A 57,671-nucleotide genomic window follows, 5' to 3' on the forward strand; every position below is an offset into this window, starting at 1 on the left:
CCCGCTCCGTGGGCACGCAGATCGGCAAGGAGATCACCCGCTCCCTGTTCGGGACGGCCCGTCGCGGGCGGTGACGCCGTGCCCGCCTGCCCGCCCCGGAGATCTCCGGGGCGCCCCGCCTCTCTACCGCCGTCAGGGCGCTCAGCCCTGCGCGTCCGCCCGCCGGACCGACAACAGGTCCTCCAACTGCTCCTCGCGGGCCTGCGCGGCCACGAACAGCAGCTCGTCGCCCGGCTCCAGGGAGTCCTCCTGGGACGGGGTGAGCACGCGGGTGCCGCGGATGATGGTGACCAGGGACGTGTCCTCGGGCCACTCGACGTCGCCGACCTGCGTGCCGGCCAGTGCCGACTCCTCCGGCAGCGTCAGCTCCACGAGGTTGGCGTCGCCGTGGCTGAAGCGGAGCAGGCGCACCAGGTCGCCCACGCTCACCGCCTCCTCCACCAGGGCGGACATCAGCCGCGGGGTGGAGACCGCGACGTCCACGCCCCACGACTCGTTGAACAGCCACTCGTTCTTGGGGTTGTTCACGCGGGCCACGACGCGCGGGACGCCGTACTCCGTCTTCGCCAGCAGCGAGACGACCAGGTTCACCTTGTCGTCGCCGGTGGCGGCGATCACGACGTTGCAGCGCTGGAGCGCGGCCTCGTCCAGGGACGTGATCTCGCAGGCGTCGGCGAGCAGCCACTCGGCCTGCGGGACGCGCTCGACCGAGATGGCGGTCGGCGCCTTGTCGACGAGAAGGACCTCGTGTCCGTTCTCCAGCAGCTCGCCCGCGATCGACCGACCGACCGCGCCGGCTCCGGCAATGGCGACCCTCATCAGTGACCGCTCTCCTCTTCGGGGCCCTCGGCGAACGCCGCCTCGACCTTCTCCACGTCGTCCGTCCGCATCATCACGTGCACGAGGTCGCCCTCCTGGAGCACGGTCTGCGAGGTCGGCAGCATCGCCTCGCCGAGGCGGGTCAGGAACGCCACCCGGACGCCCGTCTCCTCCTGAAGCGTGCTGATCTTGTGGCCGACCCACTTCGCGGAGGCGTGCACCTCGGCGAGCTGGACGCCGCCGGTGGGATCGCGCCACAGCGGCTCCGCGCCCGAGGGCAGCAGCCGGCGCAGCATCTGATCGGCCGTCCAGCGGACCGTGGCCACGGTCGGGATGCCCAGGCGCTGGTAGACCTCGGCGCGGCGGGGGTCGTAGATGCGGGCCGCGACGTTCTGCACGCCGAACATCTCCCGGGCCACCCGGGCCGAGATGATGTTCGAGTTGTCGCCGCTGGAGACGGCGGCGAACGCGCCCGCCTCCTCGATGCCCGCCTCGCGCAGGGTGTCCTGATCGAAGCCGATCCCGGTGACCCTGCGGCCGCCGAAACCGGGACCCAGCCGGCGGAAGGCGGTGGGGTCCCGGTCGATCACGGCGACCGTGTGCCCCTGTTGCTCCAGGGTCTGGGCGAGAGCGGAGCCCACTCTCCCGCAGCCCATGATGACGATGTGCACGACCGTCCTTCCGGTGTCCATGGCTAGTGCTCAGCCCCATCAGGGTCTCAGACCGAGTGACAAGCTACACACGCGCGGGGCGGGGTGGGCACCCCTGTGCCGTATGGCGGACGGATCGGGGCGGCGCACCCGCGCGGGCCCGGACCCAAGACGTTATTCCGCTTCCGCGGGCGCTCGGCGAGTGATGCTGCGCACGCTGCACAGGGTCAGGAACCCGAGGCTCAGCAGCGCCGCGGCGGCGCCGATCAGCTCCGCGGTCGGGGGCATGGGACCTCCGGGCGTTCGGGGGAGACGGATCCGTGACGGAGAGGTGACGGGGACGTCACGGAGAACAGATGCGAAACCGGGCGCAATGAGCTGCAATGGGCGAGGAGGCGGGGGAGGGACGGCAGACGGCGGACGTTCGAGTCGCGAGATTCCGTCATCTAGGCACAGGCCCCTCTCACCTGCGGAATCCGCAGCGCTCCCGGCTCGGGAATTCACTCGTGAGGCAGATCTCGGGCGGCAGGTGGGCGACCTTCAGTTCGACCCCTTACGATCCTTTGTTGTGTCCAAACTGACCGACGTGCCCAAACGGATCCTGATCGGGCGCGCACTGCGCAGCGACCGGCTGGGAGAGACCCTGCTGCCCAAGCGCATCGCTCTTCCCGTCTTCGCCTCCGACCCGCTGTCCTCCGTGGCCTACGCGCCCGGCGAGGTGCTGCTGGTCCTGTCCATCGCGGGCGTGTCGGCGTACCACTTCAGCCCCTGGATCGCGGTCGCGGTCGTGGTCCTGATGTTCACCGTGGTCGCCTCCTACCGGCAGAACGTGCACGCCTACCCCAGCGGCGGCGGCGACTACGAGGTGGCCACCACCAACCTCGGCGCCAAGGCGGGGCTGACGGTGGCCAGCGCCCTGCTCGTCGACTACGTGATGACGGTCGCGGTCTCGATCTCCTCCGGCATCGAGAACCTCGGGTCCGCGATCCCCTTCGTCGTCGAGCACAAGGTGCTCTGCGCGGTCACCGTGATCGTGCTCCTGACGCTGATGAACCTGCGCGGCGTGAAGGAGTCGGGCAAGCTCTTCGCGATCCCGACCTACGTGTTCGTCGGCGGCGTCTTCGTCATGATCCTGTGGGGCGCGTTCCGCGGGCTCGTCCTCGGGGACGCCATGCGCGCGCCGACCGCCGCCTTCCACATCAGAGCCGAGCACCAGGGCCTGGCCGGCTTCGCGCTGGTCTTCCTGCTGCTGCGCGCCTTCTCCTCCGGCTGCGCCGCCCTCACCGGCGTCGAGGCGATCTCCAACGGCGTCCCGGCCTTCCGCAAGCCCAAGTCGAAGAACGCCGCGAGCACGCTGGCCCTGATGGGCCTGCTCGCCGTGACGATGTTCTGCGGCATCATCGGCCTCGCCATGACCACCAAGGTCCACATGGCCGAGAACCCGGCCACCGACCTGCTCAGGGGCAGCACGCCGATCGGCGCCGGATACGTCCAGAACCCGGTGATCTCCCAGGTCGCCGAGGCCGTCTTCGGCAAGGGCAGCTTCCTGTTCATCGTCCTGGCGGCGGCGACGGCCCTCGTGCTGTTCCTCGCGGCGAACACCGCGTACAACGGCTTCCCGCTGCTCGGCTCGATCCTCGCCCAGGACCGCTACCTGCCCCGCCAGCTCCACACCCGCGGCGACCGCCTCGCGTTCTCGAACGGCATCGTCCTGCTCGCGGGCACGGCCACCTTGCTGACCGTCGTCTACGGCGCCGACTCCACCCGGCTGATCCAGCTCTACATCGTCGGCGTGTTCGTGTCCTTCACGCTCAGCCAGATCGGCATGGTCCGGCACTGGAACCGCCACCTGGCCACCGAGAAGGACACCGCCAAGCGGCGCCACATGATCCGCTCGCGCGCCATCAACGCCTTCGGCGCCTGCCTCACCGGCCTGGTGCTGGTCGTCGTCCTGCTCACCAAGTTCACGCACGGCGCCTGGGTGGCCCTGCTCGGCATGTGCATCTTCTACGCGACGATGACCGCGATCCGTAAGCACTACGACCGCGTCGCCGAGGAGATCGCCGCCCCCGAGGGCCCGAGCGACGACCTGGTCCGCCCCTCCCGGGTGCGCTCCGTCGTCCTCATCTCCAAGATCCACCGCCCCACGCTCCGGGCCCTGTCCTACGCCAAGCTGATGCGCTCCGACAGCCTGGAGGCGCTCACCGTCAACGTCGACCCGACGGAGACCAAGGCGCTGCGCGCGGAGTGGGAGCGGCGCGGCATCGACGTGCCGCTGAAGGTCCTGGACTCGCCCTACCGCGAGGTCACCCGGCCGGTCATCGAGTACGTCAAGAGCCTGCGCAAGGAGTCCCCGCGCGACGCGGTCTCGGTGATCATCCCCGAGTACGTCGTCGGCCACTGGTACGAGCACCTGCTGCACAACCAGAGCGCGCTGCGCCTCAAGGGCCGACTGCTGTTCACGCCGGGCGTCATGGTGACCTCGGTGCCCTACCAGCTCGCGTCCTCCGAGGCGGCCCGCAACCGGGCCCGCAGGCGCCAGGAGTGGAGCGCGCCCGGCGCGGTGCGCCGCGGCCCGGCCCACCACACGCGCCCCAAGGAGGCGGCGGCGGCGAAGGCGCCCACCGAGCCCACGTCGCGGGCCTGAGCCGGTCCGGGGCCGCGGACCGGTGAACCGGCCGCGGCCCCATGGGGCTCCCCGGGATGGAGCCCCATGAGGTGCGCCTCCCTGGCCTGCCGCCGCGGCCTCGTGGCGAACGGCCGGACGGCGTCCACGTAGACTGGTGGGCTGTTGTCCGGCCGCCGTACCCCTTGATCCGATCTGGAGTCACCCACCATGCAGGCAGAACCGAAGAACGCGCGGGTGGGAACGCGGGCGGAGGACCAGCCGACGTCGCTGGTCGGCGCGGAGTACGAGGTCGAGGTCGGCCCCGTCGCGCACGGCGGCCACTGCATCGCCCGCACCGCCGAGGGCCAGGTGCTGTTCGTCCGGCACACCCTGCCCGGCGAGCGCGTGGTGGCCCGCGTGACCGAGGGCGAAGAGGGCGCCCGCTTCCTGCGCGCGGACGCGGTACGGGTGCTGGAGGCGTCCAAGGACCGCGTCCCGGCCCCCTGCCCCTACGCCGGCCCCGGCCGCTGCGGCGGCTGCGACTGGCAGCACGCCAAGCCGGGCGCCCAGCGCCGCCTCAAGGGCGAGGTCGTCGCCGAGCAGCTCAAGCGGCTGGCCGGCCTCACCCCCGAGGAGGCGGGCTGGGACGGCACGGTGATGCCCGCCGAGGGCGACAAGCTGCCCGCGGGCGAGGTCCCGCAGTGGCGCACGCGCGTGCAGTACGCCGTCGACCCGGCCACCGGCCGCGCGGGGCTGCGCCGCCACCGCTCGCACGAGGTCGAGCCGGTCGAGCACTGCATGATCGCGGCGGAGGGCGTCAGCGAGCTGGGCGTCGAGCAGCGTGACTGGACCGGCATGGAGACGGTCGAGGCGATCGCGGCCACGGGCTCGCAGGACCGCCAGGTGATCCTCACCCCGCGCCCCGGCGGCCGCCTTCCGCTGGTCGAACTCGACAAGCCGGTCTCCGTCCTCCGGGTCGAGGAGAAGGACGGCGGCGTGCACCGGGTGCACGGCCGCCCCTTCGTCCGCGAACGCGCCGACGGCCGCACCCACCGGGTCGGCTCGGGCGGCTTCTGGCAGGTCCACCCGAAGGCCGCGGACACCCTGGTCACCGCGGTCATGCAGGGCCTGTTGCCGCGCAAGGGCGACATGGCCCTGGACCTGTACTGCGGCGTCGGCCTCTTCGCCGGCGCCCTCGCCGACCGGATCGGAGACAAGGGCGCCGTCCTCGGCGTCGAGTCCGGCAAGCGCGCGGTCGAGGACGCCCGCCACAACCTCGCCGACTTCCCCCGCGTCCGCGTCGAACAGGGCAAGGTCGACTCCGTCCTCCCGCGCACCGGCATCACCGAGGTCGACCTCATCGTCCTCGACCCGCCCCGCTCCGGCGCCGGCCGCAAGACAGTAGCCCACCTCACCTCCCTGAACGCCCGCCGCATCGCCTACGTGGCCTGCGACCCGGCAGCCCTGGCCCGCGACCTGGGCTACTTCCGGGAAGGGGGGTATCGGGTGCGGACGTTGCGGGTGTTCGATCTGTTTCCGATGACGCATCACGTGGAGTGCGTGGCGATCCTTGAACCGGCCGCAAAAGCCGTCTGACCTGCGGGTTTCAGTGGTGTGCGCTATGTGCGCTATGTGCGCTATGTGCGGTGTGGGCGTTACGGGCGATATCTTGACGCTGAAATGACGCTCTCCGCGCCTGCGACCAGCCGCCACCGCAGCCCGCCGCAGGATGAAGGCCGGCATCAACACGATCCTCCCGCCATCACACCCCGCAGCGGCCGCCCCCTGACCGCGTGAAACGCGCAGACGCGCGGCTGCCCTGCGGGGCGGAGGCATCCTCGTTCTCTGTGCGCACCGCGACGTCCCCGGCCATGCAGGTGGCTCCATCGAGCCGAAGAGCCTCGAACGGCCATGACCGGTCGAGACCAGTGACGCTGGTCAGACCCGCATGGGCGACGTGTCGACGGCTTGACTGGGTGGGGCGCCGAACATGCGGCGGTATTCCCGGCTGAACTGGGAGGCGCTGGTGTAGCCGACGGAGTGCCCGACTTCCGCGACTTCGTGGGCGCCGGTGAGCAGGCGCATACGGGCCTCGTTGAGGCGGAGGTGCTTCTGGTATTCCAGGGGGGTCATGGAGGTGACGGTGAGGAAGTGGCGGTGGAAGGAGGAAGGGCTCATCGCGGCGGCCGCGGCGAGGTCGGCGACGCGCAGCGGTTGGTCGTAGTGGTCGCGGATCCAGCGGATGGAGCGGGTGAGGTGGGCGAGTCGGCTGTCGGGGAGGCCGATCTGGCGGATCGTGGCTCCTTGCGGTCCGGTGAGCAGGCGCCAGAGGATCTCCCGCCCGATGCCGGCGCTGAGCGCGGCCACGTCTTGGGGGTTGTCCAGCAGCGCGAGCAGCCGCGCGATCGCGTCCAGCAGCGGCGGTGGGGCCTGGCCGACGCCGAAGGCCGACGGCGAGTGCGCGCCTGGCCGTCGGCTGGTGGTGCCGGTGGTGCCGGTGGTGCCGGTGGTGCCGGTATCCAACAGCAGCGAGGCGATCCGGTCGGGTTCCAAACGGAATACGACGGCCAGGAAGGGATCGTCGTGGTCCGCGGCGACGATGTTGCCGACGACGGGCAGATCGACGGACGCGACGAGGTAATCGCCGGCGCCGTAGCGGTAGACCTCGCCGTTCAGAGCAGTGTGCTTGACGCCGCCCGCGACCAGAACGAGGGTCGGTTCGAGGACGTCACCGACCGGCTCGGTGGTCCGGGGCGCGCGTAGGACCGACAAGCCCGGCAGCGCGGTCGCGGTCAGGCCCTTTCTCGCGTGACGCGAGATGGCGTGCCTGATATCGAGCAGCAGGTCCATGCTCTCAGTAGAGCATGCGGACGTACGATCACCGCGAGGTTGACAGCATCAGGCAAGGGGCGGGCAGGATCGTTCTAGGGCTGCGGCCGTCGGCGGCGGTTACCTGGAACTCATGACCTCCCCGGATCCGACATCAGGCTCGGACGCTCCGGTCTGCGGGTCGGCACGATTTCGCCGGGTACATCGGCCTTCGGTGAGGACCACGAATGGGGCGCGAGCCCAGAAACGTCGGCCGGGATGACCGTGGCCGACTCGACCGGCGGAAGTCGTCGACACCGCCTGCCTCGCCTCGCCGACGCTCCGAGGCACCGGCCGTCCCGGGTCTCCTCAACCATCCCCGGCGCGGATCGGCTGGCCGACGAACACGGCTCGCTCGACGTGACGCTCGGGACGTCTGCTCGACGCCGCTCGCGTCCGGATGCCGACGTGGGATACGACCGCGAGGCTCGAGTTCCCCGACACCGCAGCCGGCCGGGGCGTCGGCCCACGTTCTCAACGTCATCGATGAGTCCGCCGTGCCACCGGTCACGCGAGAACGGTGCGGAAGAGCCGTCCGAGAAATCCGTACAGAAAAAGGGAGAAGAAATGCAGAAGCGATTCCTGGGTGAGAGCGGTCTCGAGGTTTCCGCGCTCGGGCTCGGCACCATGAACATGACTGGGCCATACGGGCCGCCGCAGGATCCGCGGGAGATGATCGCCCTCCTGCGGACGGCCGTCGAACGCGGTGTCACGTTCTTCGACACGGCGGAGGGCTACGGTCCGCTGGAGAACGAGAAGCTGCTCGGTGAAGCCTTCGAGGGCATCCGCGGCGACGTGGTGATCGCCACCAAGTTCGGCATGGACATCGATGTGGAGACCGGCGAGCAGGTCGGCGGTCTCAACAGCCGCCCCGATCACATCCGCACGGCGGTCGCTGCCATGCTCAAGCGGCTGAGGACGGACCACATCGACCTCCTGTACCAGCACCGCGTCGACCCCGAGGTGCCGATCGAGGACGTCGCGGGCACCGTCGGGGAGTTGATCGCCGAGGGCAAGGTCCGGCACTTCGGCCTCTCGGAAGCGGGCGTGCGGACCATTCGGCGCGCCCACGCGGTGCAGCCGGTCACCGCGCTGCAGAGCGAGTACTCGCTGTGGTACCGCGGGCCGGAGACCGAGATCCTCCCCACACTCGAGGAACTGGGCATCGGGTTCGTGCCCTTCTCGCCGCTGGGCGCGGGCTTCCTCACCGGCAAGATCGACCTGACCACGGACCTCGACGAGAGCGACTTCCGCAGCGCCGTCCCCCGTTTCGCCGCGGACGTCCGTGAGGCGAACCTGGCCTTGGTCGACCTCATCCGCGAGGTGGCGGCGCGCAAGGGCGCGACGCCCGCGCAGCTCGCGCTGGGGTGGCTGCTGGCGCAGAGGCCCTGGATCGTGCCCATCCCCGGCACGACGAAGCTGCACCGCCTGGAGGAGAATCTGGGTGGCGCGGATGTCACCTTCACCGCCGACGAACTCGCCGAGATCGACGCGGCGGCCTCGAAACTCCAACTGGCGGGCGACCGCCTGCCGAAGCCCATGCTCGACCTCACCGGACAGTAGAGGCCACAGGGACAGGCGCCGCTGAAGGGGCGACAGAGGCCGACGGTGAGCGTCATGCACACGGAGTTCGCGGGAGCTCTTCGAGCGGCTAGGCCGTTTCTTTCGGATCACCTTGCCGACCAAATGAAGATGGCGGCGAGGTGGAGTCCTGCGAGGTAGATGGTGGCGGTCTTGTCGTAGCGGGTGGCCAGGCCGCGCCACTGCTTGAGTTTGCTGATGCAGCGCTCGACCGTGTTGCGCTGTTCGTAGGCGTCGTGATCGTAGGCCGCACGCCGGGGCAGTGGGGTGACGCCCCGCAGACGGTCGAGGTCCTGGACCGGATCTGGGTGCCACGGCCGCAAGGCGGACGGCCCCGGACCCGGCCCGATCACGTCAGCGGCGACAAGGCCTGCAGTTCCCGCCGTAACCGCCGCTACCTGCGAAGACGAAGGATCAAGCACACGATCCCGGAGCCGAAGGACCAGCGAGCCGACCGCCGACGCCGAGGCAGCACGGGCGGAAGACCCACCGGCTTCGACCGCGAGCGATACCGGCGCCGCAACGAGGTCGAACGGACCGTCAACCGACTCAAGAACTCCCGAGCCGTCGCCACCCGTTACGACAAGCGGGCCTACGTCTTCCACGGCACCGTCACCACAGCAGCAATCCGCCTATGGCTCCGACCATGATCCGCCGGACAGGCCCTAGCCGATTCCGATGAGGAGATCACCCACCAACAGCTCGACGATCTACCTAACAGGCCGACCACTCGCTACATCCGCGACGTCCTCGTCGCCGCCGCGGTGCTGCCGCCGCGCGACGAACGATTGGAGGCTCTGCCCCGCTGCGCGGACGCCCTCTTGGCCCAGGCACCGCTCCCTCAGCGACAGCTCGTCACCCCCTTCACCCATTGGTATCTGCTCCACCGCATCCGCCGGGGCCACCGGCACCGCCCGCCACGCGCCAGCACACAACACCAGATGCGATCACGACTGCGCCGGGCCCTGGAACTGCTCGACTGGCTCGACGAACACGGCACCGCTCTCGGGGAACTCACACAGCCAGCACTCGAGATGTGGCTAGAGGAAGGAACTGTAGAACGTCGTGAAGTGCGTGCCTTGCTCACCTGGGCGCGAGGTCGGGGCCTTGTCGGCGAGATCGTAGTTCCCCGGGCACGCATCGCTGCCCCCAGCGTCTTCATGACAGACGAGGAGCAGGCCGAGCAACTGCACCGGTGTCTCGGCGACGATTCTCTGCCTCTCGATGTTCGTACGGCCGGTGCCCTGACGCTCCTCTTCGGGCTGCAGCACACCAAACTGCTCGAACTCACCGTGCGCGACGTCATGGACGACAACGCGATGGTGGCGCTCAACCTCGCAGGCCATCGCCTTCCGCTGCCGCCCGAAGTTGCCCGACTGGTCCGTGCGCAACGCGACCAGTGCCAGGCCCGCTGGCAGCTCGATCAGACAGCCAGCACAACACCGTGGCTGTTCCCCGGCCAGGAGCCCGCCCGCCCTCTCGGAGCCACCTACCTCAATCTGAAGCTCCGCCGACACGGCATCGCGCCCCGCGCCGGCCGCAACAACGCTCGTCTCGTGCTCGCCACAGACCTACCGGCGTCCGTCCTCGCCGATTTCACCGGCACCAGCATCAGCAACGCCACCCGCTGGACCGGGTACGCCAGACGCGACTGGTTCGACTACATCGCGTCCCGCACACAGATCTGACCGCTCCCCCGGGCGGCGATCACGGCCCAGAAAGACCACCGGGAGATGGGGCCGGTCATCGCGCCTCGGCGCATTCGTCGATGAACGCGCAGAGCCGACGAATGAGGCTCAAGGATGAGGGTGTGGGGTCCGAGTCGTCCTGCATGTGCGGTGCGTCCTGGAGCCACTGCTGCCATAGGCCACCCGGTTGCCGGAAGCGGTCGGCTTGACCACCTCCGAGGTTCAGGTCGATGAACTGGAGAGCGCCCATGACGACAGTCTGGTCGTACCCGAGGTCAGGACGACGGAGGTAGCGATCCAGGTAGGCGGCGAGCAGATCGGCGTCGCGCGCCGTTCCAAAACTGGCCAGGGCCACGCTGTAGGCCAGCCCAGCGCAGCAGACCTCGCTGGCCAGCAGGAGTTCCCCGAGACGCTCACGGAACTCGGTCCGGCGGGAGACAGCTACGAGCCAAGCCGCAGTTCTCCGCTCTCGCCAGCCGCCTTCAAGCAGCTTGGCGATCTCATCGGCGGTGATGAGTCCTGCGTCCTCACGGAGATCTCGCATGAATCGGTCACAATCAGGACTTTGCGTTCGCAGCAAGCCGCCGCCGAGCTTCAGGTAGCGCCGCTCGGGCGTGACATAGCGGCGAACCAAGGCCAGCAACTCGGCATCGTCGTGAGGATTGCGTATCACACAGTCGATCTTGCCTTGCCGCCGCGGAACAGAGCCAGCTCCTTCCTTGCCCTGCTGTTACTGAGCACGGGCAGACCCAGTTCCAAGGCCCGCGGGTCAGCCGCCATGGAGGCCCCACTCGTCGAGACCCCCGTAGATGTGCGCTTCGAGGCATTGCGGGGCGCCAAGGCCCACGGCCTCACGCCGGTACACGGCGATGAGGGAGTTCTTGCCTCGCCACCAAGAGTCCGTCACACCCTGTACTGCGGGGACCGGTTCGAATTCGCCGAGATCCAGTGCGTGCACGGTATTGCGCGTGTTCCTTGTGACGGTTGTGGTCCAGCGGCGGGCATGAGGGGCGAGCGCCAGGGGTTCCACCCATCCCTCAGTACTGGCATGCAAGGGCGTCCAGCGGTCGGCGGCGATGCCGAACGCACCGTCGGGGCCGATCACGAAGCTGTATGCCATGAACACCCGGCAGTCCCCTGCCGGGAACGACCAGCCTTCTGCGGACATTTCCTCTGGGCAGTCGGCGTTCAGGATGCGCGGACCGCCCTCGTGGACGGGGCTGGCGGCAAGGCGAGGCCGCCCCAGTGTTCCTGGAAGGCAGTTGCCCGTTCGATCTCCGCAGCGGGGATCCCGTGCTCGATCCACGCGTCGCGGTGGCGTCGTATGTCCTGCCGGCGAACGCGGATGCCCTCCGTCTCGATAAACCGCTGGGCCCTGCGGCTCAGGCCGGCAGGCGCGACCGGGACGGGCGATACGGGCTGGTCAGCCGTTACCGCTGCTCGCCAGCACCGGCGTGGAGCACGGTTGACGCAATCTCCCGCAGGCGCTCCAGGCTGATCCCTGTGCGCTGCTCGATGGCGAGGGGGTGGTCGGTGGGCTCCAGTTCGACGGAGGGGCGCTCGCCGACCGGACGGGTATGGACGCGCGTCTTCAGGTTGAGCGTCGTCGCCGGGTACACCGGAAGATCTGTGGAGAGCCAGCCGAAGTACGGCTTCTCAGCCTCGCGACCGGGCCTGTCCCACAGATCCGAGGCCCGGGAGAAGTTCTCTCGGCTGAGCGAGACCCAGACGCCCCAGGAGAACACCTCGTCAACGCCGATGACCGGTATCTCGATCAGGCCCTTGACGAAGTAGTGCTGCCCGCGTACCACGCACTGGTCCGTAGAGAGCAAGCAGTCCTCGGCGTCGGCGAAGGCCGGATCCCACACGGCGGGGGCTTCCGCCGTGTAGTTCATCGGCAGCTCAGGGTGCTGGGCCCCGCAGCACCCGCAGGTGAACCCCAAATCACTGGTCATGGGCCCGGAGCCTAGCGACGGCCTCCAGACGTACCCGAGGGGGGTTTACCCGACCACCGCTCTGCGCGGCCAACTACCACGCTCAGTCACAGATGGTTCCCCCGAGGACAGGCGATGGCACGTGGCTTCCGTGGCGCCTTGGCACTGGAATACCGCAGCTACGGAACAAGTGCACTCCGCCAACACCGTTCGCGCGGAGAGGACGTTCTGCTCCAGGCCCCGCTGGTCCCACTCGTCGGTTCACCTCCGCTTAGGCGGAGGTTAACCGAGGCCCGATCAACAGGGCGGCACCGGCTAGACGAGCCATTCAGATGTGATCAGTGGTCGTAGGCGATCAGGGATCGCATGACCGGCTGCGTGGTCTTGTGGTCGTGCCAGATCGCCGCGGCCAGCGCGAGGACGCGTTGGGCGACGCGGACGGCGACGCCCTCGAAGGTCCGGCCGTCGTGCTGTTCGGGTGCGCCAGGGCCCACAGGACCGGCATGCCCGTTGGGGTGCACACCAGGTACAGCCGCAGGCCCCAGAAGAACGGGAGTGGTCGGCGCAGTATCCGTATCCGGCCCAGCCGGCCAGGTCCGACCGCTTCACCGTGGGACGCGAGCGACCGCACTCGACCGGGGTCGAGTCGATGATCCAGTGGTTGTCGAACCAGAAGCCGGTGTCCGTCGCGAGGAGCCGTATCACCCGCTTGACCAGCGGCAAAGCAGCCCTCAGCCGCTTGTTCCAGCCCGGCTGCTTCGGAACGTAGGGGAACATCGCGCCGAGGCGGGAGGAGACGAACCGCAGCCACCCGGACTCCGAGGCGAAGCCCAGCATCGCCTGGGCGACGGCAAGGCTTCGCGGCCGTGGCATCCGCCACCGCATCGCTCGCAAAGGCGTCCTGTGCGGCTCTGCTGGTACGGCGGCGTCGGTGGCCTTCCGTGTCACGACGCCTGCCCCAGGATGTGGAGAGCTGGCTTGGGTTGCCGTACGCACTCCGTCGCCGGGTAATCCGGTTGTTTCGCACCGCCCCACAGAACCACCGGGGCGTTCGCGCGCGTCCTGGTCTATGGTGCCGTTCGTCGTCCACGGCGGGGGAGGAAAGCGTGGGGCAGCCGAGGTTGGCGCTCGCCGAGCGCGTTATCGAGCGGAGAAGCGGAGGCGACGACCCTCGCGCCCTCATCGGTGAGATGCGCCGTTCGGTCCTTCTGGTGCCGGTGGCCGACGGAGGGTTGTGGTCGGTGCGTGCGGGCGGGGTGCGGTGGGTCTGCGGGTTCACCGACGAGGCCGCCCTGGCCCGGTTCGCCCTGCACCACGGGCCGGGGGATCGGCCCCTGGACTACGCGGCTCTGCTGGGCGCGCGCATCGTCGACGAGATCGTGCCCGCCCTGGGCGAGCCCGCCGGTCTCGCCGTCGACGTCGCCGCCGAGGAGGGGGCGATGTTCTTCCCGCCGGTCGTCGGCATCGTCCCGGACGCGGTCGCCGTCGACGCCGGCCCGGCGCGGGAGGGGCGGTCATGAGCGGCGACGGCAAGGACCTCCAGATGGACAAGGAGGCCGTCGCCAAGTTCACGCAGGGCCTGGGGGCGACCATCGAACAGCTCGGCGACCTCGGCGGTGCCACCGGTTCCGTCATGGGGAAGGGCTTCTCGGAGCTGGCGATGATGGGAATGGAGGCCGGACACCACGGCCTCTCGGTCGACTTCGAGGACTTCTGCGAGTCCTGGGAGTGGGGCGTGCGCGCCCTGGTCCGGGACGCCAGCGAGATCGCGAACCGGCTCGGCCTGGCGGCGGGCACCCTGTGGGAGGAGGACCAGTACGTCGCGGGCTCGCTGAAAGTGGGCGCCAACTCCCTGTTCGGCGGCGACCCGCACGCCAGTGAGGAGGAGGTCGCCAAGCAGAACTGGGGCGACGTCTTCACCCCGGACTACCTGCACCCCGACTACAGCGCCGAGTCGTTCGACAAGGCCGGTCACGACATGGCGCAGACCTGGAAGGACACCGGCCGCACCGTGCTCACCGAAGGCCGGGGCGGCCAGCAGTCGGAACTGCTCAACAAGGCGTTCGGCATCTCCGACGACCAGTGGAACCAGGCGCTGGACGACACCTTCGGACCGTCGCCGCAGGAGCGCGCGCAGCAGCAACAGCAGGGTGAGTCCGGGGGGAACTGACGGTGGGCATAGGCGACTTCATCAGTGACATCACGCCTGACTCGGTCGAGGACAAGATCGAGCACGGCGTCGCGTGGGTGGGCGACCGGGTCGAGGACGCGGGCGACTGGACCGCCGACCGGTTGCAGGACGTCGGCTGGGAGTCCGGCGCCGACTGGGTGCGCGAGCAGTCCCGCTCGGTCGCCAACCGGCTGGGCGCCGAGGTCGACGAGATGGACCTCGGGCAGACCGAGGACAAGACCAAGCTGATCTACGGCAGCCCGAGCAAGATCGACGCCGTGGCCGCGAAGCTCCGCGCCTTCGAGTCGTCCTTCAACGAGACCGGCGACGGTCTCAGGGGCCTCGACACCTCCCGGCTCAAGGGCGAGGCGGCCGACGCGCTGCGCACCACCGTCGGCGAGCAGCCGCACCGCTGGTACACGGCGGGTGAGGCCTGCGTCAAGGCGATCAGCGCGCTGGAGTCGTTCGCGGACACGGTCACCTGGGCCCAGGGCCAGGCGCAGACGGCGATCGACAAGTGGAAGGAGGGCGTCAAGGCGTCCGAGGACGCCGCCGACGCCCACCGCGGAAAGGTCGACGCCTACAACAAGGCCGTCGACCGCTACAACGCCCAGCCCGCCGACGAACGCGACCCGTCCTCGCTTCCGCCACGCCCCGCCGAGACGTTCGACGACCCCGGCAAGAAGCTGATGAAGGACGCGCAGGACACCCTGGCCGAGGCCCGCAAGCAGCGGAACTCGGCCGCGGAGACCGCGCGTTCCGCGGTGCGCGCCGCCCGCGACATGGCCCCGAAGAAGCCGTCCTACGCCGAGCAGGTGCGCGACGGCTTCGGCGAAGTGCAGATCATGCAGGACCACGTGGCCGGCGGCTTCGTCAAGGGCACCGCGGGGATCGTGAACTTCGTCCGCGGCGTCAATCCCATGGACCCGTACAACCTCACGCACCCGGCCGAGTACGCCACGTCCCTCGACAGCCTGGCCGCCGGCCTCGTCGTGGCCGCCAACGACCCCGTCGGCACCGGCGCCCAGATGGTCAAGGACTTCATGAAGGACCCGGCCGAGGGGTTCGGCCGGCTGATCCCCGACATCCTGCTGACCGTGGCCACCGACGGCGGCGGCGCGGCGGTGAAGGGCGTGCGCATCGCCGAGGACGCCTCGGAGGCCTCGAAGGTGCGCAGGCTCCTCGACGACGTCGACGAGGGGGCCCACGGGCGCCCGGACGGGGGGCGACTCACCGACGGCTCCGACCCGGTGGACCTCGCCACGGGCCGGATGTTCCTGCCCCAGACCGACGTGGAGATCCCCGGCATCCTGCCGCTGGTCTTCACTCGCCGCACCGAGTCCGGTCTGACGGCCGGCCGCTTCCTAGGGCCGTCGTGGACGTCCACGGTGGACGAGCGGCTGGAGATCGACGCCGTCGGCGTCGTCCACGTCACCGCCGACGGCCTCCTGATCGCCTACCCGCACCCGGTCCCCGGCGACCCCACCCGACCGCGGCCGGGCGCCACGGCGCGCGTGCTGCTCGCCCGTGACACCGACGGCGACTACACGCTGACCGACCCCGACTCGGGCGTGGTCCGCCACTTCACGGCCCCGCCGGGCGCCGAACCGGGAGGCGACGGCACCGCCTGGCTGTCCGGCATCGGCGAACGCGGCGGCCACAGCGTCACCGTGGACCGGACGGACGACGGACTGCCCCTGGCCCTCGTCCACTCCGCGGGCCACCAGGTCCGACTGGCCACCGCCGACGGGCGGGTGACCGCGCTGTTCCTCGCGGGCGCCGGGGAGAGCGGCGCGGACCTGCCGCTGATGGGCTACGGCTACGAGAACGGCGACCTCACCACCGTCACCCGCCCGTCCGGCGCCGTCACCGCCTTCGCCTACGACGAACGCCGCCGCGTCATCGCCTGGACCGACTCCAACGACCGCCGCTACGACTACGTCTACGACGACCGGGACCGGGTCGTCGCCGAGGGCGGCGAGGCGGGCCACGTCCAGATCACCCTGACGTACACCGAACCCGACCCCGGGACCGGTCACCGCACCACCACGCTCACCACCGCCGACGGCCGCTCCACCCGGCACCTGGTCGGCTCGCACTGCCGGATCCTGGCCACCACGGACGCGCTCGGCCGCACCACCCGCTTCCGCCACGACGCGCACGGCAACCTGCTGTCCCGCACCGACCCGCTCGGCGCCACGAACAGCTTCGCCTACGACGACGAGGGCCGGCTGATCGCGGCCGTCCGCCCGGACGGCTCCGAACTGCGAGTCGTGCGCGGCCGGTTCGGGCTGCCGACGGAGGTCGTCGGACCGGACGGCGCCCGCGCCGCGTACGCCTACGACGAGCGCGGCAACCGCACCGCGTACACCGATCCCGCCGGACGCACCACCCGCGTCGCCTACGACGACGCGGGCCGCCCCACCTCGGTCACCGACGCCCTCGGGAACACCACCCGTGTGACGTGCGACGCGGCGGGGCGGACCGTGGCGGTGACCGACCCGTCCGGCGCCACCGCCCGCACCGAGCGGGACGGGCTCGGCCGCCCGGTCCGGGTGACCGACCCCACGGGCGGCGTCACCCTCCTGGAGTGGAACGCGGACGGCCGGCTCGCCCGCCGCACCGGCCCGGACGGCGCGAGCGAGGCATGGACCTACGACGGCGAGGGCAACCGCACGGCGCACACCGACGCCGCCGGAGCCGTCACCCGCCACGAGTACACCCACTTCGACCTCCCGCTCGCCACCACCCTTCCCGACGGCGGCCGTTACGCGTTCGAGCACGACGCCGAGCTGCGCCTCACCCGGGTCACCGGCCCGCAGGGCCTGAGCTGGACGTACAAGTACGACGCGGTCGGCGAGATCGTCTCCGAGACCGACTTCGACGGGCGCACCCTGACCTACCGCGTGGACGCCGCCGGCCGCCTCACCGCCCGGACCGACGCCCTCGGCGGCACCGTCTCCTTCGAGCGCGACGCACTGGGCCGGGTGCTCGCCAAGACCGTCGACGGCCGGGTGACGACGTACGCGTACGACCGGGCGGGCCGCCTCCTGGAGGCGGTCGGACCGGACGGCGAGCTGCGCTACCAGTACGACCGCCGCGGGCTGGTCAAGACGGAGATGGTGGACGGCCGCCCGATGCTCTACTCCTACGACGACCTGGCCCGGCGCGTTCGCCGGACCACCCCCACCGGCCACGTCACCTCCTACGCCTACGACTCCGACGGGCTCCCCGCACGGCTGACCACCGGCGGCCGGCCGGTCGACTTCGCCTACGACGCCGCCGGTCGCGAACTGGTCCGGGCCTTCGGCGACGCGCTCACCGTGACCTCGGCCTGGGACGAGGCCGGCCGGCTCGCCACGCAGCACGTCACCGCCGGCGCCCGTGCCGTCAACAGCCGCGCCTACGGCTACCGCGCCGACGGACACCTGCTCTCTGTCGCGGACCGGCTCTCCGGGACCCGCACGTTCGACCTGGACCCGATGGGCCGGGTCACCGCCGTGCACGCGCCGGGCTGGACGGAGCGGTACGCCTACGACGACGCCGGCAACCAGACCTCGGCCACCTGGCCGGACCGGCACCCGGGCGGCGAGGCCATCGGACCGCGCACCTACAGCGGCACCGGCATCACCCGTGCCGGGAGCGTCCGCTTCGAGCACGACGCGCTGGGCCGGGTCACCCTGCGGCAGAAGACCCGCCTGTCCCGCAAGCCGGACACCTGGCGCTACGAGTGGGACACGGAGAACCGCCTCACCTCCGTCACCACCCCCGACGGCGCCCGGTGGCGCTACCGCTACGACCCGCTGGGCCGCCGCACCGCGAAGCAGCGTCTGGCGGCGGACGGCGAGAGCGTGGTCGAGGAGGTCCGCTTCACCTGGGACGGACTCACCCTCTGCGAGCAGACCAGCCACCGGCCGGACCTCCCGCACACGGTCGCCCTCAGTTGGGACCACCGGGACGTCGTCCCGCTCGCCCAGACCGAGCGCATCCTGACGGCCGACAGCCGGCAACAGGAGGTCGACCGGCGGTTCTTCGCCATCGTCACCGACCTGGTCGGCACGCCCACCGAACTCGTCGACGAGACGGGCGGCGTCGCCTGGCGCAGCCGCAGCACCCTCTGGGGCGCCGCCGCCTGGGCCAGGGACGGCGACGCCTACACCCCGCTCCGCTTCCCCGGCCAGTACTACGACCCCGAGACCGGCCTCCACTACAACCTCTTCCGCCACTACGACCCCCAGACCGGCCGCTACACCTCCCCGGACCCGCTCGGCCTCGCCCCCGCGCCCAACCCCCTCGGCTACGTGGACAACCCGTACACGGGGTGCGACCCGCTGGGCCTGATGCCCAAGTACACGAAGGACGAGAAGGCGCAGAATCGGATCGACAAGATCCTCGACGACGTCGCCGACAGGGCGCGAAACGGTGAGATGAACAAGCACGCGAAGTACCACGGGGACACGCGCCACGGTTTCACCGACGAACGGGTCCTGGAGATCCTGAAGGAGCCCGATGCGGTGTACCAGTCATCGGGTCAGGCAGGGAACTTCATCTACCGCAAGGGCGACGACATCGCCGTGGTCTACGGGCCCGGCTCCAAGCAGGGCCAGGTCATCACGGCCTACGGAGAGTCGGGCATCAAGGGCGAGTCAGGCGTCAAGGCGCTCGGCGGCAGTCCGACGGACCCCGGCGTCCCGGTGACCCACGAGGACATCGTGCAGGGCAGGATTCCCACCGAGGACGGCTATCTCGCACCGGCGAAGCAGATCAGATGAGGCACGGATGACCATGAAACTGTCTTTCGACGGCGGCTGGCGCGCGACGGTCACGGACGATCCGCTGCGCATCGCCCCCCGCTTCACCGGCGACTCCGTGGACGTCGTGCGGTACGCGGACGTGAAGGAGCGTGAGCGATTCCTCGCGGACACCTTCGGCAGCCAGGACCGGTTGTGGGACTCGCCCGACGTCCTGCGGTTCGACCCGGTCAGCCGGAAGCTGGTCGGGGCCGAGCTCCAGATGCCGTACGTCTCCGCGTCCGCCGAGACCTCCGTCCGCGTCCCGGTCATGCCCCCGGTGCGACCGGGCGGACTCCGCGCGGACGAGGTCGAGGACTTCCGGCACGAGATGTGCACGGTGCTGTGCCGCGCTCCCGGGGACGCCGTGCTGACCTGCCTGCGCGACCTCGACGTCCTCGACGAGCCGGTGGACGCCTGTGTCGGCATCGCGCCCGACGTGGCGCTCCTGGTCCAGGACTCCGCCGTCGTCGGCTGGCGTCTCACCGACCCCGCACGGTACCTGACCACCGCGTACGCCGACCCCGACCCCAGCCCGCCGTCGCCTGCGACCCGTCGGCTGCTGACCGAGTGCGTGGACCTGCTGACCACGCCGACGGTCGACGACCTGGTGGACGGCGAGCCGGCCGCCCTGGCCCGCCTGCGGGCCGCCGACGAAGCCCTCCGCGCCCAGCGCGAGGACCGGCGCCGCGCCGACGCCCTCCTCTCGCTCATCGGCGTCCTGGTGCAGGACTACGGGAACCGGTGACCTCAGAGCCGTGACGGTGCTCCCCGCGGTGGTCTGCGGGCAGGACGCGGGGGCGGCCGGCTAGGCGGCCGCGGTCGCTGGCCGCCCGGTTCGGCGCCGCACCGCCGATCCCCACCGCACCGCCGAGCGGCGCCGCGCCGGAGTGCGACGGCGCACTCACCGGCGCGTGCGCACTACTTCGCGCGCCCCGTGAAGCTTCGTTTGCACCTCCTGCCCGTCCCGGTCCCGCTGAGCGTCCCCCGCACCGGGCCCGCCACCGTCGCCACCGGCTCCTCCCGACCCCCAGGACGCCTCCACCTGCGACGGAACGAGGGGACCGGCACCCTCGGTCACCCCGTGGACCTGGCACGACCGCTGCTCCGGAACATCACCAATGCGACGCGTCCCGCCAGCACGGCCGCCGACGGCGCACCCTCTGGCGAAGAATGGGCAAAGACAGGGAACATGTCGACATACGGATCCTTCGACCCGCGACCCATGGCACGTGATCTCCGAGCCGCCCCCCGCGCACGCGGTCCGTCTCTTTCCGGGCCCAGTCCCCGCCAGGAGCCTCCGACATGTCCTACGACAGCTCCGAGTTTCCCTTCGACCGGCCGCCGCCCGAACCTCATTCGCCCGTCAACCCTTCGGCGCACGTCCCCAGTTGGTCGACCGGCCAGGAGCCGTCCGACAGCGAGCCGACGGGCCGGCGCTCCGCCCCGCACCGCACCCTGCACCTGCTGCGGCGCGCCTACCGCTGGCAGCGGCGCGTGGCGTCCTTCACCGCGCTCGGCTACTTCGCCGCCTTCCTCACGCTGACGGTCAAGGCCCCGTCGCTCATGACCCGTCCGGGCCCCGGCGGACTGCCCACCGGCCTGCTGCTGGCCCTCACCCAACTCCCCGTCACCTGGCTGGCCGTCCTGCTCTACGAGGCCACAGCGCGCCGTTTCGTCGACCCGCTGGCGCGCCGCGCCCGCCGTCAGTCGTACCCGGCCCGCCCGCACCGGAAGGGCGCCTCGTGACGGAGTTCAGCGGCCCCGCGCAGTCCTGGTCCCTGGTCGCCTTCTGTTCCGTCGTCGCGCTGACCCTGCTGCTCTGCATACTCACCGGCCCCGACGCGGACGACCTGGCCGAGTTCTACACCGGCTACCGATCCCTCTCGCCCCTGCGCAACGGGCTCGCCGTCGCCGGCGACTACATCTCCGCCGCCACGGTCCTCACCATCGGCGGCATCATCGCGCTGTGCGGCTACGACGGCGTGGTCCTCGCCTTGAGCGCCGTGCTCTCCCTGCTCCTGCTGATGTTCCTGCTCGCCGAGCCCCTCCACAACACCGGCCGGTTCACCATGGGCGACGTCCTCTGCCGCCGCCATCCGGCACGTTCCGTCCGCATCACGGCCTGCGCCGTCACCCTCACCGCGCTCGTCCCGATGATGGTCGTCCAGCTCGCCGGCGTCGGCGAACTCCTCTCCTATGTACTCGGTTTCACCGACACCGCCATGAAGAATGGCTGCGTGGTCGGAGCCGGGATACTCATGATCAGTTATGCGGCTCTCGGCGGGATGCGCGGCACCGCGCTCGTCCAGATCTTCAAGACGGTGATGCTCCTCGCCTCCGGACTCGTCGTCAGCGGACTGATCCTGCACTCCTTCGGCTGGAGCCCCGAGACCCTGTTCCGCAGCGCGGCGCGGCAGAGCGGTACGGGACCGGCCTACCTGCGCTGGGGCCTTCAGTACTCCAGCAGCCCCCACCCGGCCCTCGACATGGCGAGCACCCAGTGCGCCATCGTGCTGGGCGGCGCCTGCCTGCCGCACGTCACCATGCGCATGTACACCGCCGGCACGCCGCGCCAGGTCCGCCGGGCCATGTCCTGGGCGGTCTCCTCGGTCACGCTGTTCATCCTGATGCTCGTACTGATCTGCACCGGCGCCACCGCCCTCCTCGGCCGCCCGCGCATCGCCGCAGCCGACCCCCACGGCACCACCGCCTACCTCCTCGGCGCCCGCGCCGCCTTCGGCGCCGGCCTCTCCCGCCCCGAGAGCCTGCTCTTCGCCACCGCCACCACCGCCGTCTTCCTCACCCTCCTCGCCTCCGTCGCCAGCATGACGCTCGCCTGCGCCAACACCCTCGCCCACGACCTGACGGCCTCCCGCCCCGCCCCCCTGCCCCCGGAACGCGAACTCGCCCTGGCACGCCTCTGCGCCCTGGCCGTGGGCGTCCCCGTCATCCTGCTGGCGGCCATGGCCCAGCACCGCAGCCTCCAGCCCCTGGCGACCACCTCCTTCACCCTCGGCGCCTCGGCCATCGCCCCGGCGCTCCTCTACACCCTCTTCTGGCGCCGCTACACCCGGACGGCGCTGCTCGCCACGCTCATCACCGGCTCCCTCAGCGTCCTGGCGCTGACCCCGGGCACCACCCTCGTCTCCGGAACCCCCCTGTCCGCCTTCCCCGAAGCCGACTTCGACTGGTTCCCGTACAACACCCCCGCCCTCGCCTCGATCCCCGCGGGCTTCCTCGCCGGCTGGCTCACCACCCTGCTCTCCGGCAAGAAGACCGCGGCCCGGGAGCGCACCCGCTACGCATCCCACGAACACCACCTGCTGACGGGCCCGCCGCCGGACCGAGCGGGATGAACGCCGCCGGCAGGAGTGGTGGCCGACCCGGTCGTCCGCACCGTCGCCGCTCTCCAGGCTGAGGACGGAGACGATGCCGCGGGCGCCGACGGCGCCCGGGAACCGGCGGTCGGTCTCCGGGGTGTGGCGGCGCCGTGCTCCGGGGAGCGCTTTCGCTCCCCGGAGCGCAGGCGTCAGGGCAGGTTCCAGCGCTGGTTGGCGCCGCCGTCGCAGTCCCAGATGTCGAGTTGCGTGCCGTTGGCGTCGGCGAAGCCGGGGTCGTCCAGGCAGCGGCCGGAGGCGGGGTTGACCAGGCTGCCGTTCGCGCCGGCGTGCCAGACCTGGTTGCCGCCGCCGTTGCAGTCCCACAGCTCCACCGGCGACCCGTTGGCGGTGGCCGCGCCGGTGACGTCAAGGCACTTGCCGTTGATCGTCAACGTGCTGCCGTTGCTGGTCCACTGCTGGGCCGGGGTGCCGTTGCAGTCCCACAGGTCGGCCTTCGTGCCGTTGGCGCTCGACCCTCCGAAGTCGTCCAGGCACTTGCCGGCGATGCCCGAAGTCACCGGGCCGCCGGAGGAGCCGGAGCCACCGCCGGTGAAGGCGCCCAGGCCGTTGGGCGTGCCCAGGCCGGTGGGTCCGTCGTAGCCGCTCGCGCCGTTGCACAGGTAGGACGGGTTGCAGGAGCCGTCGGAGCCGGAGGTGACGTCGTAGAGGGAGCCGGTGTGGGCGTACGGGATCGAGGCCGCCGGATCGGACGGGGCGCCGGCCAGGGCGTAGACCGAGGCGATGATCGGGGAGGAGGCGCTGGTGCCGCCGACCACGAACCAGCCGCCCTGGCCGTAGGTGTCGTAGACCGCGACTCCGGTGCCGGGGTCGGCCACCGCGGAGACGTCGGCGACGGTCCGCCGCCCCGCGCAGCCGGTGTCCTTCTGCCAGCTCGGCTTGCTCTCCCACGACGAGCAGCCCGCCCCGGCGCCCGACCACGCCGATTCCGTCCAGCCGCGCGCGGTGCCGGAGTTCTGCCGCAGCGAGGTGCCGCCGGCGGCGACCACGTACCGGGAGGTGGCCGGGAAGCTCACCCCGTAGCCGCCGTCTCCGGTGCTGGCGACGTCCGCCACGCCCGCGTGGTTGAAGTCGGCGTCCGCGCCGGCGTCGCCCGAACCGTCGCCCGTTCCCCAACTGTTGGAGATGAAGCGCGCGCCGAGCGAGACGGCCGTGTTCTGCGCCGCGACCAGGTCACCGGACTCGATCACCAGGATGTGACACAGCGGGCAGACCGCGGAGACCATGTCGATGTCCAGCGACGCCTCGGTGCCCCACCCGGAGTCGCCGGGCGGGTAGTTGCCCTGCTGGCCGCTGCCGTTGACCTTCCGGAAGCAGCCGTTGGCCGTCGTGCAGGAGGGAAGGCCGTACTGCGACCGGTAAGTGGCCAGGTCCGACTCCAGGTTGGGGTCGTCCGCGAGTTCCGTGACGGCTACCGTCGCCCCGCCGCCCCTGGAGGCTGCGGCCGAGGCGAGGTTGTACGCGCGTTGCAGGTCCGAGGGGCCGTAGCCGGACGGCGCCGCGTGCGGCGCCAGCGCGTTGTCGTGCCGGGCGGGGATGTCCGTGCGGATGCGCGAGAAGCAGACCGGAGCACCCGGGAACAGCGGTTTGGCGCACGAGGCGGGGGTGCTCGGCGCGGCCGCCGTCTCCGTCGCGGCCTGCGTCCCGGTTCTCTGGGCGGCGCCAATCGCTTGAGCGGTGCCGGTGGCGTGCGCGGTGCCGGTGGCCTGTGCGGTGAGGGGCACCGCTAAGGAGGTTCCGGCCACGGCGAGCGTCACGGCCACTCTTCGGAGCTTGTGTCTCATCGTCGTCGTCCTTTCGATGTCATTGATCGGGTCATGTCATACTTTGGATGATGTGCCAGGCGCTGGCCCGGCCCTTCGTGAACAGGGCCGGGCCGCGTTGTGCGAGTGCTCAGGCGGTGGCCAGTCGGAAGGACTGGTTGGAGCCGCCGTTGCAGGTCCACTGCTCGAGGGTGGCGCCGTCGGCCGTGGAGAAGCCCGCGATGTCCAGGCATTTGCCGCTGGCCCGGGAGACGAAGTGGTAGCTGCCGTCGGGCTGGGCCACCGGCATCCACTGCTGGTTGGCGCCGCCGTCCTGATTCCACGTGTCCAGGGCGGTGCCGTCGGCGCCGGAGCCTGCCGGGTCGTCGATGACTTGACGGTTGGCGGCGGAGTTGCGGTTGGTGAGGGTGTAGTAGCCGCCGTCGGTGCGGGCGAACTGCCACTGCTGGTTGGTCTGGCCGCCGCAGGTCCACTGGATCAGCGGGGTGCCGTTGGTCGTTCCGCCACCGGAGGCGTCGACGCACTTGCCCGAGTTGGAGTTGACCATCCTGTACCAGGCCGAGGTGTCCACCGGCCCGGAGGGACCAGTGCCCCCGCCGCCGTTGAACGAGTCGAGTGTGATCGACGCGGACTGCGGGTTGTCGTCGTGGACCAGCGACTCGTGGTTGCCGACGTCGTCGAACGCGAAGGCGTACGCGTTGCCGTCGGCCATCTGCCCGTGCAGCTCGCGGGCGTAGTAGTTGGTGTCCCCGTCCTGGTAGAAGCCGGCCGAACCGGTGTCGGGCTGGTTCGGATTGGTGAGCAGCGTGGTGCGGTTGTAACCCGCGCACAGAGTGCGGGAGATGGGGCCGCGCACCAGGTCGTTGGGGGCGTCCAGCAGCTTGTAGCAGCCGAAGATGCTGTCGGCGTCGGGCTTCTGGAAGGAGGTGACCACCGCGCCGGAGCCGTCGGTGAAGTTCATGACGTTGCCGGAGACCCGTCCGTAGTACCTGGTGTTCGGCTGGTCGGCGAAGGGCGTGACGGTCAGCGTCGTCGTGGCGTACTTCGACCACACGCGGTTGACGTAGTCGTCCATCACGCCGGCCGGCAGTGCGCCGGACTCGATGCCGTGGCCGGGGTTCAGCGCACGCAGCACGGTGCCGTCCGAACGGGTCTGCACGAGGTTGGCCCACCCGCCCGGGTGGCTCTTGAGCGCGTTGAAGAAGCCGTTGTACCCGCCGGGTTTGAGCGTTCCCGTGGTCTTGGCGCCCCCGCTTCCGGTGACGCCCACGGTGTAAGGGACGGAGAACATGTCCACCTGAGTGCTGTTGATCCACAGCCCGGCGTCGTTGAGGGTGTACTCGGTCCAGTCGAAAAGGATGTCGTGGTTCGGGTCGGACGGGTTCTGCACGGCGGGCTGCACCAGGCCGCCGGTGGTCAGCTTGAACGCCAGCTTCTGCCCGAAGGAGAAGTAGATCCGGCCGGAGAACTTCGGGATGCGGATGGTGGTGGACTGGCCGTTCGCCGGGCCGGTGATGGAGGCGTCCGGCGCGGGGGTCGGCGGGTTCCCGCCGGCCGGCCAGGCATGGAAGGCGCCGCTGGCGTCGGCCCAGCCCTGCTGGCCGGTGGACAGCAGGGTCCCCAGGTCGTAGATGTAGATCGGCTCGCTGCGGCCTGAGTTGTTCGTGTACGTCAGCGGGATCGTGGCGGGGACCGCGGCCTGGGCCGGGGGTGCGCCGGTGAAGGCTGTCAGTCCGGCCGCGACGACTACCGCGGCGAGGAAGGACGTCAGTGGCTTGCGCGCCATGAGCACGTGTCCTCCTGATCATGGGGGGATGGACTGCGTGAGAGGTGCGGGGCTGTGGGGCGTGGACGCGGGGGCATGCCCGACAGTCGGGCGTCGGGCGACGGGCGTCGGGCGACAGGCAGTCGGCGACGGCAGCAGACCGCGTCCGGTGTGAGGCGCGGCCCGTGTGAGGCGCGGACGGACGACTCGTCGGCGTCCTGCGTCGTGCTGTCACTCCTGCCGGGTCATCTGGGTACGGGGTCCGCTGCCGCCGCCCGCCCGGTGACGACGTCGTCGGCGCACGCCGAGATCACCGACGGCCGGCGTGAGAGGGGGGACTGACCCCGCGTGCCGGGCCGAACGGGATGCCGGCGCGGGTGAAGACGTCGCTCCGGGGCGAGGCGTCGAGGCAGCGGGTGGACTGAATGCGCCCCGGTAGAAGGAAAAGTGGGCCGTTGCCCGAGAGGCGTCGGACTCACCACAGGGAGATCAGGAGGGGCACGCCATCGTTTCATCGTCGCGGCTCCGGAGACGGGCGGACGTCGGCCGCCGGGTGGAGTTCAGCGGTGAACGACGGCCAGCAAAAGGGGAGTGGCCGGTCCATGTCAATGGTCCGTACCAGATTTCTTACCGGACGCGCTGAAGTGTGAGAGAGCGCTCTCAGAATTGCGTTCTTGTGTGCGGTAGTTGCATCTGGGGACGCGGCGGCGCCCGACGCTGGCCGACTGCGCGCCTTCGAGGCCCGGCGGCGAGCGTCGGAGGCCGTCGCGCCGAGGATTTCCCAGGGCGCGCTTTCCCCGGCCGCCCCGTGACGCCGCGGCCGGGCGCGCGCCGGCGATCTCCTCACGGCAGCCACGCTGAGCTGCGGCGTGAGCACCTTCCGCGCGTGACCGCCTTCCCCGGCGGACTGGCGAGGGGGTGACGATGCGAAAGAGCTTTTTCTTTCGTTGGAAGATGTCCCTTTGTCCGGTGTCTTGACGCTCAAGGGAACACGACTCCACACTGTCGCGCAGTCTCCCGGACCGTCCGGCTCCCCACCACGGTTCGGGATACGCCCCCATGAGCTGTCCCGTCCCCCACCGGCGAAGGACCACGCCGTGCGACGACACCTGAGATCTCTCCTGCCCCCGTGGCTGCTCGCCCTCGTGGCCACCGCGCTTTCCGTCGGCGCCGGTCCGGCGCAGGCGGCGAGCACCGCCTCGGTGACCGTGGGCGGATCGCAAGACGGTCGCACGTTCGACGGCATCGGCGCGATCAGCGGCGGCGGGGGCAACTGCCGCCTGCCGCGCGACTACCCGGCCGCCCGGCAGCCGCAGATCCTGGACGGTATGGCCATGGTCGTGTCCTCAGTGAGACGAGCCTTGTCGTCTGTCGGCGCCGCACCCCTCCGCCCGTGGACAGTTCTCAAAGGACGTATCGGCCCGCCCGGTGCTACGGCGAGGTGGGGCGGTGCGGGGAGCGGAGGACGAGCAGGGTGATCTCGCTGGGGGCGAAGACGCGGAACGGCGGGCCCCAGAAGCCGGTGCCGCGGCTGGTGTAGAGAAGGGTGCGGGCGCCGTGGCGGCTCAGTCCCGCGAGGACAGGCTGATCGATGCGGACCAGGTGGTGGAAGGGCCAGATCTGGCCGCCGTGGGTGTGGCCGGAGAGTTGGAGGTCGATGCCCTCGGCTGCCGCCCGGTCGACGAACTTGGGCTGGTGCGCCAAGAGCAGGACGGGTAGGCCGGGGTCGGCGCCGTTCAGGGCTCCGGCGAGGTGGGCGCCGTGACCTGCCAGACCGGAGGACTCGGCGGTGACGTCGTCCACGCCGGCGACCACGAGGGTGTCGCCCCCGCGTTCGAGCAGCAGATGGCGGTTGCGCAGCGGCTCCCAGCCCAGCTCGTCCATCAGGTCGACCCAGCCTTGGGCCTCGCTGTAGTACTCGTGGTTGCCGGTGACGTACACACGGGCCCGGGTGGCCCGCACGGTACCGAGGGGGACGGCCTGGGCGCGGCGGCGCTCGGCCGTGCCGTCCGCGATGTCCCCGGTATGGCAGACCAGGTCGGCTTCCAGAGCGTTCACCGTCTCGCACACCCGGGCCGACCAGCGCGCGCGATCGAGCGGGCCGTAGTGGGTGTCGGTGACGAGGACGACGCGGGTGCCGTCCAATCCGGCGCCGAGTCGCGGGAGTCGCACGTCGAGCTGGCGTACGCGGGGCACGCGGCGGGCCTCGGCGTACCCCCAGACGAGCAGCACGGCGGTCACGCCGAGGACGGCCCAAGTGACGATGCGGGCCCGGTCCTGACCCTCGCCGACGTCGGCCACGGTCAGGGCGAGCCGCAACAGGACGCCGAGCAGAACGGACCAGGTGAACAGGACCCAACTGGCGCCCAGGAGGGTGTCACCGACGATCGCCGCCCGGTCCTGCTGGCGCCGGCCGTGGCCGCGCGCCATCGCGAGCGGCATCCCGATGAGGCCGAGGGCGAACAGGGCGGTGCCGATCAGTCTGACCGGCAGCGGCCAGTGCTGGCCGGTGTGCAGGAGCACCCAGCAGGGCACGGCCCACAGCAGTACCGGGGCGATCAGGGGGAGGTAGCGCATCAGGCGGTGCAGTCGGCTCTGCCGCGGCGCTTGCGCTTCACTGCCGGCGGGTCGGGTGTCGCTGGTGTCGGTCATGCTTCCCTTCCCTGACCGGGCTGCGTCTCGCGCACTGTATCCGGTCGTTCTCGGGCCTGGCCGGACGGGCGTTCAAGGGGTGCGGCCTCTTGGGGCGAAGGGTTCACCGCTGGATGGCGAGACTTCGCCGCGGCCGCCTCCCCCGGGTGCGAGCCGCCGTCCAGGCGCCCTCCGCAGAGGCGCTGTTCATGCGACTCGTCGGCGGCCCGGCCGGTAGGCGAGGGCACGGACCTCGGTGGCCCCCTGTCATCCGTAACGCTCGTGCGACGCTCGGGGTGCCGGTTGGAGGAGTGCGTGCACGGTTACCGGGTCGCCTTCCTCGCCAGCGCCGCCCTGTTCGCCCTCGCACTCGCCGTCACCGGCCTCCTTATCGACGACCGCCGCACCGGGCCCGCCGTATGACCAGCCACTGGCTGTCAGAGGTCCTGTCCCTTGCTCCGTGGGGGGCGCGGTCAGTTCGCCTTCTTGGCGAGTTCGGTGAGGAACTGCGGCATTCGGCCGGCGCCGAAGTCGTAGAACCGGGCCCACTGCGGCTCGACCGCGATACGCGCCATCTGGTCGTACATAGCCCGGCAGTTCCGCTCGAACTCGGCGGCGTACTCGGCGTCGAAGTTCTTCCGCGCGGCCGCGAGGTACTCCGGAACCACCCCGTCGACGAGGGTGAGGTGCACGACGCCGCGCACCGACAGCGTCTTGGCCGAGCCGGGCGAGTCGCCGGCGTCGATGGTCAGGGCGATCTCGGGGCGGGCGGTCAGCGCTCTCACCTTGGGCGCCGTGGCCGCGGTGGACATGACGATCTCGTCGCCGGTCCAGAAGATCCCGATCGGGATGACGCGTGGCCGCCCGTCGAGTCCGTTGTACGCCAGCCGCGCCATCGACGCCTGGCTCAACAGCTCGTGGGCGTCGGCCAGTTCCTGTGCGATCTGCTCGGGGTCCATGACTCGTCGTCCTCTGCTGTCGCGCGGCCGCTCGTGGCCGCTCCGTCCCTGGGACGGAGACGCCGCCACGTTCTCGACGCCCGCGGCCGAATCGCCGTCTACTCGACCACGGTAATCGTGCCGCGCCCGGCACCGGGGTTTCTGAGCGGCTGCGCCGCGGCCGGGAGCACGTGGTCGCCGATTTCGTCGGTGCTCAGGCACAGCGAGCAGACCATCGCGTCGTGGGTGGCGCAGGCGGCCAGGTCGGGGCGCTCTTAGGGCTGGTGGCAGACGTGGCAGTCGAGGGTGACGGCGCTGGGGTTGCCGTCGGCGTCCAGCAGGGCTCCGTGAGACCGTCGGCGTTGCGGCGCAGGTGTACTAGCGGCCCTTGGCAGCGAGCGTCGGCAGCGGGGTCAGGGCGAAGGCGATGAGGGCCGCGGCGACGGGTGAGTACGGCTGGAGGGTGTCGCCGAGGGCGTGGAAGTACACGGCGAGGGACAAGCCGGAGGCGACGATCGCCTCGCATCTAGATGCCAGTCCGGCATCATCGCTGTATGGCGATGACACTCCGACTCCCCGAGGATCTTGACGCGAAGCTCACCGAGCGTGCTCGGCGGGAGGGCCGCAGCAAGCAGGAGCTTGCCATTGAGGCTATCCGCGACGCCCTGAACCGGGCTGAGCTGAAGGTCGACGACGTCCTGGCCGAGCTGATGGACAGCGACGCGGAGATCCTGGACTACCTGAAGTGACCGAAGTGCGTTACCTCGAGATCGACGAGATCCTGGCCATCGCCCGCGCGGTCAACGGTACCGAGCACAGCGTGCGCGACATGGGGCTTCTGGTGTCAGCGATCGAACGGCCCCGGACCGATGTGTTCGGGGCCGAGCTGTATCCCACGCTGCATGAGAAAGCGGCGGCACTGCTGCACTCCGTTGCCCGCAATCACGCGCTGGTCGACGGCAACGAGCGCACGGCCTGGCTCGCCATGCGCGTCTTCCTGCGGCTCAACGGCGTCAGCGCCAGTACCGTTCCGCCGCCCGTCTCCATAGCCGGGCCGTTCGTCGAGGAGGTCGCGCAGGATCACATCGACGTTCCGGTCATTGCCAAGCGCCTGTCTGTCTGGTTTCCCGTTTCCTGACGTTCGACGTCGTGAGGTCCGCGCATGGAACGAGGTGTCCGTGAGCGGTGCTGACTCCTGGCGGTCTCCCGAGGGCGCCGGTCCCTTCTGGTGGGTCCCGTCCGTTCAGCGGGGTGATTCTTCTCCGTCGCCACGGCGACTGCGATGGCGCAGGCATCCGCACCGTTGCCTGTCTTGGGGACAAGACCTCGGCCCGACCGAGGCGTATGGCGGCGGCGGGCTACGACCTCGATGCATGGCTGTAATCAACTTGCTGACCGCCTTGGCGGGCGGGCAAGGTCTGGATCATGCTTGGACTACGCACTGTGGATTCAGACGACTGGCCCCTTTGGCGGGAGTTGCGACTGGCCGCGCTTGCTGAGGCGCCTTACGCGTTCGGATCGACGCTGGCCCAGTGGCAGGGCTCCGGCGACCGAGAGGACCGCTGGCGTGCCCGTCTGTCGATTCCCGGCGCGCGTGATCTCGTCGCGCTCCTGCACGGTCTCCCGGTGGGCATGGCCAGCGGAGTGCCGGGCGAGGAGTCAGACAACGCGGAGTTGATCTCGATGTGGGTCAACCCCACGGCTCGGGGCAAGGGCGTGGGTGACTGCCTGATCCAGGCGGTCGAGCGGTGGGCGGCGGAGCGCGGTGCCACGACGCTGCGGTTGTCCGTCATGCCGGACAACCGCAGGGCGACCGCGCTCTATGAACGGCACGGTTTCACGGACACGGGTGAGCCCGGCGATCCTCTGCCCGATGGCGTGGGCAGGGAGCGGGTCATGGCGAAGATCCTGGCCGCTTTCTGATCTCCGCATTCGGGCGCCGCGGGAGTCCCCGCCTGCTCAGGCTGCGGCGGCGAGGAGGCGTCCACTCCAGCGGATGCCCTTTCTCGCCACGAATGCGGGCGCGTTCCTTCCGTTGCGCGGCGATGACATCGGGGACGAAGGCCAGGATCGCGATTACGGCCATGACCACGGTCAAGGCCGATTGCTTCGACAACTCGCGTCGGGACCGCGACCGTGCCAGTGGCTATCGGCGTGCGCGGCGGATGCGGATCGGGCCGCGCACCTCGGCCTCTTCGACGGGGCGCCCCGCCTGGGTCACTTCGACCTCGCCGGCCGCCACCAGGCGCCAGGCCGCTCGGCGGGCGGGTTCCATCAGGGCTCGCCAGCCGTCGTCGTCACCCTCGTAGGCCGCGCGCGCGGCATCGGACGGGCAAATCGAGGAGGTGTCGGCGCGGCGCTCCAGCAGGCTCATGATGGCCCGCTCCAACCGCTGCGCGAGCTGCCGATCCGTCTGCGCCACGTATCCAGTGTGGCGCCGTTCGCGGGAAGCGGCAGACGGCGACGGACTCGCCTTCGCCCGGAGCCGGGGGTGTCCGGCTGCCCGGCGCGAAGCGGTCGAGGAGACCGGGGCTGGTGCTGTGGCCGGAAAGGCGTGCCGGACAGAAACCCTCTGGCTGGCGTTCGCAACGACTGCCGCAATGGGTCCGCCTACGCGCGGATCGGCCCCACCGCTCCGTCCTCGGGGGCGGCAGTGCTCACGGCTACCACTACGGGCCCCGCCGACTGCGGCAACGACGGTAAAAGCCCCGCTAGCAGCTACCGGACGGCCTTCGCTCAACAGTGCATCCGCTCACCCAGGCCGCCCATGCCCAGGAGAATCCTCGGGTCCGGCGCAGCGTGGGGAGCGCGGCGCTGAACCCGGCGGTCCGACGTCCCCGAGCAGGTCACCGACTGGCTGGGCGGTCTGCCGGTCGGCGCCCTGTCCACCGCGAGCCGGGTGTGCCGGCAGTGACAGTTCCGGCCATCAGGAGCAGACGGGGCGTACCGGGTGCGCGTGCGGGTACCCGAATGACGTCACCGGCCCCCAGGGCGAGAGCAGTGGGAACCCTGCGACCTCCAGCCTCGGGGGCCGATGCATGCCCCGCAGTCCAGGCGCGGCGGTCGCCGCACGAACGGAACTCGGGGTGTGACAGGGGCACGGTGAGGGTCCCGGTAGCGCGGCCGGAGAAGCAGTGGTCCGCAGGCGGATCGACCCATGTCCGTGCTGGTCGGAGGCGCTGCGGGAGTTGCAGGGCGAGCCTGTCCTCGCCTCCGTTGTCGCGACCGCGCTGGGCGGACTCGGGCTGATCTGCATGCTGTCGAACCGATGTGCTGCGGGCCCCTATCATGGGAGCGCTTTCAGAGCCGACCGAGCTGGGGGTGGCGGTGCTGCTGACGATCACGGTTCAAGGAGAGCGGTCAGAGGCGGGCGGCGCTCCCGTGCACGACCTCAGCGCGTGGCTGGGCCGGCAGCGCGACCTGCGGGGTGTGATCACTCGTGCCGGGGCGGCGCCGAGACCGGGCGCGATGGGCGCGTCGACCGACGTCCTCACGGCACTGCTGGTGCCCGGGGGAGTGGCCACCGTTCTGGCGAGTGCGGTCGTGGCCTGGGTGCGCAGCCGCACCGGCAAGCAGACGGTGACCTTCACCCGGCCCGACGGCGCGCAGTTGACCGTCACCACCGAGGGCGTGAAGGATCTGTCAGCCGCCCAGGTGTCCGCACTCGTGCGGGATCTCGCGGCGACGCTGGACGTCCGGCAGGTGACCGCGGACGGGCCGCAGCCGGAACCGCGGGAAGAGTGAGCCCGCACCCGATGCGCCAGACCAGTGACTTCTCCGGTGAGTCGGCGTATGCCGTCGTGGTCGGCACGAGCCGTCACACGGAAGCCTCCGGCCTGGAGGATCTCCCCAGCGTCCGCGACACCGCGCTGCACGTGGCCAGGGCCCTGCACGAGGCGTGCGGCATGGACGTCTCGCGGATCACGTTGCTGCTCGACCCGGAGGACGACGGCGTCGTCGTCGACGCGGTGGAGCACGCGGCGTCCACCGCGCGAGGGCTGCTGCTCTTCTACTTCATAGGACACGGCCTTCTCGGCCCGCAGGACGAATTGTACCTGGCCACGCGTTCCAGCCCGTCCTACGAACGGGTCGCCCACTCGGTGCCGTACCGATCGGTCCGGAACCTGCTCAGCGCCTGTCCAGCCCGTGCCGTCGTCGTCCTGGACTGCTGCTTCTCCGGCCTCGCGGAGGCGGCCTCGCGCGGTCGGCGCAACGAAGCCCTCGCCAGCGCCCGCCCCCAGGGCAGTTACCTGCTCAGCTCCGCCTCCGACTACGCCCTGTCGTTCGCTCCCGAAGGCGAACGCTTCACCCTGTTCTCGGGCGCGGTGCTGCGACTGCTCGATGAGGGGGATCCGGTCGCACCCGCCTGGATGACCCTGGACCATCTGTACGCGGCACTGGACCGCAGGTTCCAGGACGCGGCCGTGCGCCCGCACCGACTGAGCGAGGACCGCGCCGGCGAGATCGTCGTCGCCGCCAACCGCGCCTACCGCCGGCCGCCGCGGACGCCCCGCGACGCGCCCCACCCGACGGACGACTCACCGTGCCCGTACCCGGGCATGAAGCCCTTCCAAGCCGAGGACAGCGAACGGTTCTTCGGCCGGGACGACCTGGTCGCCGACCTCCTCGGCAAGGTCCGCGAACCCGTCGGCGCCTCGCCGCTGATCGTGCTGGGCCCCTCCGGAGTGGGCAAGTCCTCGGTGCTGCGCGCCGGCCTGCTGGCCGCACTGGAACGCGCCGGCGAGGCGGACGCGTCCTCGCCATGGCCCGCCGTCCTCCTCGCCTCCCCCGGCCGTGATCCGGTGCGCGCGCTGGGTGAGCGATGGGCGCAGGTCACCGGCCGTTCGTACGCTGAGACAGAGCCGGACCTGCTGGCCGGACGGTTACCGGGCCCGGTGGCAGGACATCCCGCTTGCCGGGTGCTGGTGGTCGACCAGTTCGAAGAGGTCTTCACCCAGTGCCAGGACGCGGGCGAACGCGACCGGTTCATCAGCCTGTTGTGCGCCGACCACGGTGAGCGCGGGCTGCGCGTCGTCATCGGGCTGCGCGCCGACCACTACGGGAACTGCCTGTCCCACCCGGAGTTGGTGAAGGCGCTGCGCGACCGGTCGGTCATCGTGACCCCGCTGGACGGCGACGGCGTGCGGGCCGCCATCGAGCAGCCCGCCCGTGCCGCCGGACTGCGGCTCGAACACGGCCTGGCTGAGCTGCTGTTGCGGGATCTGCGGGAAGGCGGCCACCGCGATCTCGGCGCCGCGCTTCCCTTTCTCGCCCACGCGTTGCGCGAGACGTGGGTCCGGCGCGGCGCCGGGATTCTGACGCTGGCCGGTTACGCGGGCACGGGCGGGATCTGGGACTCGGTCACCAAGACAGCGGAGAGCATCTACCAGGAACTGGCCGACCCGGGCCGCGAGGTTCTGCGCGACCTGCTGCTCAGCATGGTGCTCGTCCGAGCCGGCAGCGCAGAAGCGGTCCGCCGCCGCGTGGACTTCGACGAGCTGATGCACGGCCGCTCAGCCCAGGAAGCCCAGTTGGCGAACCTGGTGGGCGACCGGCTGGTGCAGGCCCGCCTGGTGACCCGGGACCAGACCGGCGCGCAGATCTCCCACGAAGCCTTGCTGCGGGCGTGGCCGCGGCTGCGGAAGTGGACAGCCGAGGACCGCGCTGGGCTGGTGACCCGCCAGCAACTGGCGGACGCCGCGGACGAGTGGGAGCGCGCCGGCCGTCTGCGGGCCTACTGCTATCGGGGCGCTCGGCTGACCAACGCCGAGGAGTGGGCGCGCAAGGAGGGCAGGCGCAGGCCGCCGCGCCCGCTGGACGCCGCGTTCCTCGCGGCCAGCCGTGCCGTGGAGGACGCCGAGCGTACGAGGGAACTCGCCCGCACGCGCAGACTGAAGCAGTCCCTGGGAGCGATAGCCGTCGCCTTGGTCCTGGCCCTGGTGGCGGGAGGAATCGCGTGGCAGCGCAACGCCGTCGCGCAGCGCAACGGTCAGGCGGCGCAGACACGGCAGTTGGAGGCGGCGGCCCGCGCTGAGACCTCGTCGGACCCCAGAGCCGCGCTGTGGCTGGCAGTCGCCGCGTACCACCGTGCGGGCGGGGACGCGGCGAGCCGCGCGACACTGCTCGACGTGCTCGCCGGGACGCAGTTCTCCGGCTCGGCGCAGGCGGAGACGACCGGGGGAGCGCCGCTTTCCTACACCCCGGACGGGCGGACCCTGGTGATGGGGATGGGGGACGGCACCGCGGAGATCTTCAGGGTGGCCGGTTCCCCTCAGGTGCGGCGCGTCGCGGACGTGGCGCCGAGTCCGTACGCGGAAGGCTTCGGACATACGTATACCTGGGTCTCCGACCACGCGATGATGCTCATCGCGGGCAGCGGCACCCTGGGCCGCTTCTCTCTCACCGACCGGTCCGCGCCCGAGCCGCGAGGCTACCAGCGCCTGGCGCACGGCCTGGAAGCCGCGGGGTTCAGCCCGGACGGCGCACTGCTGGTGACGGTGCCGGTCGGTTTCGGGCCGGCCACCCTGTGGAGCACCGGCCGCGGCGCCGGCCAGGCCCGTTCAGCGGCTTCTTTTCCGACCCGCCCGAGCAGTGTCCAGACGGTCACGTTCTCCGCCCGGCGCCATCTGCTGGCGCTCGGATGGCAGGACGGTGCAGTGGAGTTGTGGAATGTGGCCGACCCTTCGGCGCCGCGTCGGCTGGGGCGGCTCCCGGGCGCCGGTGACGCTCCGAAGACGGCCGCCTTCAGCGCGGACGGAATGAGTCTGGCGGTCGGCACGCAGGACGCGCAGACCCGTCTGTGGGACCTCTCGAATCCCCTCCGTCCCAGCCGAGTGGCCGTGCTCAGCGCACATGGCGGGCCGGTGACGTCGGTGGCCTTCGACGCGGACGGACGCTATCTGGTGACCGCGAGCACGGACCGCAGCGCGATCCTGTGGGACGTCTCCGCTCGGCAGGGGCCGGTGAGAGTGGCCGCCTTCAGCGGCCCGGAGGCCCAGAGCGCCGCCTTCTCCCCGGACGGCAGCACCGTCGTCACGGGAGACCCGGACGGCAAGATGTACTTCTGGACGGTCAAGGACCGGCTCAGCCCGCAGAAGACCGGGCAGGTGGCGCCGGGGACACCCGTGAAGTACGCCAGTCAGCTCATGCCCGTGCTCCCGCACGCGTTGCACCCGCGCGGCAGGCTGCTGGCCCTGGCGACCGGGCAGAAGCAGATGAGCCTCATCTCGCTCAGCGGCCCGCAGGCCGGCCGCACCACCGCGACGTTCCCCGTCGGAGACTGGCAGTCTCTTGGTCCGCAGGGCGTCTTCTCGCCCGACGGCCGATTCCTGGCGATCACCGAGGAGACGACCGGCGCCGCGACCGTCTGGGACGTCTCCGATCCCGGCGCCCCGAGACAGTGGGCACGGATCCGACTCGACACAGCCGAGGATTACATCCCGGGCCTGGCGTTCTCGCCCGACGGCACGCTCATGGCCGCGAACGTCCTCCACCGTCCCACCACGCTGTGGGACGTCTCTCATCGCGGTCGCCCGGTTCGGCTGGCGCAGATCGAACAGGCCGAATTCCACGGCGGCGACCCGCTCTTCATCCCGCACGGCAAACTGCTGTCCGTCGGCACCGATGTCTACAGCGTCGCGGATCCGCGTGCTCCCCGCCGGGTGGCGACGCTGCCCAATCCGAACCACGATTACCTGCCACTCGACGGAAACGCGGTCGCCGTCAGTCCGGACGGCCGACTGCTGTTGTTCGACTCGGCCGGCGAGAGAACGGAGGTCTTCGACATCTCGTCGCCGAGTGAGCCGCGCTACCTGAGCCGATTGCCGGGCACGGGATTCGAGGCCCACTTCGCCTTCAGCGCCGACAGCCGCCTGATCGCCGGGACCGGCGCCGGGAATCAGGCACTGCTGTGGGACGTCGGCATTCCGTCCAGCCCGCACACCGTCGCCCACCTCGACCTCGGCGACGACCTGAGAGAGATCGCGTTCTCCGCCGACGGCTCAAGTCTGTTGACGTACGACCTGCTCAGCGTCACGACATGGCGGATCGCACCGCTCAGCGCGGCCCTTCGCGACCCGGACGGCCGTGCCTGCCGCCTGGTCGCGGCCAACCCCACTCACGAGGAGTGGGCGGACATCGCGCCCGACATTCCTTTCAGCCGAGTCTGCACGGACCTGCCTCCTGCCCCGGCGACGCCGACCGGCCTCCCGCAAAGGCTGTTTCCTTCGGCGATTCCCGCCGGAAGCCCGAGCGCGAAGCCTGAACGGTGAGGCGATGTCAGGTCAGTTGCGGTGCGATGAGGTGCGGCTCTCCTCGTCGGCCGCATCGATGGTGTGGCCGGCGCGGGTGGTCGGGGGCGGCCGGGGCGGCGCTTGGGGCGCCGCCCCGGTCCGTCGGACCGGTCAGCCGTCGATGCGGTGCTGGGTCCAGAACGAGGTCAGGTCGGTGGAAGTGGCCGCCTGGGCGGCGGCCTTGAACTCGGCGGTGGTGGAGACGCCGTACCAGTGGGCGGCCGCGTAGTCCTTCAGCAGCTTGGCCATGGCGGTGTCGCCGAGGAGGCGGCGCAGGTCGTGCAGGGCGCACTTGCCGTAGCCGTAGACGACGGTGGAGTACCGGGAGGAGTGGGCGTCCCAGTAGGCCATCGAGTCAGTGATCTTCTCGGCGCTGGAGGCCCAGGAGACGCTGCTCCAGCAGTTGGTGCCGGTCTTGCCCAGGGCGAGGTCCGTTGCGTAGTCGGTGAACGCCTCGTCCAGCCAGGGGCTGTTGTACTCGTCGTCGCCGACGATGCCGTACCACCACTGGTGGCCGATCTCGTGGGTGAGCGCGGTGCTGCTGACCAGGTCGAGGACGAAGCCGGGGTACTCCATGCCGCCGAACCAGTAGTTGTTGTCGATGACCGCGTCCAACTCCCCGTACGGGTACGCCCCGAAGCGGCTCGCGTGGGCGTCGACGGCGCTCTTGGCGGTGCTGAGCATGGACTGGGCGCTGGACGAGCTGATGTTGGAGACGGAGTAGACGTTGACCGCGACGCCGCCGGGGGAGGTGCCGGAGATCTTGCTGAACGGGCCGGCGGCCCAAGCAAAGTCGCGGACCTTGGAGGCGGTGGCCGTGGTCACCGTCCGGCCGCTGCTGCCGGGGGCGTCGGTGGAGGCGCCGGTGGCCGGGACCAGCAGGGAGCTGGGGTGGTCGAGGGTGACCTTGAAGTCGGCGGCCAGCGAGTAGAAGGACTCGCCGTTGTTCGTGTATGGGTCCAGGTGCCAGCCAGCGCCGTCGCGCACCGCGAGGACCGGCAGAGCGTTGCCGAGGAAGCTGAACGCGCCGTCGTGACCGAACCGGTCGGCGCCGCTGGGCACGGTGATGCCGAGGTCGAACCCGATGGAGGCGCTGCCGCCCTGGGCCAGCGGGGACGGGAGGGTCACCTTGAGCGAGGTGCAGTCGGCGGACAGGGCGCCCGCGGAGCCGCCGCTGACGTTGCTGACCTTGATCGGCAGCGCGGAGCAGCCGCCGTGGGCGTTGTCCCACAGACGGAGGTAGACCTCGCTGAGGGCGGTCGGGGAGGCGTTGGTGAAGCTCACGCTCTCGTGCCCGGTCCACCCGGTGCCGGAGCTGTTGCTGCTGAGGCTGACGGTGTAGCCGGGTGCGGCCGGAGTGCGGGTGGCGTCGGCGGCGAGCGGGGCGACGGCGCAGCCGCTGCCCGTCGAAGTGCCTTTCGCTTGAGCGCCGTCGGCGGCCGTCCGGCCGGTGACGCAGGCGGTGGCCGACGGTCCCGGGGCGGTCCGTGCGGCGGCGGGAGTGGCAGGGAGGGTGCAGGCGATCAGGGCGGCGGCGCTGAGCACGCCGGCTCCGAGGGCCCGGTGGGGGGTGGGTCTCACACACTGCTCCTTCGGCGGCGGCCGGGGACCGGCCGCATCGGTTGCGCCCGCCGGGCCGGGTGCGCCGGGGGCGGGTCGCGGGGTCGCTGAGCGGGAGGTGCGGCCGTGCCCGAGGGATACGGCTGCCGAAAGGGTGACAGATTTGACCAGGGCATGCCAGGGGAGGGGGCTGGAGGCGCCGGGCCGTGCCGCGCCGTTCGGGGCGGGCGCCGGGGCCGCTCGGGGCGGGCGCCGCGGCCGCTGCCTTGACTCCACCCGTTCTCGGACCAAGTCTGAGCAGTAGTCCAACAGTTGGAGTGATCCCGCTTCTGTCCACGGCGACCGTGTGGGCGGTATACAAGGCCAGTCGAGACGTGCGGGGCCGCCGTTGCCGGTGTGGCTCTGGTCGCGTTGTCCCATAGGCGAGGGGGAGGACCGAGATGGCTCACGCCACACGAAGGAGGGCCCGGCGGCGGGCGGTGCTGGGGGCCGCCCTGAGCGGGTGCGCCCTGGTCGCCGCGTCGGCGGTCCCGGCCGCCGCGCGTCCCGCCGAGCGCGCTCCGGACTACGTCGCGCTCGGCGACTCCTACACCTCCGGGCCGCTGATCCCCCGTCAGGTGGACGTCGCCTGCGCCCGCTCGGACCACAACTACCCCTCGCTGGTGGCCGACCGGCGCGAGGTCGCCTCGTTCCGGGACGTGAGCTGCGCCGGCGCGACGACCGCCGAGATGTGGCGACCGCAGGGCGCCAACGCGCCCCAGCTCGACGCGGTCGGGCGGCGCACCGACCTGGTGACGGTGCAGATCGGCGGCAACGACGTCGGCTTCGGCTCGATCATCGCCACCTGCGCCCGGCTCGCCGCCCAGGACCCGGAGGGCGATCCCTGCCGGCGCTCGTACCACTCCGCCGGATACGACGAGTTGACGGCGGCCGTGATCCGGACGGCGCCGAAGATCGACCAGGTGCTGCGGGGCGTGCGCGAGCGGGCGCCGCACGCGCGGGTGCTGCTCGTCGGCTATCCGGACCTGCTGCCCGACGACGGCACGGGCTGCTTCCCCACGGTGCCGTTCGCGCGCGGCGACTTCCCCTACCTGCGGGACACCGGCAAGCGGCTGAACCTGATGCTGCGGCTGGTCGCGGCCTGGAACGGGGCGGAGTACGTCGACACCTACGGGCCCACGGTCGGCCACGACATGTGCAAGGCGCCCGGCGAGCGCTGGATCGAACCGCTCCAGCCCACCTCGCCCGCCGCGCCCGCGCACCCCAACGCCGAAGGCGAGGCGGTCATGGCGCAGGCGGTCCTGCACGAGCTGGGGCGCGGCCGGGGGTGACCGGCCGCGCCTAGGGCGCGGGGCGCCGGCCGCCGCCGACTGCCGTGTCATCGGCGGACCCGGCGCCGGCGCGCGTCACTTCTCGCCTACTCGCCTACTCGCCTACCGGCCGTGGGGCGGACGGCGCGCACCGGTCGTGCCTCACCATGGAGTGACCACGGAGTGGGACAGCGCACACCTCTCGTTTCTCACCGGCGCACACCCGTCGTGCCTCACCGCAGGGCCGGACAGTGCGCACCCGTCGCGACAGTCCGCTCACGCTCTGTCGAAGCCGAGACGCTCCGCGAGGCCGCTGGACGCACGGCGGCGTTCCGCCGTGCTAAGCTTCTGATGTTGCAGTTGTGGTACCCATGAAGCTATGTGCGCCTGACGGGAATGTTTCTCCTGCAGGCGCATTATTTGTTTTCCGGCACCTCCGGATGGGGCCTCTGCCAGCAGAAGGAGGAGATCATGGCACAGGGAACCGTGAAGTGGTTCAACGCCGAAAAGGGTTTCGGCTTCATCCAGCAGGACGGCGGCGGCCCCGACGTCTTCGCTCACTACTCGAACATCGCGACCCAGGGCTTCCGTGAGCTCCAGGAAGGCCAGCGGGTCTCCTTCGACGTCACGCAGGGCCAGAAGGGCCCGCAGGCGGAGAACATCGTCCCCGCCTGATCGCCGGACGCGTACCCGCTCGCCGGGGTCCGCACCGTCATGGTGCGGACCCCGGCTTGCGCTGTTCCCAGGAAGGCACATCACCGCATGTCCCGCAGGCCCCAGAAGCCCAACCGGCGCGCCGCGTCGCCCGCACCGTCCGCGTCGTCACCGCATGAGTTCCGGCTGCCGGAAAACACGACACCCGCACTCCCCGCCGTCGAGGACTTCGCCGGCCTGGACATGCCCGCGGCGCTGCTGAAGACGCTCACCGCGCAGGGCGTGACCACCCCGTTCCCCATCCAGGCCGCCACGCTGCCCAACTCGCTCGCCGGCCGCGACCTGCTGGGCCGCGGACGCACCGGTTCCGGCAAGACCCTCGCGTTCGGCCTGGCGCTGCTGGCCCGTACGGCCGGACTGCGCGCGGAGCCCAAGGCGCCCCTCGCCCTCGTGCTGGTTCCCACCCGTGAACTCGCCCAGCAGGTGACGGACGCGCTGACCCCCTACGCGACGGCGGTGAACCTGCGCCTGGCCACCGTGGTCGGCGGGCTGTCCATCACCAAGCAGGCCGGCGCGCTCCGCCGGGGCGCCGAGGTGGTCGTGGCGACTCCGGGGCGGCTCAACGATCTCGTGGAGCGCGGCGACTGCGTGCTCGGCGGCGTGCGCATCACGGTGCTGGACGAAGCCGACCAGATGACCGACATGGGCTTCCTGCCGCAGATCACCAAGCTGATCCAGCAGGTACGGCCGGACGGGCAGCGCATGCTCTTCTCGGCCACGCTCGACCGCAACATCGACCGCCTGGTGCAGCGCTTCCTGACCGACCCCGTGGTGCACTCCGTGGACCCGTCCGCGGGAGCGGTGACCACCATGGAGCACCACGTGCTCCACGTCCAGGACGAGACCGACAAGAAGGCCGTCACCACGCGCATCGCCGCCCGCGACGGCCGGGTCATCCTCTTCCTCGACACCAAGAGGTCCGCCGACCGGCTCGCCAAGCGGCTCCTGGCCGTCGGCGTCCGCGCGGCGGCCCTGCACGGCGGCCGCTCGCAGCCGCAGCGCACGCGGACCCTGGAGCAGTTCAAGACCGGCCAGATCACCGCGTTGGTGGCGACGAACGTCGCGGCCCGTGGCATACACATCGACGACCTCGATCTCGTCGTCAACGTCGATCCGCCCACCGACCACAAGGACTACGTCCACCGGGGCGGCCGCACGGCCCGCGCCGGCGGCTCCGGCAGCGTGGTCACGCTGGTGCTGCCCGACCAGAAGCGGGACGTCACCCGGCTGATGTCGGACGCGGGCATCCGTCCCCGGACGACCCGCGTCACGTCGAGCGCCGCGGAACTGGCCGCCCTCACCGGCGCGCGCGAGCCGTCCGGCGTGGCCGTCGTGATCGAGGTCCCCCAGCCGGCCGTACCGGCGGCGTCGCGTCCGGCGCGCACGAGCGCCTCCCGGTCCGGCGGGCGGTCCGGCCGTCGGCGCCGTACCGACGGCGAGGCGCAGACGGCGGCCGCCGCCGGCGGGTCGGGCGGCCGGGGCTCCGGACGCCGGAGCGGATCCGGCGGCGCCACGCGCGGCACGGGAACCGCGGCCGCCCGCGGTTCCGACCGGCGGTCCGCGCCCGACGCGGCGACCGGCGCCGCCCCGGGCAAGGCCGTCCGCGGATCCGGTCGTCGGGCCGCGCCCGACAAGGCCAAGGGCGGCGCCGCCGGGACCGGCGGTGCCGGCGCCCACCGACGAGGCGGCCGCCGCCCCTCCGCGACCTGATCCCGCACGGCCCCCCGGCAGGTATCCGCCGGGGGCCGTGCGGGATTGAGGAGAAGGGGCGGTCCCGCGCCGTGGCAGGCGTGAGGGGGACCGCCCCTGACGGGCGGCGCGGCCAGCGGCTAGGCCCGCGACCGCCCGTTGCGCCACGTCAGAGCGCGACAGGTGTCACCCGCGCGCGCTCTAGCGGCAGACGCCGCCGCGGATCATGTTCAGGTGCATGACCACCACGGGTCGGGCCGCTCGGGCCCCCGCCACCACCTTGCTGTTCTTGCCGTCACGGATCTCCTTGTCGACGGCGTCCAGCGTCTTGCGGTGGCCCGCGTCCCCGAGCTTGAGCCACGCCTTGTCGTACGCGGCGGTCCCCGCCTTCGCCTGGACGGCCGCGAACTGCTCACGGTCCGCCGCGGAGGGCTTCGAGGGCAGCTTGGTGCCCGTGGCGGCGGCCAGTTTTTGCACCGAGGCGTCCAGCTTGGTGTGGTCTCGTACCCAGGTCTCGCCGGCCTTCTTCACGCAGGCGGTGGTGGCGTGGGCCTGGGCGTCCTTGCCGGCGGCGATCTCGGCCAGGTTGCCTTGGTGGGCCTGCACCAGGAAGGACTGGTCTTGTCGGCTCGCGCTCGGCGAGGCGGCGAACGTCTGCGGCGCGGACAGGCCGGTCAGGGCCGCTGCCGCGAGGACGATGGGAAGGGTGTACCGACGCATGGGGAAGCTCCTTCACCCGTCGGGCCCGAGGTCCGGGCCGGCTGTCGGTCGGATGTCGACCGGTCGACTCAGGAGCTATGAGTGCCACATCGCCCGCCCCCCTCACCTCGTGGAGGGAGTTTTTTTCCGATTCCTCCCCACTCGTCGGTGAGTCGGACCGGGTGAGCCCTTGTCCCGTCTGGGGTGACCCAGGCGGCGGCGGGGATGAAAATCTTTAAATCACCGCCCATGTCACGCAGCGTGTCGAAGGTGACCGGTCCAGGGCTTGCTGTCTGAGGAACGGCTCTCCTGTCGATCAGGAAAGTGAGGTCGGGCACTCGTCTAGGAAAGTGAGGTCGGGCACTCGTCTAGGAAAGTGAGGTCGGGCACTCGTCCTCGGCGAGCAGCAGTCCCTCGCCGCGCTCAAACGAGCGGCCGGTTCTGCGCGGGCCCCCCGCCCAGACCGTCCGTCTCGTCACCGACAAGTGGGCCGTGCGCGGCAGGCCCGCGGAGCGGGGGTTGAGCCCGGTGGCGGCCGCCCTGGGGCGGCCGGCGGACGATCTGCGCGCCTTCGGCGCCGCGCACGGCTTCCCGTTCATCGCCAAGCCGGTCGCGGCGACCGGAAGTCTCGGGGCCGGGATCAGCTCGTGGCGGCCGCCGTCAGGGACCGTCGGATCAGGGCGTGCGGGGGGTCGGGCACCAGGTAGAAGTGGTCGCCCCGCGCAGTGTGCTCGTCCACGCCCCCGCTGGTCAGGTCCGCCCAGGGACGCAGGTCGGCCTCCTCGTCGGCGTCTCCGGCGATCGTCGTGACCGGGCACCGTACGCTCAGTCCCGGGCGGGGGGCGTACGCGTGGAACATGCGTCCGTCGGCCCGTACATACGGCAGGACCAGTTCCTGGAACTCCGGGTCGGCGGCCAGTTCGGGATCGGTGCCGCCGAGGGTGAGCAGCCGCTCGACCACTGCGGCGTCGTCGTCAGCCTCGTTTGAGTGGTGTCCCGTCCAGGGCGGCGGGTACGGGGCGTCGCGGGAGCCGGAGGCGAACAGGCGGACCGGCCGGACGTCCCGCGCCTCCAGGGCGGCGGCGGTCTCCAGGGCGATGGGCGCGCCCATGCTGTGCCCGAACAGGGCGAGCGGCCGGTCGGCCAACTCCTCGCATGCGTCCGCGACTTCGGCGGCCAGACGCAAGAGGTCGGTCGGCGGCGGCTCGGCCAGCCGCTCGGCGCGTCCCGGGTAGCAGACGGCGTGCACTTCGATCCCCGGCAGATTCCGCCCCCAGTCTCCGAAGAACGAGGCCGACCCTCCGGCGTGCGGGAAGCAGACGAGGCGCAGGCGTGCGTCCGGGGCGGGGGTCTGGCAGCGCAGGACGCGGGGTTCCGCGCTCATGACGCCTCCTCCTGACGCGTGTGCCGGCGCGCTGCCCGCAGGGCGCGGGCCCGGCGTGCCGCCGCCTGCCGCGCTCGCGCGTCGCGTTCGTGCTCCGTCGCCTGGTCCGACCCGCAGCGCAGCATCGCGGTCTGCGAGGCCACCGTGGTGTGCTCGAACAACGCGATCATGGAGGGCCGTCGCCCGGTGTGCCGCTCCAGGGCTTCCCGCAACTGGTACATGGCGAGCGAATGCCCGCCGAGGTCGAAGAAGTTGACGTCGAGGGGCACGGGGGCCGTCTGGAGCACCTCGGCCCAGGCCGCGGTCACCCGATCGGTCAGATCGCCCTCCGCGGTCCGGGCCCCTGCGGCGGCCAGAGCGGATTCGGCGGCCCTTGCCCCTTGGGCGGCCACGGCGGATTCGGCGGGCACGGCGGATTCGGCGGCCCGAGGGGATGCGGCGCGGCTCGACGCGGCGGCGCGGGCGGACACGGCGGTGCGGCCGAGGCGTTCGGTCGCCGCGGCCCGCTCCGCGTCGGCCCGCTCGCGCAGCGCGGTCCGGTCTGTCTTGCCGTTGACCGTGCGCGGGAAGTCGTCGAGCACCGTGATCCTGGCGGGCACCATCGCGGCGGGCAGCCGCGCGGCCAGCCGTCGTCTGAGGTCGTCGGCGTCCGCCCGCGCCGGGGCCACGACGAAGGCCGTCAGCGTGCCCCCGGCGCGGTCCACGACCGCGGCGGCCTCCCGGACGCCCGGCAGCTCAGTCAAGTGCGCCTCCACAGCGCCGAGTTCGACGCGGTGGCCGCGTATCTTGACCTGGTGGTCGCGGCGGCCCAGGAACACGAGCGAGCCGTCCGGCTGCCGGCGCACGAGGTCCCCCGTGCGGTACATGCGGGCCGTGGGGGAGTCGGCGAACGGATCCCGGAGGAACGCCGCGGCGGTGGCCTCCGGCCGGCCGTGGTAGCCGCGGGTCACCCCCGCGCCCCCGATGAACAGCTCGCCCTCACCGCCCGGGGGCGCCGGACGCAGCTCGTCGTCCAGCACGTACAGCCGGGCGCCGGGCACGGGACGGCCGATCGAGACCGGTCCCGGAGCCTCGAAGCGGTGGTAGCTGGCCCATACGGTCGCCTCGGTCGGTCCGTACTCGTTGACCAGCGCGGCCGGTCCGGCGCGCAGGGCGAAGTGCCGCTCGACCAGCTCCGGAGGCAGCGGCTCGCCCGCCACGATCACGGTCTCCAGGGTGCGCAGCCGGGCGGCGCCGAGCCGCGCCGCCGCGTCCAGCAGGACGCTGTAGAGGGAGGGCACGCACAACAGGTGGGTCACCCGGCGCCGTTCGACCAGCTCGACCAGCCGCTCGGGGTCCCGGACGTCGTCGGCGCCGGCCACCACCAGGCAGCCGCCGGCCGTGAGGGCGCCCCACAGCCCGGCTACGGAGGAGTCGAAGGCCAGCGGGGAGACGAGCAGGAACACCGGGCGGCCCGGATAGACCATGCGGCGAGCCGCGGTGGACGCGGCCAACTGGCCGTGCTCGACGACCACTCCCTTCGGCTCGCCGGTGCTGCCCGAGGTGTAGATCAGGTAGGCCGCGTCGTGCTCGCGCACCGGCGCGGCCAAAGGCCGGTGCGCGGCCGGGTCACCGCCCTCCGGTCCGCCGCCCGCAGTGGCCGCCGCGCCGTCGGCCGCGATCACCGGCACGCCGAGACCGGCCAGGCGCTCACCGGCCGTGCCGGCGGTCACCACCGCGCTCACCTGGGCGTCTTTCAGGACGGCCGCGATGCGCCGGTCCGGGTGGGCGGGGTCGACGGGGACGTAGGCGGCTCCGCACCGCAGCACGGCGAGGACCGCGGCGACCATGGCGGCGGACGGCTCGGCGAGCACCCCGACGAGTGCGCCGTGCCCGACGCCCGCCTCGGCCAGGAGGGCGGCCGTCCGGTCGGCCCAGGCGCTCAGCTCGCCGTAGCTGACGCCGCTCGCGCCGCTGCGCACGGCCGGGCGGTCGGGCGACTGCGCGGCGATGCGGCCCACCAGCTCGTGCACCGGTGGCAGGGGTCCGGCGGGAAGCGGTGCGCCGTGTTCGGCTGATCCGGGGGCGGCGGGCGCGGTGGGCGGCGTTCCGTACGGCGTGAGCGGTGCCATCAGGGCTCCTCTGCTGGTTCTGCTGAACGGGTGACTGAGGACGCGGCGCGGGCAACCGATATTGCCAGGAGAGTCACAAGAATGGCAACCTGTTGTCACATCGGGGGGCGTCGCCGTGCGGGCGCCGCCCCGCTTCCGCGGACGCATCGGAAAGGCGACGACGATGACAGAGACTCTGCTGCCGCGCTCCCGCGTGCGCGTCACACCGCTGACGCCGTTCGGCGGCTTCGCCCGCCGGGTGGCGGGCTACGGCCCCGAGGCGTCCCGCGAGTTGATCCGGCTGCTCCAGGGCTACCCGACCCGGCCCGAGCACACCGTCCGCTGGCAGTGGCGGGTCGGCGACATCGCCGTCTGGGACGACCAGGCCACGGCGCACTACGCGATCTACGACTACGGCAACCAGTACCGGCGCGGCGAGCGCGTCACCGTGGTCGCGCCGGTCCCGGTCGGCGTCGACGGCCGCCCGAGCGAGGCGCTGCGCGGCGACACCACGGCGCACAGCACCGGCCGTGGCTGACCTCGCGGGGCCCGGCCCGGCACGGGCGGCCGCCGAACAGCGGACACAGCCGAGACAACATGCTCCGTACGGAAGTTGGGACTCACCGATCACCGCGGCCGTCGCCGCGGCGGACGAGGGGCGGACCGAGTGGGCCGCCTTCGTGGGCGACGAGGTGTGGTGGACCGAGACACGGCCGGCCGAGGGCGGCCGCACCGCCCTGGTGCGTCGGCCGGAGCTGTACCGCGTCGCCGGTGTCTATTACCCGCTGCTGGATCCGGAAGGGTGGCGCGGACGCGGCACGCACGACTTCGAGTCGCGCTACCTGGACAGCCTCATCGGTCCGTGGCCCGAGGCCGCGGACCGCTACGCGCAGGTGTCCCCGCTGCGCGGCGCCCACCGCGTCCGGGCGCCCTTCGTCCTCCTCCAGGGCCTGGACGACCCGGTGTGCCCGCCGGTCCAGGCCGAGGCGTTCCTGAAAAGGCTCCGGGAAGGTGAGGCGCCGCACGCGTACCTCACCTTCCCGGGCGAGCAGCATGGCTTCCGCCGAGCGGAGACGATCGTCTCCTGCCTGCACGCCGAACTGTCCGCCTACGCCCAGGTGTTCGGCTTCCGGGCGCCGGGCGTTCCCCAGGTCGAGCTGACCACGGCGCCGACCGCCGAACGCGCGGAGGAGTCCGCGTAGCCGCCCCGCCGCCGCACACGAAACCGGCCGTGCCCCGCGGAGGTCTTCCGCGGGGCACGGCCGTCGTCGTCCCCACGGAGGTCGTCCGCGGTGCACATGTGCCGCCGTGCGCGGGGCGGGCGGTCTGGATCCCGGCGTGCGCGGGGCGCTGTGTTCCCAGCGTGCGCCGGGCGGTCCGGGTTCCCTCGTGTACGCGGCGGTCTGGATCCCGGCGTGCGCCGGGTGGTCTGGATCCCGGCGTGTGGCGCGCGGTCTGGATCTCGGCGTGCGCCGGGCGTTCTGATCCGGTCGTGCGCCGGGCGGTCCGGGTCCCCTCGTGTACGCGGCAGTCCGGATCCCGGCGTACGCGGGGCGATCCACATCCCGCTGCCCGCACGGCAGTACGGATCAGCCAACCGCCGCTACGGGCGCTCGCTCGCTCTCCGCGAGGCCGCGTACCAGCTCGCTCTGGCGTTTCAGCGTCCGGGCGAGCAGCAGTTCGTGCATGGGGACCGCGACGCCCAGCTCGGTGCGCAGCTTGCGGGCCAGATGGGTGACGAGCAGGGAGTCGCCGCCCAGCAGGAAGAAGTCGGCCTCCTCGCCGAGGTCCTCGTGGCCGAGCAGCTCACGCCAGATCCGGGTGACCAGCGCGGGCACGTCGGCGACGGCCGCGCGGCCCGGCCCGGGGACGCCGGGCGCTTCCATGACAGCGGCCCGCCCGGGTGCGGGGCTGGCCGGCGCCGGCCGGGGTGCGGCCGGTCGGGCGAGGGCCTCCGGGGCGATGCGGCGCGGCCCGGCGCAGGGGTAGCCGGGCAGGCGGACCGACTCGCCGTCGCCGCACAGGGCCTCCAGGTCCATGGGCTGGCCCATGGTCCACAGCGTGCCGAGCGCCGTGAGGACGTCCCGACCGGTCGGCGCCTCCCGCCCCGCGGCGAGGGGCACCGCCGTCAGGTCCGCGGCCGCGGCCGCCGCGGACAGGGCGCGGCCCGGACCGGCCTCCACCACCACCGGGCCGGGCAGGTGCGCGGCGAGCGCGTCGAGGGCCTGGGCGAACCGCACGGTGGACCGGGCGCGTGCGGCGAGACCGACCGGGTCGGCCGGCTCGCCCGGCAGGACCAGCCGTCCGTCGGCGGTGGCCCAGGCGATGGACGGCGGCCGTACGGTGATCCGGGCCAGCTCCTCGGCGAGCGGGGCCACGGCGGGCTCGATGAGAGCGGAGTGGAAGGCGTGGCTGGTGCGCAGCCGCCGGGCGTGGACCCGCCCCGCCAGCCACGTCTCGAACGCGTCGACCGCCTCGTGGGCGCCCGCGACGACGCTGCTCTCGCGGGAGTTGACGGCGGAGAGCTCCAGCGCGAGCCCCGAGGCGGCGATCAGCGCGCACGCCTCGTCTTCGCCGCAGCCGAGGGCGAGCATGGCGCCGGGCGGGCAGTCCTGCATGAGGCGCCCCCGCAGCGTCACCAGCCGGGCCGCGTCGGGCAGCGCCAGCACCCCGGCCACGCAGGCTGCGGTGATCTCGCCCAGGCTGTGCCCGATCACCCCCGCGGGCGCCGGGCCGAGCCGGCACAGCGCGGTGGCGGCCGCGTACTCCACCGCGAACAGGGCGGGTTGGGCCAGCCGCGTCTGCGCCAGTTCGGCGGCGGGGAAGCCGAGGTCGGACAGCGCCCGTGCGAGGACGCGGGCGATGGCGGGGTCGAACGCGTCCAGGCACTCCTGGAGAGCCGCCGGGAAACCGGGCAGGGCCTCGCTGAACGGAACGGCCATGCCGGGCCGTTGGGCCCCCTGGCCGGGGAACGCCAGGACCAGGGGCGCGGGTTTGGCCGACGGGCGGCTGCCGCGCACCACTTCGGCGCCGGTGGCGAGGCGCTCGGCGATCTCCGCGGCGGTGCCGCCCGCCACCGCGAGCCGTTCGGTGAGCGCGGCCCGGCCCGTCGCCAGGGTCCGGGCGACGTCGGCCGCGCACGGCGCGTGCGCGGCCAGGTGGCGGCCGAGGCGGTCGGCGGTGCGGTCCAGCGCCGCCCCGTCCGCCGCCGACAGCACGACCAGGCTCCCCGCCGCCGGGGCGCCCCGGCGGCGCGGGCGGGGCGGCCGCGGCGGCGCGCTCTCCACGACCACGTGCGCGTTGGTGCCGCCGACGCCGAAGGAGCTGACCCCGGCCCGGCGGGGTCCCGGGCCCTGCCACGGGGCGGCCCGCGTCGGGACGTACAGGGGGCAGTCGTCCGTCTCCAGCAGCGGGTTGAGCCTGCTGAATCCGGCGAGCGGCGGCACGACGCCGTCCCGCACCGCCAGCAGCGCCTTGATCAGTCCGGCGAGCCCGGCCGCGTTGTCGAGGTGCCCGGTGTTCGCCTTGAGGGCTCCGACTGGGACCTGCCCGGGGCGCGCGCCCGCCGCGCGCAGGGCGCCGGAGGCCGCGGACCACTCGATGGGGTCGCCGATGCGGGTGCCGGTGCCGTGCGTCTCCAGGTATCCGATGCTCGCGCCGTCCACGTCGGCCGCTTCGAGCGCGGCCCGGATCGCGGACTGCTGGCCGCCCGCGGACGGGGCGAAGTAGCCGGCCTTCGCGGCGCCGTCGTTGTTGACCGCCGTGCCGAGGACCACCCCGTAGGGCTCCGGGCCCGTCTCGGGCACGTCGTCGAGACGGCGCAGGACGACGCAGGCCACACCGGACCCGGCGACCACCCCGTCGGCCTGCTCGTCGAAGGGCCGGCAGCGTCCGGAGGCGGAGTGGATGCCGCCGGGCACCCGCAGATGCCCGGCCTGCGGGTGGGCCACGCCCGCGGCGACCACGAGCGCCTGGTCGCACTCCCCGGCGAGCAGGCCCTGGACGGCCGTGTGCACGGCGACCAGGGAGGAGGAGCAGGCCGTCTGCACGGCGAGCGCGGGCCCGGACAGGTTCAGCCGGTAGGCGATGGTGCTGGCCAGGAAGTCGGGCGCGGCGCCGTGCAGGGCGTCCTCGACGGTCAGAGGGTCCAGCCGGCCACCGGCGATCATGCGGTGCAGATATCCGGACGCGCTGGCGGAGGCGTAGACCCCGGTCGTCAGGCGGGTGTCGAGCGGGTCGACGGCCGCGTCCTCCAGCGCCGTCCACGCGCACTCCAGCATCAGCCGCAGTTGCGGATCCATCATCTCCGCCTCGCGCGGACTCACCCGGAACAGGTCGTTCTCGAAGCGGTCGGCGTCGTCCAGGTGGCCGTGCACGGGCACGAAGTCCGGGTCGTCCACGAGGTCTTCGGGCGCCCCGGCGGCGACGAGCCGCCGCCGGTCGTAGCGAGTCGTCAGCACCCGGCCCGCCTGGAGGGCCTCCCACCACCCGGCCAGGTCCGAGACGCCGGGGAACCGGCCTGAGAAGCCGGTCACGGCGATGTCGAGGGAACGGTCGCGCGCCATGGGACCACCTTCGCTGCACTGGGCCGCTCTCCCGGGCGGAAGAACGGTGGACCGGCTCGCGTCCGGCGAGGCGCCGGGCCGACCGATCCCCGAACAGAGGTTGCCAGATTAGGCAACTTCCTGGCAATGTCATTGTCAACGTCCGGTGCGAAGGAAGCGGCGACCGTGGCCGCCGCCCCCCGCCACCGCTGACGCCGAGAGCCCGGCACCCCCTTGGCAAGGACGGGAGAGACAGAGCATGCGACCCGATCCGCAGTGGACCGCGGGCCCCCCGAACACCGCCCCCGCGGGCGGGCTGCACGAGACGTTCGCCCGCTGGGCCCGCGCCCGGCCCGGCGCGACGGCGCTCGTCGAAGGCGACCGCACGGTGACCTACGGCCGGCTGGACCGTACGGCAGACGCCTGGGCCGCGGACCTGGCCGAGGCCGGAGCGGGCCGCGGCGACGTGGTGCCGATCCTGCTTCCCCGCAGCGCCGACCTGGTCACCGCGCTCCTCGCGGTGCTCAAGACCGGCGCCGCCTACTGCCTGATCCCGCCGGACTGGCCCGCGCGGCGGCTGCGGGACGTGCTCGCCGCGCTCCGCCCGCCGCTCGTGATCGCCCGCACGGGGCAGGAGACGCCCGGGGAGACCCCGCCGCCCGTGTGGTCGCCGCCCGCGAAGTCGCCCGCGGCCCCGACCGGCTTCCGCCCCGCCCGCGTGGACGGCGCCGACCCCGCCTGCGTCTTCTTCACCTCGGGAACGACCGGCCGCCCCAAGGGAGTTCTCACCCCACACCGCGCGACGGCGCGCCTCTTCCAGCCCGGCACGTTCGCCCGCTTCGACACCGGCACCGTGATGCCCCTGGCCGCCGCCACTCCCTGGGACGCCTTCTCCCTCGAACTGTGGTCGGCGCTCCTCAACGGCGGCGCCTCCGTGATCGTGACGGAGCCCTACCTGTCGGGCGCGGCGCTCTCCGCCGCCGTCTCCCGGCACGGCGCGGACACCGTCTGGCTCACCAGCAGCCTGTTCAACATGATCGTGGACGAGGCGCCGGACAGCTTCCGCGGACTGAGCCAGGTGGCCGTCGGCGGCGAACGCCTCTCGGCCGGCCACGTCCGCCGCTTCCTGCGCCGCCATCCAGACGTCCTGCTCCTCAACGGCTACGGACCGGTGGAGAGCACCGTGTTCGCCACTGCCCACCGCATCACCGACGCCGACTGCGACGCGCCCGGAGGCATTCCGCTGGGCCGGCCCGTGCCGGGAACCGAGGTCCACGTGCTGGACGGCACGCGGCCGTGCGCGGTGGGCGAGACCGGCGAGATCTGCCTCGCCGGCGACGGCCTCGCACTGGAGTACGTCGGCGACCGGGCGCTCACCGCCGAGAAGTTCGAGCAGGTGCGCCTCGACGGCCGGACCGTGCGCGTGTACCGGACCGGAGACCTCGGGCACTGGAGCGAGGACCGGCTGCTCCGCTTCGACGGCCGGGCCGACCGCCAGCTCAAGATCCGCGGCCACCGCGTCGAACCGGCCGAGGTCGAGCGTCAGGCGGAACGGCTGCTCCCGGACGTACGGTACTGCCGGGTGCTGCCCCGCGGCGGCGCGGACGGAAGTCCCGAACTCGTCGCGTTCTGCGTGCCCGTACGGCCCGGCGACCCGCTGGAGGGCGCCCTCGCCGTGCTGCACGACTGCCTCGTCGCCTATCAGCGCCCCGCCGCCGTGGTGTCCGTCGAGGCGTTCCCGGTGACCGCGCGGGGCAAACTGGACGAGCGCGCGCTGCTGGCCCTGGCCCAGCCCTCCCCGGCCGGGCCGCCCGCCGTCGACGGGGCCCGCCCGCAGGACGTCCACGACCCGGTGCTGCGCGCCGTGGACGAGGCGTTCGCCGCCGTGCTCGGACGCGACGCCGTACCGCTCGACACGCCGTTCGTCCGTCTCGGCGGCACGTCCCTCGGCGCCGGCCGGCTGTGCGCCCGGCTGACCGCCCGGCTCGCGCGGCCCGTCCCGCTCTCCTGGCTCTACGCGCACCCGACGGCCGCCGCACTCGCCGCGCGGCTGACCGAGTCGGCCCCGCTGCCCGAGGCGTCCCGGCTGCCCGCGTCGGCCCCGCTGGCCGAGGCTGCTCGGCTGCCCGAGGCAGCCCGGCTGCCCGCGTCGGCCGGACCGCCTGAAGCGGCTGGGAAGCCCGAGGCCGCCGGGACGACTGGGGCCGCCGGGACGACTGGGGCCGCCGGGACGACCGGGGCCGCCGGGACGACCGGGGCGGCCTGGCCGACCGAGGCGGCGGCGGCCGCGGACCCGGACGACGTGCCGTTGACGCCCATGCAAGTGGTCTACCTGACCCGCCAGTTGCTCGATCCCGACGATCTGACCGCGCACTGCCTGCTCACCTGGGTGATCGAGGGCGACCTGGACGTCCGCGCCCTGGAGGAGGCCGTGGCCGCCGTCCACGAGCGGCACGAAGCACTGCGCTCCGCGTACGTGCTCGACCCGAGTCCGGCGTGCCGGCCCGGCGACATCCCCGCCCCGCCGCTGGAGGTCCTGCCCGAGGCCGACGGCACGGAGGAGGCGGTGGCCGCGCTGCGCGCCCACCTCGCCGAGCCCCTTTTCCCGGACCTGGCGGAGGTGTGGCGCACGGTCCTCGTCCCGGTCCGCGGCGCCGCGTCGGGGCCGCGAACCGCGGTGTTCGGCTGCGCGGTGCACCACGTCGCCTTCGACGGGTGGTCCGAGCAGGTCCTCGCCGCCGACCTCGCCGCCGCGTACCGGACCCACCGCCCGCCGCGGCGAGAACGGCCCGGCGCCCCGGCTGCGGCGCTCGGTCCGCGGCCGCCGCTCGCGGAGCTGCACCGCCTGCGGCGCGAACGCCGACAGCAGATCGACCTCGCGACTCAACGCGATGTCCTCAAGCAGGAGTTGACGGGCGTCCCGCCGCTGCGCTGGCCCGTCGCCCCTACCGTGCGCGGGGCGGGAGCGCCGGGCCGGGTCGAGCATCACCTGCCCGGTCCCGTGGTCGAGCGCGTCGACGCCGCGGCCAGGCAGGCGGGCGTGACCCGCTTCGCGGTCCTCCTCCAGTCCTGGGCCGCCGCCCTGGCCGAGGTGACCGGCCAGCGGGACTTCGCGGTGGGCGTCCCCGTCGCCCAGCGGGACGGACCGGAGCTGGAACACGCCGTCGGCTGCCACATCACCATGCTCTGCCTGCGCATGCGCGGTCCGGCGCTGGACAGCGGCGCCGCCGCCGTCGAGCACGCCGGGCGCATCGCGGCGCGCGCCTTCGCCGCCCAGGACGTGCCGCTCCCGGAGGTGCTGCCCCTCCTGGACGTGCCCCGCGACGGCCGCCCGCCGCTCTACCAGACGCTCTTCGCCTGCCAGGACAACGCCCCGCCCGCATGGGCCATACCGGGCGCACGCATCGCTTTCGTGCGCCAGCCCTACCTCGGCCTCCCCCTCGAACTGCACGCCGAACTGTGGCCGGCGGACGGCGGCGGGCTGCGCCTGGAGGTCGCCTTCCGGCCGGACGCCGTGGCCGAGAGCACGGCCCGGGACGCGGCCAAGCTCTTCCTGGAACGCGTGCACACGCTCGCCGCGGGAGTCCCGTCATGACCGCCCTCATCGAGTCGCCCGCACGACTCGACCACCCCGAACTCCACGCCACCGGCGACCCGCACGGGCACTGGGCATGGATGCGCGCGTACGCCCCCGTCCGCTGGCAGCCGCCCGGCGCCGTGCCCGGCTTCTGGTCGCCGACCCGCTACGAGGACGTCCGCGCCGTCTGCCGCGACGCCGCCGCGTTCAGCTCGGCGTACGGCGTGCTGCTCCGCGGCCTCGACCTCGGCGACGACCCGGGCGGCGGCCTCACCGTCGCCCGCACCGACGCCCCACGCCACCGGCGCCCCGCGCCACCGGCGCCCCGCGCCACCGGCGCCCCGCGCCACCGGCGCCCCGCGCCACCGGCGCCCCGCGCCACCGGCGCCCCGCGCCACCGGCGCCTGCGCTCTCTCGCCGTCAACGGACCGGAGAGGCCGCCGGTGCGCCTCATCGCCAGGTGAGGGCCGCTGCGGCCCGACGTCCGCCCCGCCACCCGTCCACCCCCGCACGGAGGAGTCCCGCCATGACGGAGCACCGCACGCTCGACCGGCTCACCCATCTCTCCGATCCCGAAGGGGTCGCCCCGAGTTCCGGCTACACCCACGTGGTCACCGGGACCGGACAGGTGGCCGCGATCTCCGGGCAGATGCCGTTCGACGCCTCCGGCGAGCTGATCGGCGCCGGCGATCCCACCGCGCAGGCGCGTCAGGTCTTCCAGAACATGGAACGCTGCCTCGCCGCCGTCGGCGCCGACTTCGCCCACGTCATGAAGCTCACCTACTTCGTCACCGACATCGCGCACGTCCCGCAGATCCTCGCCGCCCGCGACGAGTTCATCGACATCGCGCGCCCGCCCGCCAGCACCGTCGTCCAAGTGGTCGCCCTGTACCGCCCCGATCTCCTCCTGGAGGTCGACGCGCTCGCGCTGCTGAGCGCCGAGTGAGCGGGGCCCCCGCCTGACCGTGCCGGTCTGCCGCCCGGCGCCGCGAGCCGGCGCCGGCGTCTGCCTCAGACGGCGCCGCTGGGGTTGCGGTCCGTGCGCTCCAGGGCCTCGGCCAGCACACGCCAGACCTGGGCGGCCAGGTCCAGGTTGGAGTCCTGGTGGGCCTCCTCGCCGAGCTGCTTGAGCCGGGCGAGTCCCTGCTCGCGGTGGCCCTCCTCGATCAGCAGCAGGCTCTCCAGCAGGCTCAGCCGGACCTGGTCGCGGTAGCTCAGCGCGAGGCGGTCGAAGTCCCGCCGGTCCAAGATGTCCCTGGCGTCCGCGAAGCGCCCCTCCTCGAAGGCGAGGCGCGCGTTCAGCGACAGCAGCTCCTGCTGCTGGAGCGGCGTGCCGACGAGCGAGAGCGCTTTGTCGGCTTCGGCGAGGCACATCCGGGCGGAGTCCGTGAGCGGCGGCCGGGCGTGCAGGTACAGGGAGGCGGCCGCGAGCCGCAGCCGGGCCCAGAGCAGCGGATCGAGGCGGCTGTCCAGCGAGTCCATCGCCTGCTGCACGAGGGCCCGCGCGCCGTCGATCTCGCCCTGGCGGGAGCGGACGGTCGCCGCCGCCCACAGGGCCTCGGCGCGCAGCGCGTCCGAGCGGTCCGCCACCAGGGCGACCAGTTCGTCGACGTGGGCGCGGGCGTCGGGCAGCCGGCCGGCCTCCGCTTCGACGGAGACGAGCGTCAGCAGCGACCTGCCCAGATCGGCCGTGCCCACGCCGGACCCCTTGGCCATGCGGTAGGCGTCGACCGCCAGTTCCAGCGCCTCGGCGATGTCGCCGGTGGACCGCAGGCAGCGGGCCAGCTCGGTCCTGGAGCGGCACTGCAGAGCGGGCAGCGCCAGGCCGTCGGCGATCCGGACGGCCTCCTCCAGGCTGGCCCGCTCCTCGGCGTGCTCGCCGCGCCGGTGGCGGAACCGGGCGATCAGCCACAGCGCCTGCCAGCGCAGCAGAGGGTCCTCGTCCTGGCCGGAGGCGAGGGCCGACACCACCGCGTCGACGCCGTCGTCGCCGTCCGTGGACGTGGCGACGCTCATGGCCTCGCTCAGCGAGCTGCTCGGGCTCGGAGAGAAGAAGGCCGACCGGTCGACGTCCAGACGGTCGGCCAGGTAGGCGATGACGCGCTCGGTGGGCTGCCGGGTACCCGATTCGAGGCGGGACAGGTAGCCCGTGGACAGCTCATTGCCGGCCAGCGTCGCCTGGGAGAGTCCCCGCTTCAGCCTCAGTG

General features: G+C 72.3%; 39 protein-coding genes and 6 pseudogenes (1 of these 45 running past the window's edge). 24 read left to right on the forward strand and 21 right to left on the reverse strand.

Annotated elements, in window-relative coordinates; all coding sequences use genetic code 11:
• Positions 1-141: 141 nt before the first annotated feature.
• Complete coding sequence (locus ABZ861_RS27470; RefSeq protein ID WP_361635340.1) at positions 142-819, reverse strand: TrkA family potassium uptake protein; 678 nt, start codon at positions 817-819, stop codon at positions 142-144.
• On the reverse strand, positions 819-1,490 hold the full coding sequence (locus ABZ861_RS27475) for a TrkA family potassium uptake protein (protein WP_361635565.1): 672 nt from the start codon (positions 1,488-1,490) through the stop codon (positions 819-821). The genes ABZ861_RS27470 and ABZ861_RS27475 overlap by 1 nt, the downstream gene beginning before the upstream one ends.
• Before the next feature lie 547 nt (positions 1,491-2,037).
• Between ABZ861_RS27475 and ABZ861_RS27480 the strand changes: the two genes are divergently transcribed.
• Both ABZ861_RS27480 and ABZ861_RS27485 read left to right on the forward strand, forming a co-directional pair.
• Complete coding sequence (locus ABZ861_RS27480) at positions 2,038-4,116, forward strand: APC family permease (protein WP_361635343.1); 2,079 nt, start codon at positions 2,038-2,040, stop codon at positions 4,114-4,116.
• Between the two features lie 189 nt (positions 4,117-4,305).
• Complete coding sequence (locus tag ABZ861_RS27485; protein ID WP_361635346.1) at positions 4,306-5,673, forward strand: TRAM domain-containing protein; 1,368 nt, start codon at positions 4,306-4,308, stop codon at positions 5,671-5,673.
• Between the two features lie 342 nt (positions 5,674-6,015).
• Here ABZ861_RS27485 and ABZ861_RS27490 read toward each other — a convergent pair whose 3' ends face one another.
• A complete protein-coding gene (locus tag ABZ861_RS27490; protein WP_361635349.1) occupies positions 6,016-6,927 on the reverse strand; it encodes an AraC family transcriptional regulator in 912 nt (303 codons plus the stop codon).
• A gap of 237 nt (positions 6,928-7,164) precedes the next feature.
• Between ABZ861_RS27490 and ABZ861_RS27495 the strand changes: the two genes are divergently transcribed.
• Positions 7,165-8,508 carry an aldo/keto reductase gene (locus ABZ861_RS27495; RefSeq protein WP_361635352.1) on the forward strand — a complete coding sequence of 448 codons (1,344 nt, stop codon included), beginning with the start codon at positions 7,165-7,167 and terminating at the stop codon, positions 8,506-8,508.
• 107 nt (positions 8,509-8,615) lie between these two features.
• Here the strand turns inward: ABZ861_RS27495 and ABZ861_RS27500 are convergent.
• A pseudogene (locus ABZ861_RS27500) lies at positions 8,616-8,768 on the reverse strand (transposase); the annotation flags it as partial.
• Between the two features lie 9 nt (positions 8,769-8,777).
• On the opposite strand from ABZ861_RS27500, the pseudogene ABZ861_RS27505 reads away from it, so the two are divergent.
• Both ABZ861_RS27505 and ABZ861_RS27510 read left to right on the forward strand, forming a co-directional pair.
• Positions 8,778-9,176: pseudogene (locus tag ABZ861_RS27505) on the forward strand (transposase); the annotation flags it as partial.
• A 291-nt stretch (positions 9,177-9,467) separates the two neighbouring features.
• Entirely contained in the window at positions 9,468-10,214 is a 747-nt protein-coding gene (locus ABZ861_RS27510; protein ID WP_361635355.1) for a hypothetical protein, read from the forward strand.
• Positions 10,215-10,269: 55 nt separating this feature from the next.
• On the opposite strand, the gene ABZ861_RS27515 is transcribed toward ABZ861_RS27510, so the two are convergent.
• The 4 genes and pseudogenes from ABZ861_RS27515 to ABZ861_RS27530 form a co-directional block, all read right to left on the reverse strand.
• On the reverse strand, positions 10,270-10,887 hold the full coding sequence (locus ABZ861_RS27515; RefSeq protein ID WP_361635358.1) for a DUF6000 family protein: 618 nt from the start codon (positions 10,885-10,887) through the stop codon (positions 10,270-10,272).
• A gap of 96 nt (positions 10,888-10,983) precedes the next feature.
• A pseudogene (locus ABZ861_RS27520) lies at positions 10,984-11,600 on the reverse strand (hypothetical protein).
• A 44-nt stretch (positions 11,601-11,644) separates the two neighbouring features.
• On the reverse strand, positions 11,645-12,109 hold the full coding sequence (locus ABZ861_RS27525) for a DUF2199 domain-containing protein (RefSeq protein ID WP_361635568.1): 465 nt from the start codon (positions 12,107-12,109) through the stop codon (positions 11,645-11,647).
• A gap of 377 nt (positions 12,110-12,486) precedes the next feature.
• Positions 12,487-13,042 (reverse strand): annotated as a pseudogene (locus tag ABZ861_RS27530) (hypothetical protein).
• 296 nt (positions 13,043-13,338) lie between these two features.
• On the opposite strand from ABZ861_RS27530, the gene ABZ861_RS27535 reads away from it, so the two are divergent.
• The 6 genes from ABZ861_RS27535 (at position 13,339) to ABZ861_RS27560 (ending at position 22,467) form a co-directional block, all read left to right on the forward strand.
• Positions 13,339-13,668, forward strand: coding sequence for an SseB family protein (locus ABZ861_RS27535; RefSeq protein WP_361635360.1), 330 nt, complete (start codon positions 13,339-13,341; stop codon positions 13,666-13,668).
• Complete coding sequence (locus tag ABZ861_RS27540; RefSeq protein WP_361635363.1) at positions 13,665-14,318, forward strand: hypothetical protein; 654 nt, start codon at positions 13,665-13,667, stop codon at positions 14,316-14,318. Before ABZ861_RS27535 ends, ABZ861_RS27540 begins: the two co-directional genes overlap by 4 nt.
• 2 nt (positions 14,319-14,320) lie before the next feature.
• Positions 14,321-19,090, forward strand: a complete 4,770-nt coding sequence (locus ABZ861_RS27545) for a putative T7SS-secreted protein (protein ID WP_361635365.1) — start codon at positions 14,321-14,323, stop codon at positions 19,088-19,090.
• 7 nt (positions 19,091-19,097) lie between these two features.
• Positions 19,098-19,856 carry a hypothetical protein gene (locus tag ABZ861_RS27550; protein WP_361635368.1) on the forward strand — a complete coding sequence of 253 codons (759 nt, stop codon included), beginning with the start codon at positions 19,098-19,100 and terminating at the stop codon, positions 19,854-19,856.
• Between the two features lie 557 nt (positions 19,857-20,413).
• Positions 20,414-20,857, forward strand: a complete 444-nt coding sequence (locus tag ABZ861_RS27555) for a DUF485 domain-containing protein (RefSeq protein ID WP_361635371.1) — start codon at positions 20,414-20,416, stop codon at positions 20,855-20,857.
• A complete protein-coding gene (locus ABZ861_RS27560; RefSeq protein ID WP_361635373.1) occupies positions 20,854-22,467 on the forward strand; it encodes a cation acetate symporter in 1,614 nt (537 codons plus the stop codon). The genes ABZ861_RS27555 and ABZ861_RS27560 overlap by 4 nt, the downstream gene beginning before the upstream one ends.
• A 173-nt stretch (positions 22,468-22,640) precedes the next feature.
• Here the strand turns inward: ABZ861_RS27560 and ABZ861_RS27565 are convergent, their stop codons facing one another.
• From ABZ861_RS27565 to ABZ861_RS27590, 6 genes and pseudogenes are all read right to left on the reverse strand, one after another.
• On the reverse strand, positions 22,641-24,293 hold the full coding sequence (locus ABZ861_RS27565) for a ricin-type beta-trefoil lectin domain protein (protein ID WP_361635376.1): 1,653 nt from the start codon (positions 24,291-24,293) through the stop codon (positions 22,641-22,643).
• Positions 24,294-24,402: 109 nt separating this feature from the next.
• The gene (locus tag ABZ861_RS27570) at positions 24,403-24,843 is read right to left on the reverse strand and encodes an RICIN domain-containing protein (protein WP_361635570.1); all 441 of its coding nucleotides are present in this window, start codon (positions 24,841-24,843) and stop codon (positions 24,403-24,405) included.
• A 30-nt stretch (positions 24,844-24,873) separates the two neighbouring features.
• Positions 24,874-26,058: pseudogene (locus ABZ861_RS27575) on the reverse strand (glycoside hydrolase family 64 protein); the annotation flags it as partial.
• Positions 26,059-27,468: 1,410 nt separating this feature from the next.
• Positions 27,469-28,689, reverse strand: coding sequence for a metallophosphoesterase (locus ABZ861_RS27580; RefSeq protein ID WP_361635379.1), 1,221 nt, complete (start codon positions 28,687-28,689; stop codon positions 27,469-27,471).
• Positions 28,690-29,141: 452 nt separating this feature from the next.
• Positions 29,142-29,627 carry a pyridoxamine 5'-phosphate oxidase family protein gene (locus ABZ861_RS27585; protein ID WP_361635382.1) on the reverse strand — a complete coding sequence of 162 codons (486 nt, stop codon included), beginning with the start codon at positions 29,625-29,627 and terminating at the stop codon, positions 29,142-29,144.
• 98 nt (positions 29,628-29,725) lie between these two features.
• Positions 29,726-30,122 (reverse strand): annotated as a pseudogene (locus ABZ861_RS27590) (hypothetical protein); the annotation flags it as partial.
• 38 nt (positions 30,123-30,160) lie between these two features.
• Between ABZ861_RS27590 and ABZ861_RS27595 the strand changes: the two are divergent.
• The 3 genes from ABZ861_RS27595 to ABZ861_RS27605 all read left to right on the forward strand — a co-directional run bounded on the left by ABZ861_RS27595 (position 30,161) and on the right by ABZ861_RS27605 (position 31,529).
• Positions 30,161-30,355, forward strand: coding sequence for a ribbon-helix-helix protein, CopG family (locus tag ABZ861_RS27595; RefSeq protein WP_361635385.1), 195 nt, complete (start codon positions 30,161-30,163; stop codon positions 30,353-30,355).
• The gene (locus tag ABZ861_RS27600) at positions 30,352-30,744 is read left to right on the forward strand and encodes a Fic family protein (RefSeq protein WP_361635388.1); all 393 of its coding nucleotides are present in this window, start codon (positions 30,352-30,354) and stop codon (positions 30,742-30,744) included. Before ABZ861_RS27595 ends, ABZ861_RS27600 begins: the two co-directional genes overlap by 4 nt.
• A 287-nt stretch (positions 30,745-31,031) precedes the next feature.
• Positions 31,032-31,529, forward strand: coding sequence for a GNAT family N-acetyltransferase (locus ABZ861_RS27605; protein WP_361635391.1), 498 nt, complete (start codon positions 31,032-31,034; stop codon positions 31,527-31,529).
• A 223-nt stretch (positions 31,530-31,752) separates the two neighbouring features.
• On the opposite strand, the gene ABZ861_RS27610 is transcribed toward ABZ861_RS27605, so the two are convergent.
• On the reverse strand, positions 31,753-32,028 hold the full coding sequence (locus tag ABZ861_RS27610) for a DUF3253 domain-containing protein (RefSeq protein WP_361635394.1): 276 nt from the start codon (positions 32,026-32,028) through the stop codon (positions 31,753-31,755).
• An 866-nt stretch (positions 32,029-32,894) separates the two neighbouring features.
• On the opposite strand from ABZ861_RS27610, the gene ABZ861_RS27615 reads away from it, so the two are divergent.
• Positions 32,895-33,350 (forward strand): hypothetical protein, encoded by a 456-nt coding sequence (locus tag ABZ861_RS27615; RefSeq protein WP_361635397.1) that lies wholly within the window; start codon positions 32,895-32,897, stop codon positions 33,348-33,350.
• Positions 33,351-33,361: 11 nt separating this feature from the next.
• On the forward strand, positions 33,362-37,876 hold the full coding sequence (locus tag ABZ861_RS27620; protein ID WP_361635399.1) for a hypothetical protein: 4,515 nt from the start codon (positions 33,362-33,364) through the stop codon (positions 37,874-37,876).
• A gap of 132 nt (positions 37,877-38,008) precedes the next feature.
• Here the strand turns inward: ABZ861_RS27620 and ABZ861_RS27625 are convergent, their stop codons facing one another.
• Complete coding sequence (locus tag ABZ861_RS27625; protein ID WP_361635402.1) at positions 38,009-39,478, reverse strand: M1 family metallopeptidase; 1,470 nt, start codon at positions 39,476-39,478, stop codon at positions 38,009-38,011.
• Positions 39,479-39,897: 419 nt separating this feature from the next.
• Between ABZ861_RS27625 and ABZ861_RS27630 the strand changes: the two genes are divergently transcribed.
• The 3 genes from ABZ861_RS27630 to ABZ861_RS27640 all read left to right on the forward strand — a co-directional run bounded on the left by ABZ861_RS27630 (position 39,898) and on the right by ABZ861_RS27640 (position 43,191).
• A complete protein-coding gene (locus ABZ861_RS27630) occupies positions 39,898-40,788 on the forward strand; it encodes an SGNH/GDSL hydrolase family protein (protein WP_361635404.1) in 891 nt (296 codons plus the stop codon).
• 450 nt (positions 40,789-41,238) lie between these two features.
• Entirely contained in the window at positions 41,239-41,442 is a 204-nt protein-coding gene (locus ABZ861_RS27635; protein WP_023544341.1) for a cold-shock protein, read from the forward strand.
• An 87-nt stretch (positions 41,443-41,529) separates the two neighbouring features.
• Positions 41,530-43,191, forward strand: a complete 1,662-nt coding sequence (locus tag ABZ861_RS27640) for a DEAD/DEAH box helicase (protein ID WP_361635407.1) — start codon at positions 41,530-41,532, stop codon at positions 43,189-43,191.
• A 180-nt stretch (positions 43,192-43,371) separates the two neighbouring features.
• On the opposite strand, the gene ABZ861_RS27645 is transcribed toward ABZ861_RS27640, so the two are convergent.
• The 3 genes from ABZ861_RS27645 to ABZ861_RS27655 all read right to left on the reverse strand — a co-directional run bounded on the left by ABZ861_RS27645 (position 43,372) and on the right by ABZ861_RS27655 (position 47,364).
• Positions 43,372-43,890, reverse strand: coding sequence for a DUF4142 domain-containing protein (locus tag ABZ861_RS27645; protein ID WP_361635409.1), 519 nt, complete (start codon positions 43,888-43,890; stop codon positions 43,372-43,374).
• A gap of 619 nt (positions 43,891-44,509) precedes the next feature.
• Positions 44,510-45,253: an alpha/beta fold hydrolase gene (locus tag ABZ861_RS27650; protein WP_361635412.1), complete on the reverse strand. Its 744-nt coding sequence runs from the start codon at positions 45,251-45,253 to the stop codon at positions 44,510-44,512.
• Positions 45,250-47,364, reverse strand: coding sequence for a non-ribosomal peptide synthetase (locus tag ABZ861_RS27655; protein WP_361635415.1), 2,115 nt, complete (start codon positions 47,362-47,364; stop codon positions 45,250-45,252). Before ABZ861_RS27655 ends, ABZ861_RS27650 begins: the two co-directional genes overlap by 4 nt.
• 163 nt (positions 47,365-47,527) lie before the next feature.
• On the opposite strand from ABZ861_RS27655, the gene ABZ861_RS27660 reads away from it, so the two are divergent.
• Complete coding sequence (locus ABZ861_RS27660; protein WP_361635417.1) at positions 47,528-47,881, forward strand: TauD/TfdA family dioxygenase; 354 nt, start codon at positions 47,528-47,530, stop codon at positions 47,879-47,881.
• Positions 47,882-48,035: 154 nt separating this feature from the next.
• On the forward strand, positions 48,036-48,545 hold the full coding sequence (locus ABZ861_RS27665) for a prolyl oligopeptidase family serine peptidase (protein WP_361635573.1): 510 nt from the start codon (positions 48,036-48,038) through the stop codon (positions 48,543-48,545).
• 387 nt (positions 48,546-48,932) lie between these two features.
• Here the strand turns inward: ABZ861_RS27665 and ABZ861_RS27670 are convergent, their stop codons facing one another.
• A complete protein-coding gene (locus ABZ861_RS27670) occupies positions 48,933-51,908 on the reverse strand; it encodes a beta-ketoacyl synthase N-terminal-like domain-containing protein (protein WP_361635420.1) in 2,976 nt (991 codons plus the stop codon).
• Between the two features lie 238 nt (positions 51,909-52,146).
• Here ABZ861_RS27670 and ABZ861_RS27675 point away from each other — a divergent pair, with 238 nt between their 5' ends.
• The 3 genes from ABZ861_RS27675 (at position 52,147) to ABZ861_RS27685 (ending at position 56,410) form a co-directional block, all read left to right on the forward strand.
• The gene (locus ABZ861_RS27675) at positions 52,147-55,482 is read left to right on the forward strand and encodes an amino acid adenylation domain-containing protein (RefSeq protein ID WP_361635423.1); all 3,336 of its coding nucleotides are present in this window, start codon (positions 52,147-52,149) and stop codon (positions 55,480-55,482) included.
• Complete coding sequence (locus ABZ861_RS27680; protein WP_361635426.1) at positions 55,479-55,928, forward strand: hypothetical protein; 450 nt, start codon at positions 55,479-55,481, stop codon at positions 55,926-55,928. Before ABZ861_RS27675 ends, ABZ861_RS27680 begins: the two co-directional genes overlap by 4 nt.
• A gap of 62 nt (positions 55,929-55,990) precedes the next feature.
• The gene (locus tag ABZ861_RS27685) at positions 55,991-56,410 is read left to right on the forward strand and encodes a RidA family protein (RefSeq protein WP_361635429.1); all 420 of its coding nucleotides are present in this window, start codon (positions 55,991-55,993) and stop codon (positions 56,408-56,410) included.
• Between the two features lie 65 nt (positions 56,411-56,475).
• Here the strand turns inward: ABZ861_RS27685 and ABZ861_RS27690 are convergent, their stop codons facing one another.
• On the reverse strand, positions 56,476-57,671 hold the 3' portion of the coding sequence (locus tag ABZ861_RS27690) for a helix-turn-helix domain-containing protein (RefSeq protein ID WP_361635432.1). It continues 37 nt past the right edge of the window; only the last 1,196 of its 1,233 coding nucleotides appear in the window; the start codon falls outside the window, past its right edge — the gene reads right to left on this strand; its stop codon occupies positions 56,476-56,478.

This window comes from Streptomyces sp. NPDC046985, from assembly GCF_040644415.1.
Classification (GTDB): domain Bacteria; phylum Actinomycetota; class Actinomycetes; order Streptomycetales; family Streptomycetaceae; genus Streptomyces.

What these genes read in the sequence shown, in the direction of transcription:
- ABZ861_RS27680 (WP_361635426.1), top strand. Translation starts at nt 55,479, where the DNA reads ATGACCGCCCTCATCGAGTCGCCCGCACGACTCGACCACCCCGAACTC.
- ABZ861_RS27685 (WP_361635429.1), top strand. Translation starts at nt 55,991, where the DNA reads ATGACGGAGCACCGCACGCTCGACCGGCTCACCCATCTCTCCGATCCC.
- ABZ861_RS27645 (WP_361635409.1), bottom strand. Translation starts at nt 43,890, where the DNA reads ATGCGTCGGTACACCCTTCCCATCGTCCTCGCGGCAGCGGCCCTGACC.
- ABZ861_RS27635 (WP_023544341.1), top strand. Translation starts at nt 41,239, where the DNA reads ATGGCACAGGGAACCGTGAAGTGGTTCAACGCCGAAAAGGGTTTCGGC.
- ABZ861_RS27490 (WP_361635349.1), bottom strand. Translation starts at nt 6,927, where the DNA reads ATGGACCTGCTGCTCGATATCAGGCACGCCATCTCGCGTCACGCGAGA.
- ABZ861_RS27525 (WP_361635568.1), bottom strand. Translation starts at nt 12,109, where the DNA reads ATGAACTACACGGCGGAAGCCCCCGCCGTGTGGGATCCGGCCTTCGCC.
- ABZ861_RS27550 (WP_361635368.1), top strand. Translation starts at nt 19,098, where the DNA reads ATGACCATGAAACTGTCTTTCGACGGCGGCTGGCGCGCGACGGTCACG.
- ABZ861_RS27470 (WP_361635340.1), bottom strand. Translation starts at nt 819, where the DNA reads ATGAGGGTCGCCATTGCCGGAGCCGGCGCGGTCGGTCGGTCGATCGCG.
- ABZ861_RS27640 (WP_361635407.1), top strand. Translation starts at nt 41,530, where the DNA reads ATGTCCCGCAGGCCCCAGAAGCCCAACCGGCGCGCCGCGTCGCCCGCA.
- ABZ861_RS27580 (WP_361635379.1), bottom strand. Translation starts at nt 28,689, where the DNA reads ATGACCGACACCAGCGACACCCGACCCGCCGGCAGTGAAGCGCAAGCG.
- ABZ861_RS27675 (WP_361635423.1), top strand. Translation starts at nt 52,147, where the DNA reads ATGCGACCCGATCCGCAGTGGACCGCGGGCCCCCCGAACACCGCCCCC.
- ABZ861_RS27510 (WP_361635355.1), top strand. Translation starts at nt 9,468, where the DNA reads ATGCGATCACGACTGCGCCGGGCCCTGGAACTGCTCGACTGGCTCGAC.
- ABZ861_RS27565 (WP_361635376.1), bottom strand. Translation starts at nt 24,293, where the DNA reads ATGAGACACAAGCTCCGAAGAGTGGCCGTGACGCTCGCCGTGGCCGGA.
- ABZ861_RS27670 (WP_361635420.1), bottom strand. Translation starts at nt 51,908, where the DNA reads ATGGCGCGCGACCGTTCCCTCGACATCGCCGTGACCGGCTTCTCAGGC.
- ABZ861_RS27495 (WP_361635352.1), top strand. Translation starts at nt 7,165, where the DNA reads ATGACCGTGGCCGACTCGACCGGCGGAAGTCGTCGACACCGCCTGCCT.
- ABZ861_RS27535 (WP_361635360.1), top strand. Translation starts at nt 13,339, where the DNA reads ATGCGCCGTTCGGTCCTTCTGGTGCCGGTGGCCGACGGAGGGTTGTGG.
- ABZ861_RS27605 (WP_361635391.1), top strand. Translation starts at nt 31,032, where the DNA reads ATGCTTGGACTACGCACTGTGGATTCAGACGACTGGCCCCTTTGGCGG.
- ABZ861_RS27655 (WP_361635415.1), bottom strand. Translation starts at nt 47,364, where the DNA reads ATGGCACCGCTCACGCCGTACGGAACGCCGCCCACCGCGCCCGCCGCC.
- ABZ861_RS27485 (WP_361635346.1), top strand. Translation starts at nt 4,306, where the DNA reads ATGCAGGCAGAACCGAAGAACGCGCGGGTGGGAACGCGGGCGGAGGAC.
- ABZ861_RS27620 (WP_361635399.1), top strand. Translation starts at nt 33,362, where the DNA reads ATGCGCCAGACCAGTGACTTCTCCGGTGAGTCGGCGTATGCCGTCGTG.
- ABZ861_RS27540 (WP_361635363.1), top strand. Translation starts at nt 13,665, where the DNA reads ATGAGCGGCGACGGCAAGGACCTCCAGATGGACAAGGAGGCCGTCGCC.
- ABZ861_RS27595 (WP_361635385.1), top strand. Translation starts at nt 30,161, where the DNA reads ATGGCGATGACACTCCGACTCCCCGAGGATCTTGACGCGAAGCTCACC.
- ABZ861_RS27630 (WP_361635404.1), top strand. Translation starts at nt 39,898, where the DNA reads ATGGCTCACGCCACACGAAGGAGGGCCCGGCGGCGGGCGGTGCTGGGG.
- ABZ861_RS27615 (WP_361635397.1), top strand. Translation starts at nt 32,895, where the DNA reads ATGGGAGCGCTTTCAGAGCCGACCGAGCTGGGGGTGGCGGTGCTGCTG.
- ABZ861_RS27585 (WP_361635382.1), bottom strand. Translation starts at nt 29,627, where the DNA reads ATGGACCCCGAGCAGATCGCACAGGAACTGGCCGACGCCCACGAGCTG.
- ABZ861_RS27660 (WP_361635417.1), top strand. Translation starts at nt 47,528, where the DNA reads ATGACAGAGACTCTGCTGCCGCGCTCCCGCGTGCGCGTCACACCGCTG.
- ABZ861_RS27650 (WP_361635412.1), bottom strand. Translation starts at nt 45,253, where the DNA reads ATGAGCGCGGAACCCCGCGTCCTGCGCTGCCAGACCCCCGCCCCGGAC.
- ABZ861_RS27555 (WP_361635371.1), top strand. Translation starts at nt 20,414, where the DNA reads ATGTCCTACGACAGCTCCGAGTTTCCCTTCGACCGGCCGCCGCCCGAA.